The organism is Pyxidicoccus sp. M15 (genome assembly GCF_056858435.1).
In genome coordinates this window covers 8584691-8642361 of record NZ_CM166495.1, presented here as the reverse complement: position 1 = coordinate 8642361, position 57671 = coordinate 8584691, and the positions used below count along the sequence as shown (strand labels likewise).

21 protein-coding genes (2 of these 21 running past the window's edge) are annotated in these 57671 nt (G+C 72.1%); 10 read left to right on the top strand and 11 right to left on the bottom strand.

Annotated features, from left to right (window positions below; all coding sequences use genetic code 11):
• The 4 genes from ACX9TP_RS31980 to ACX9TP_RS31965 all read right to left on the bottom strand — a co-directional run.
• Positions 1-1834, bottom strand: partial view of a S8 family serine peptidase gene (locus ACX9TP_RS31980; protein WP_482974431.1) — the 5' portion only. The gene continues 164 nt to the left of window position 1, outside the view; the window shows 1834 of its 1998 coding nt (coding positions 1-1834); its start codon is at positions 1832-1834; its stop codon lies beyond the left edge, outside the window.
• Between the two features lie 63 nt (positions 1835-1897).
• Positions 1898-3016 carry an aldo/keto reductase gene (locus ACX9TP_RS31975; protein ID WP_482974430.1) on the bottom strand — a complete coding sequence of 373 codons (1119 nt, stop codon included), beginning with the start codon at positions 3014-3016 and terminating at the stop codon, positions 1898-1900.
• A gap of 121 nt (positions 3017-3137) precedes the next feature.
• A complete protein-coding gene (locus ACX9TP_RS31970) occupies positions 3138-3866 on the bottom strand; it encodes a laminin G domain-containing protein (RefSeq protein WP_482974429.1) in 729 nt (242 codons plus the stop codon).
• A gap of 81 nt (positions 3867-3947) precedes the next feature.
• A complete protein-coding gene (locus tag ACX9TP_RS31965) occupies positions 3948-5942 on the bottom strand; it encodes a RecQ family ATP-dependent DNA helicase (protein ID WP_482974428.1) in 1995 nt (664 codons plus the stop codon).
• Positions 5943-6184: 242 nt separating this feature from the next.
• On the opposite strand from ACX9TP_RS31965, the gene ACX9TP_RS31960 reads away from it, so the two are divergent.
• The 5 genes from ACX9TP_RS31960 to ACX9TP_RS31940 all read left to right on the top strand — a co-directional run bounded on the left by ACX9TP_RS31960 (position 6185) and on the right by ACX9TP_RS31940 (position 11065).
• Positions 6185-7261 (top strand): fatty acid desaturase, encoded by a 1077-nt coding sequence (locus ACX9TP_RS31960; RefSeq protein WP_482974427.1) that lies wholly within the window; start codon positions 6185-6187, stop codon positions 7259-7261.
• Between the two features lie 81 nt (positions 7262-7342).
• Positions 7343-9016, top strand: a complete 1674-nt coding sequence (locus tag ACX9TP_RS31955) for an amidase (protein WP_482974426.1) — start codon at positions 7343-7345, stop codon at positions 9014-9016.
• Between the two features lie 79 nt (positions 9017-9095).
• Complete coding sequence (locus tag ACX9TP_RS31950; RefSeq protein WP_482974425.1) at positions 9096-9461, top strand: ArsR/SmtB family transcription factor; 366 nt, start codon at positions 9096-9098, stop codon at positions 9459-9461.
• 15 nt (positions 9462-9476) lie between these two features.
• Entirely contained in the window at positions 9477-10610 is a 1134-nt protein-coding gene (arsB, locus tag ACX9TP_RS31945; protein ID WP_482974424.1) for an ACR3 family arsenite efflux transporter, read from the top strand.
• 35 nt (positions 10611-10645) lie between these two features.
• Positions 10646-11065, top strand: coding sequence for an arsenate reductase ArsC (locus tag ACX9TP_RS31940; protein WP_482974423.1), 420 nt, complete (start codon positions 10646-10648; stop codon positions 11063-11065).
• Positions 11066-11209: 144 nt separating this feature from the next.
• On the opposite strand, the gene ACX9TP_RS31935 is transcribed toward ACX9TP_RS31940, so the two are convergent.
• Together ACX9TP_RS31935 and ACX9TP_RS31930 are read right to left on the bottom strand one after the other, a co-directional pair.
• Complete coding sequence (locus ACX9TP_RS31935; RefSeq protein ID WP_482974422.1) at positions 11210-11869, bottom strand: SRPBCC family protein; 660 nt, start codon at positions 11867-11869, stop codon at positions 11210-11212.
• Positions 11866-12513 carry a 2OG-Fe(II) oxygenase gene (locus ACX9TP_RS31930; RefSeq protein WP_482974421.1) on the bottom strand — a complete coding sequence of 216 codons (648 nt, stop codon included), beginning with the start codon at positions 12511-12513 and terminating at the stop codon, positions 11866-11868. The genes ACX9TP_RS31935 and ACX9TP_RS31930 overlap by 4 nt, the downstream gene beginning before the upstream one ends.
• Positions 12514-12644: 131 nt before the next feature.
• Between ACX9TP_RS31930 and ACX9TP_RS31925 the strand changes: the two genes are divergently transcribed.
• A complete protein-coding gene (locus ACX9TP_RS31925; RefSeq protein WP_482974420.1) occupies positions 12645-14456 on the top strand; it encodes an ATP-binding protein in 1812 nt (603 codons plus the stop codon).
• 12 nt (positions 14457-14468) lie between these two features.
• Here ACX9TP_RS31925 and ACX9TP_RS31920 read toward each other — a convergent pair whose 3' ends face one another.
• Positions 14469-15119: a cobalamin B12-binding domain-containing protein gene (locus ACX9TP_RS31920; protein ID WP_482974419.1), complete on the bottom strand. Its 651-nt coding sequence runs from the start codon at positions 15117-15119 to the stop codon at positions 14469-14471.
• Between the two features lie 126 nt (positions 15120-15245).
• Between ACX9TP_RS31920 and ACX9TP_RS31915 the strand changes: the two genes are divergently transcribed.
• From ACX9TP_RS31915 to ACX9TP_RS31905, 3 genes are read left to right on the top strand one after another with little or no spacing between them, the layout of a single operon-like run.
• On the top strand, positions 15246-15899 hold the full coding sequence (locus ACX9TP_RS31915; protein ID WP_482974418.1) for an Isoquinoline 1-oxidoreductase subunit: 654 nt from the start codon (positions 15246-15248) through the stop codon (positions 15897-15899).
• Positions 15896-16363 carry a (2Fe-2S)-binding protein gene (locus ACX9TP_RS31910; RefSeq protein WP_482974417.1) on the top strand — a complete coding sequence of 156 codons (468 nt, stop codon included), beginning with the start codon at positions 15896-15898 and terminating at the stop codon, positions 16361-16363. The genes ACX9TP_RS31915 and ACX9TP_RS31910 overlap by 4 nt, the downstream gene beginning before the upstream one ends.
• Positions 16360-18654 carry a xanthine dehydrogenase family protein molybdopterin-binding subunit gene (locus ACX9TP_RS31905; protein ID WP_482974416.1) on the top strand — a complete coding sequence of 765 codons (2295 nt, stop codon included), beginning with the start codon at positions 16360-16362 and terminating at the stop codon, positions 18652-18654. Before ACX9TP_RS31910 ends, ACX9TP_RS31905 begins: the two co-directional genes overlap by 4 nt.
• 29 nt (positions 18655-18683) lie before the next feature.
• Here ACX9TP_RS31905 and ACX9TP_RS31900 read toward each other — a convergent pair whose 3' ends face one another.
• The 3 genes from ACX9TP_RS31900 to ACX9TP_RS31890 all read right to left on the bottom strand — a co-directional run bounded on the left by ACX9TP_RS31900 (position 18684) and on the right by ACX9TP_RS31890 (position 52994).
• A complete protein-coding gene (locus ACX9TP_RS31900; RefSeq protein WP_482974415.1) occupies positions 18684-21905 on the bottom strand; it encodes a PAS domain-containing sensor histidine kinase in 3222 nt (1073 codons plus the stop codon).
• A gap of 264 nt (positions 21906-22169) precedes the next feature.
• Positions 22170-52058 (bottom strand): non-ribosomal peptide synthase/polyketide synthase, encoded by a 29889-nt coding sequence (locus ACX9TP_RS31895; protein ID WP_482974414.1) that lies wholly within the window; start codon positions 52056-52058, stop codon positions 22170-22172.
• Between the two features lie 336 nt (positions 52059-52394).
• Positions 52395-52994 carry a hypothetical protein gene (locus ACX9TP_RS31890; protein ID WP_482974413.1) on the bottom strand — a complete coding sequence of 200 codons (600 nt, stop codon included), beginning with the start codon at positions 52992-52994 and terminating at the stop codon, positions 52395-52397.
• Positions 52995-53197: 203 nt separating this feature from the next.
• Between ACX9TP_RS31890 and ACX9TP_RS31885 the strand changes: the two genes are divergently transcribed.
• Positions 53198-54727: a M28 family metallopeptidase gene (locus ACX9TP_RS31885; protein WP_482974412.1), complete on the top strand. Its 1530-nt coding sequence runs from the start codon at positions 53198-53200 to the stop codon at positions 54725-54727.
• 4 nt (positions 54728-54731) lie between these two features.
• Here the strand turns inward: ACX9TP_RS31885 and ACX9TP_RS31880 are convergent, their stop codons facing one another.
• Positions 54732-57671, bottom strand: the 3' portion of a protein-coding gene (locus ACX9TP_RS31880; RefSeq protein WP_482974411.1) for a tetratricopeptide repeat protein. 60 nt of this gene lie beyond the right edge of the window; 2940 of the gene's 3000 nt are visible here — the last part of the coding sequence; its start codon lies off the right edge, out of view — the gene reads right to left on this strand; it ends in the stop codon at positions 54732-54734.

Here is a 57671-nt window from a genome sequence, read left to right as displayed (position 1 = left end):
CCTGCGCTCCAGGTGCTGTCGCCGCCAACCTTCCGAGGTGCGTCCAGGCGGGATGGTGCGCATCCGGCGCGTGGAAGAGGTCCAGCACATCCAGGTCGGGCATGAGGGCCCAGACGCTGGCGGTGACAGTCACCTGCCGTCCAGGCGCGAGCGGCCGGCCATCCGTGGTGGCGATGCGCAGCCCCTCCAGGGCCTCGGTCAGCAGATAGGAACCGAAGTCACCGTCCGGACAGCTCGAGGCCAGCGTGTTGGGTGCGTGGAGCTCGGGGCCCACGAGTCCGGAGCCCCGCACCAATACCCCGGTGTCGCAGGACGCGCCCACGGCGTCGCACCTCGGCGCCAGGAGCACCGGGTCCGGGTCGGCGATGCCGGGGTTGCTCACGACGACGGAGACAGCGGGACTCCGGCGGAGGTTGTACGCGGTGTCGTACGCGCGGGCCTCCAGCACCCCGGGGCCGTTCAGCTCCCGCCGGGTGTCCCAGGTGAAGGCGTAGGGCGCGGACGTGTCACTGCCGCGCAGCTCGCCGTTGACCCAGAAGTCCACGCGGTGGATGGCGACGTCGTCGAACGCGGCGGCAAACACGTGCACGGTGTCCTGTAGCCTCGCCGGCGCGCCCGCGACGACGAGCCACACCCGCGGAGGCCGTGCGTCACCGGAGGCCGGTGGCGTGCCCGTGTGCAGCAGCAGGTTGGGAGAGCCCCGTCCGGCGAGGGACAGGCGGCCCGGCATGGCCGAGCCGGTGAGCGCCGCGGCCACCTGCTCCGGCGTCGCGGAGGGGTGGGTCTCCAGGTAGAGCGCCGCCGCGCCGGCCACATGGGGAGCGGCCATGGACGTCCCTTCGAGCACCTCGGTGGCGGTGTCATCGGAGCTCCACGCCGAGGTGATGTCCTGCCCCGGCGCGAAGAGGTCCACGCAGCGCCCGTAGTTGGAGAAGGCCGCCCGCTCATCCGTGTCGTTGGTGGCGCCCACGGAGAGGGCCTCGGCGGTGCGGGCGGGGGACTCGTTGCACGCATCGACGTTGTCGTTGCCCGCGGCCACCACGGTGGTGACTCCCGAGGAGATGAGGTCGCGGACGGCCTGGTCCATCGCCTCCGAGGGCTCGAAGCCCATGCTCAGGTTGGCCACCGCGGGCGCGACATGGTGGGCCGCCACCCAGTCCAGACCCGCGATGACGCTGGACACGGTGCCCTCGCCCTCGCAGTCCAGGACGCGCACGGGGTGCAGCGTCACGCCCCGGGCCACGCCCCAGGTGCTGCCACCCAGCGTTCCCGCCACGTGGGTGCCGTGGCCGTCGCAGTCCTCCGCCGAGCCGCCCGGCTCCGCCGCGTCGTACCCGTCACCGAGCCGACCCTGGAACTCGGTGTGCGTCCGGCGGACGCCGGTGTCGATGACATAGGCATGGACTCCCGCCCCCGTCAGCGTGGAGCGGTGGACGCCATCCAGCGGCAGGTCCTCCTGGTCGATGCGGTCCAGTCCCCAGCTGGGGCCCCCCTGGACCGACGACAGGCGGACGTAGGCGTCCTGCTCGATGAGCGCCACGGCGGGGTCCGCGCGCAGGGCGGCCACGCGTTCCTCGGAGAGGTCCGCCACGAAGCCATGCAGCACGTGCTCGTAGGTGCGCGTCACCCGTGCTTCATGCTTGCGGGCGACGTCCAGCGCCTGCCGCCGCACGCTCGCCGCCTGGACGCGCGCGCCCGCCGGGCCCGGCTTCAACATGACGATGTATCGGCCGGGGACCCGGCGCGACCCGGAGGACTTCACGGGTTCGGCGCAGCCCACCAGCGCCAGTCCGGACAGCGTGGTCCACAGGAATGTCAGGAGATGTTTCTTCATGTCCCCATGACCCCCGAGGGGTTTCGGACGGTCGCGGAGACATGAAGAAAGTCCGCCTGACGCTCACGCCCCCTGCAGCGGGCCCCGGAAGCCGTCGGGCTCCGCGCGCACCGTGGTGTTGCCCGCGAGCATTCCCCGGGTGAAGAAGGGGTTCTCGAAGAACACGTACGGCGTGACGGGCTCGGGGCGGCTCGCGGCCTCCAGCCGGGCGGAGAGCGCGGGTGGCAGCGTGAAGTCGAGCGCGCGCAGGTTGTCCTCCAGTTGCTCCAGCCGGCTCGCGCCGATGAGGGTGGAGACCACGCCCGGGCGCGTCGCCACCCAGTTGAGCGCCACCTGGGCGGGCGTGCGCTCCACCTCCTTCGCCACGGCGACCAACTCCTGGACGATGCGCCACGGGCGCTCCTGGAGGAACTTGTCCGCCACGGGGTTGCCGCTGGCCAGCAGGGCATGGGCGCGCCCGTCTCCCTTCGGCTTCGTGCCCTCGCGCGTGTACTTGCCCGTCAGGAGCCCACCGGCCAGCGGGCTCCACGGGGTGATGGCGGCCCCCATCGCGAGCGCGGCGGGGAGGTGCTCGCGCTCGATGCTGCGCTCCGCGAGCGAGTACTCCAGTTGCAGCGCGGCCACCTTCTCCCAGCCATGGCGCTCCGCCAGTGTCTGCGCGCGGGCGAAGTACCACGCGGGCACGTCGGAGAAGCCGAGGTAGCGCACCTTGCCCTCGCGCACGAGGCCGGTGAGCGTCTGCATCACCTCCTCCACGGGCGTCAGGCCGTCCCAGACGTGCAGCCAGTACACGTCCACGTAGTCCGTCTTGAGGCGCCGCAGCGAGCCTTCGAGCGCACCCAGGATGTGCTTGCGGCTGTTGCCTCCGGCGTTCGGGTCGCCGGGGGAGAGATTCGCGGAGAACTTGGTGGTGAGCACGGCCCGCTGCCTGCCGCCCTGCTTCGCGAAGAAGTCGCCGATGATGCGCTCGCTGGAGCCGGAGGTGTACGCATCCGCCGTGTCGATGAAGTTGCCGCCCGCCTCCAGGTAGCGCGCCAGGAGGCGGTGCGAGTCCTCCTCGGTATTCCCCCAGCCCCAGTCGGTGCCGAAGGTCATCGTGCCCAGGGCCAGCGGGCTGACCCGCAGGCCCGTCTGGCCGAGCAGGTGGTACTTCGCCAGGGAATCAATCAGACGCGTCGTCATGTCGGCTCTCTCCATCCGGAGGCGATGGGCACCAGCGCCCATCGCCCTGCTACGGATAGGGGAGAGCCCGTTCCAGGGCAGCCCGCTTCTTGCGCCTGATTGAGGGAGCGGTGACGCCCGCTCAGTCGATGTTGAAGTACACGTCGTCGATGGCGCCGTGGAACTGGTCGTTGTTGCTGCCCGTGCTCTTGGCGCCGATGCCGACCGGCTGGCCCACCGGGCTGATGTCGTAGGTGGAGGAGATGAGCGCGCTGCCCCGGGCGACGTTGTCGACGAGGATGGTCAGCGTGGTGCTGGTGCGCTGGCAGGAGACCTTGTGCCAGGTGCCATCCGCCACGCCCACCGACGACTTGACGATGATGACCTGGGCGCCGCCCGTGGTGCGCACCACGCAGCTCGGCTTGCCGGTGACGGCGTCGTCGAGCTGCAGCTTCCACTGGGCCGTCGTGGACAGCCCCTTCTGCACCAGGTTGGAGCCGTGGTCCGCCGTCAGGTCCGCGAGCGTCAGGCGGACCCGCAGGCCGAAGGTGAACAGGGCCGTGCCGGGGTTCAGGTCCGCGGCGTCCGCCGCGCTGAGGTTGGCGTGCGGGCAGCTGGTGCCCGTGCACACCGCGGGAAACTGCACGCCCTGGCCCTCGTAGCCCGTCACCGGCACCACCGCGCCGCCATTGGCCGTCTGGACCGTGCCCGTGTGGCCCTTGCCGCTGTCGTCCACCACCGTCGTCACGGGGTTGGACACCGCCTCGAAGCGGTACCGCAGCTTCTGGCTCACCGCGCCCGCCGCCACCGGGCCCAGCACCAGCACCGCCAGCGCCGCACGCGTCATCACCTGTCCAGGATGTCTTTTCATGTCTTCCGGCTCCTTCAAGGACTTCGGGGAGACGTGAAGGTACCAGAAGGGGAGGGACACTCTCGACGCCGCCCTCTCGGCTCACACGGAGGGTGAAGGCAGCGCCTCACAGAAGCCGAGCACCTCGGCGAAGGGCCGGTCCTCCAGGGCGCCGAAGAGCTTGTGGTTGCCCAGCTTTGCGCGCGAGAGCGCGGGGCTGCTCAGCCCGCACAGGAAGCGCGCCGCCTGTCGTGGATGGCCGAGCGCCTCCGGGTGCTTCGAGGCCAGCGCGCGGAAGGCGGCCACGTCCAGGCCGGCGGGAAGGGGAGGCCGGGGACGCGGCGCGGGCAGCACCCGGGCCACGCCGGTGCGGCACCAGGTGCAGTGCCCGCAGGGGCGCTCGCGCCGCTGGCCGAAGTGGGCGACCAGGGCGTTGCTCTGGCAGCCGTCGTGCGTGACGAGCCGGAGCACCTCCTGCACGCGCGCCACCTCCTGGGCCTCGCGCTGCTGGAAGCGCTGGAGCAGCAGCGCCACCAGCGCCGGGCCGTCCTCGCGGGGGCGCAGCCGCGTGTAGCGCTGGCGGGGCTCGGAGACCTGCGTCTGCGCCAGGCCCTGCTCCTGAAGGTAGTCGAGCGCCTTCACCACCCGCTCCCGGGGCTGGCCGAGCGCCTCGGAGACCTCGGCCGGGTCCAGCGAGTACCAGGTGCGCCCCTTCTTCGCCTTGGCGAACACGTCCTGCACGAACTTCGCCCGCTCTCCCTGGAAGCGCCCCACCAACTCCTCCAGCGGCACGAGCGGCTGCACCTTGTAGCCCGCGTAGAAGGGCGTCCCCTGGCGCAGCACGCCCTCCAGCTCCAGGTACGTCAGCGCGGTGCGCAGCACGAGCGGCCGCAAGTCGTGCCGGTTGGACAGCGCGTACAGGTCGACGTGGAGCTCGGGGCCTCCCGCGAGCACCTCCGTCACCAGCCCCCGCAGCGCCTCCGGCGTGGGCATGTCCCCGTGGGAGAAGTTCTCCAGGGTGGGCACGTCCTCGGGGCAGGCGAACAGCTCCACCACGGACGGCGCGCCGTCGCGGCCCGCGCGGCCCACCTCCTGGCTGTAGCTCTCCAGGCCCTTGGGCAGGTTGTAGTGGTACACGGCGCGCACGTCCGCCTTGTCGATGCCCATGCCGAAGGCGATGGTGGCCACCACGATGCCGCGCCCCGAGGCCATCCACGCCTCCTGCACGCGCTCGCGGTCCCCGGACTCCAGGCCGGCGTGGTAGGCACTCGCGGGGAGCCCCTCCGCGGTGAGGGCTTCCGCCACGCGCTCCGCCGTCTTCTGCAGCGTGACGTAGACGATGGTGGGCCCGGGCGGACGCGACTTCAGCCGCTCGACGAGCAGCGCGTCCCGCGCGTCGGCGCGCACCGGCGTCGTCTCCAGCGTGAGGTTCTCCCGGTAGAAGCCGGTGACGACGGCATTCTCGTCGGGAATGGCGAAGCCCTGGCAGATGTCGCGCACCACCGCGGGCGTCGCCGTGGCGGTGAGCGCGAGGATGCGCTCGGCCCCGAGCTCCCGCGCCGCCTGCGCCAGCTTGAGGTAGTCCGGGCGGAAGTTGTGTCCCCACTCGGAGACGCAGTGCGCCTCATCCACCGCGAAGAGGGAGATGCGCAGCTCGCGCAGCAGCGCGGTGAAGCGCTCGTTGTTGAAGCGCTCGGGCGCCACGTAGAGCAGCTTCAGCGCCCCACCGCGCAGGGCCTCCGTCACCTCGCGCGACTCCTCCAGGGACAGGGACGAGTCCAGCCTCGCGGCGCGGATGCCCCTGCGTCCGAGTGCGTCAATCTGGTCCTTCATCAGCGCGATGAGCGGGGACACCACCACCGTGACGCCCTCCAGCAGCAGCGCCGGAAGCTGGTAGCAGAGCGACTTGCCGCCGCCCGTGGGGAAGACGGCGAGCGCCGCCGCCCCGGGCCCCAGCAGCGCCGTGAGCACCTCGCGCTGGCCGGGCCGGAAGTCCGTCAGCCCGAAGCGCTCGCGCAGGGTGCCCTCGAGCGTGGCTACGAGCGCTCCATCCACCTGCCCACCCCCAGCTCCCCGTCGCATCTGCTCTTCGTTCATTTCGCCCTCGTAACACCCTGCGTCGCTCGTCCGGGGTGACACATGGCACGGTTGCTGGTGTTTCGTGGCAGGACGCCCTGCTTGGGACGGGACAATCGTTCGGTCCAAGCGGTTTCGCCCGGAGTGTGAGAGAGTCCGGGCTCCCCAACGTGACGGACATCTGTCGGGTGTGGAGGCGATGCAGCCAGGCGCCCCGCCACCACACCCCTGTCGCGGGACTGGCCGCAAGCAGAAGGAGATGAATGGCTTTTCTGGATCGCATCCTCGACCCTCCCAGCTACGGCTATGAGCGTGACGGCAAGCTCTACGTGCCGACCCACCGGGAACTCACCACCGAGTTCTTCTCCCGGCTCAACGTCACCCGCTCCCGGAAGAACTGGTTGGGGCTCTTCGCCTGGGTGACGAGTCTCAGCTTCGGCATTCCGCTCGTCCTCTTCCTCACCCACCACTTCAGTTGGTGGCTGATGGCCGCGGGCTTCGTCTACAGCATGGTGGTCATCGGGACGCACGGAACCGTCTGGTTCCACCGCTACTCCACCCACGGCGCCTACCAGTTCAAGAACGCGTTCTTCCGCGAGCTGTGCCGCAACCTGGTCATCAAAATCGTGGTGGAGGAGGCGTACGTCGTCTCGCACCACGTCCACCACAGCTTCGCGGAGCAGCCTGGGGACCCGTACAACGCGCGCGCGGGCTGGCTCTACTGCTTCCTGGCGGATGTGAATCACCAGGCCATCAACAAGGACCTGGACCGCAAGGACTACGCCCAGCTCTGCAAGTTGATGAAGCACACGGGCGTGCGCCTCAACAGCTACGAGCAGTACCAGCGCTGGGGCTCGCTGTGCCATCCGGGGTATACGGTGCTGCACTTCGCCCTCAATTGGGCGTTCTGGTACGGCGCGTTCTTCCTCATCGGCGGGCACGCGCTGGCGCTGGCCCTCTTCGGCTGGGCCGGGGTGTGGGCCATCGGCGTGCGCACGTACAACTTCGACGGGCATGGCGGCGGCAAGGACCGCCGGCGCGAGGGGATCGACTTCAACACGCGCGACCGGTCCATCAACCAGTGCTGGCCGGGACTCATCACGGGTGAGTGGCACAACAACCACCACCTGTATCCCAGCGGCGCGCGCGCCGGCTTCCTGCCGTATCAGTTCGACCCGGCGTGGCTCTTCATCCGCTCCTGGGCGTGGATGGGCGCCATCACCTCGTACCGCGACTACAAGCAGGACTTCCTGGACCGCTACTACCTGCCGTCGCTGAAGGGTGCGAAGGTGCCCGACGGCCCGGCGCCCGAGCCAGTCCCCGACTCCAGCCCGTCCTGAAGCAGGCCCCCCGGCCCGCGCAGCTCCGGGCCGGGGCGCACCGCGCGCGGCGGAGCCCCGACAGCGGTAGTGTCTCGCCTCATGACCTACCAACGCAGCCCGGTGAAGGCGCCCCGTGTTTCCGGCATGGCGCTCAAGGCCTTCGTCAACACGCTGGAGAGCGGGGTTGGCTCCGTGGTGCTGGAGAAGCTGGTGCGCGACAGCGGCATCGAGCGCTGGCGCGAGCTGTCCGCGGGTGACGCGCCGCCCGTCCAGCTTCCGTTGCCGCACGGCGAGCCCGCGGCCCAGGTCCAGACGCCCCAGGAGCAGGCCTCGCGCGCCGTCGCCGCGTCCCTCGTGCCGAAGGAGCGCGAGACAGTCGCGGCCTACGCGCGTGCCTACCGCGAGGGCGGTGCGGACCCCGTGGCCGTGGTCCGGCGGATTCACGAGGCCATCCAGAAGCTGGATGACGGGAGGGAGCGCCTGGGCCTCTTCGTCGCGCGCAAGCCGGACGAGGTGCTGCGGGCCGCGGAGGCTTCGGCGGAGCGGCTGCGCGCGGGGCGCCCGTTGAGCGTGCTCGACGGCGTCCCCGTGGTGCTCAAGGACGAGGTGGACCTGGCCGGCTTTCCCACCACGCTGGGGACGAAGTTCCGCAACCAGATGGCCGCCGCGGACTCGACGGTGGCCGCGCGCCTCAAGGCCGCCGGGGCGCTCATCCTCGGCAAGGCCAACATGAACGAGATTGGCATCAACCCCATCGGGTTGAACCCGCACCACGGTGCCGCGCGCAACCCGTGGAACCGGGGCCACATCACCGGAGGCAGCTCCAGCGGCTCGGGCGCCGTCGTGGCCGCGGGCCTGTGCCCGCTGAGCATCGGCGCGGACGGCGGTGGCTCCGTGCGCATCCCCGCGGCCCTGTGCGGCATCGTCGGCCTCAAGGCGACGTGGGGCCGCATCCCCGAGACGGGGGTGCCGCCGCTGTGCTGGAACGTGGCCCACGTGGGGCCCATGGGGCTCACCGTGGATGACGTCGCCGCGATGTACGCGCTCATCGCCGGGCCGGACGGGCGTGACGTCGTCTCGCAGACGCAGCCGCCGCACCACCTGTCGGGCTATGAGAGCGCGGACCTGTCCGGCGTGCGGCTCGGCATCTGCTGGCCGTACTTCGAGGACGCGGACGCGGACGTGGTGGCGCGCTGCAAGGAGGCGGTGCGGGCGCTCACCGACGCGGGGGCCCGGGTGGTGGAGATTCCCGCCCCGGACCTGAACACGATTCTGTGGACGCACAGCTGCATCATCCTGAGCGAGATGGCGGAGGCGATGCTTCCTCACGTGAAGTCGCGCTCGGCGGACTTCGGCCTCGACTCGCGCACCAACCTCGCCATCGGCCGGCACTTCCGCGCCACCGACCTGATTCATGCGCTGCGGCACCGGCACAAGCTGACGCGCGAATTGCTGGCGCTCATGGCGGGCGTGGATGTGCTTGTCACGCCGACGACGGCGACGACGGCCCCGGTGATTCCCGAGGCGACGCTGCCGGACGGGGAGTCGAACCTGCCGGTGGTGGATGCGCTGATGCGCTTCGTGCGCCTGGCCAACCTGACGGGCTTCCCCGCGCTGTCCGTGCCGGCCGGCTTCGACGGCGCGGGCCTGCCGGTGGGCGTGCAGCTCACCGGGCGGCCGTACGAGGAGCACCTGCTGCTGCGGCTGGGGCGCGTGGTGGAGCGCGCCACGGAAGCTCGCACGCCCTCCCTCCACGTGACGGCCCTGCGCTGACCTGGCAACAGGTCCGTTGCGGGAATGTTGCAAACGACTCCAGGCCAGAATCAGGACATGCGCATATTGTGATGTCGTCATGTCCCTGCCCGCTGCTGCCCTGGATGTCCGCTCGGCCTCCCGTCTCTTCAAGGCGCTGGGGGACGAAACGCGCCTGCGCATCGTCGCGCTCCTCAGCCACGGGGAGCTGTGCGTCTGCCACTTCGAGTCCGCGCTCGGGCTGACGCAGTCGAATACCTCCCGCCAGCTCGCCGTGCTGAAGAACGCCGGAATCGTGGAGGCCCGCCGCGACGGGAGCTGGATCTACTACCGACTGGCCCCGCAGCTGGACGAGGTGTGCAAGGCGCAGCTCAAGGCGCTGGTCGCCGCCTTCTCCAAGCGCGATGTGCTCCGCGAGGACGTCGAGCGCCTGCTCGAGAGCCGCGGCCCCAATGCCTGCAAGTAACCCAGGAGCCTTTCCATGACCGCCGCCGCTCCTTCCGCCAGCATCGTCAAGAAGCTCTCCGTCATCGACCGGTTCCTGCCGGTGTGGATTTTCGCCGCCATGGGCCTGGGCATCGGGCTGGGCCGGGCCTTCCCGGACCTCGGGGCGCGGCTGGACACGGTGAAGCTGGACACCGTGTCGCTGCCCATCGCCATCGGCCTGTTGTGGATGATGTACCCGGTGCTGGCGAAGGTGCGCTACGGCGAGCTGGGTCGGCTGCACACGCGCGGCAAGCTCTTCACCACGTCCCTGGTGCTCAACTGGCTGGTGGGGCCGGTGCTGATGTTCGCGCTGGCGTGGCTCTTCCTGCCGGACCTGCCGCACTACCGCAACGGCCTGGTGCTCATCGGCCTGGCGCGCTGCATCGCCATGGTCCTCATCTGGAACATGCTCGCGTGCGGCAGCAATGAAGTGGCCGCCGTGCTGGTGGCCCTCAACTCCGTCTTCCAGATTCTCTTCTACTCGGTGCTGGGGTGGCTCTTCCTCACCGTCATCCCCGGCTGGCTGGGCGCGGATGTCACCGCGTTCGACGTGTCCATGTGGAGCATCGCCAGGAGCGTGCTCATCTTCCTGGGCGTGCCCCTGGTGGCTGGCGCGCTGACGCGCATCTGCCTCAGCCGGCTCAAGGGCGAGCAGTGGTACGAGCAGCGCTTCCTGCCACGGCTGGGGCCCACCGCGCTGCTCGGGCTGCTCTACACCATCGTCCTCATGTTCGCGATGCAGGGGGAGAAGATCACCCGCCTTCCGCTGGACGTGGTGCGCATCTCCCTCCCGCTGGTCGTCTACTTCATCATCATGTTCACCAGCGCCTTCTTCCTCTCCCGGAAGCTGGGCTTCAGCTACGAGGAGACGGCGTCGCTGTCCTTCACGGCGGCGGGCAACAACTTCGAGCTGGCCATCGCGGTGGCGGTGGGCGTCTTCGGCATGGCTTCCGGTGAGGCGCTGGCCGGCGTGGTGGGGCCGCTCATCGAGGTGCCCGCGCTCATCGCCCTCGTCTACCTTTCGCTCTGGCTCAAGCGCCGCCTCTTCCCTGAATCCCGTGACGCGCTGCTGCCCGGCCGCTTCGACGGCAAGGCGCCAGCGTCCCGTCCGGACGAGGCGGGCCTGTGAGCACGTCCCCCGATACGAGCTCCGGAGGCCTCACGATGAACACGGTCATCTTCGCCTGTGTGCACAACGCGGGCCGCTCGCAGATGGCGGCGGCCTTCTTCAACGCGCTGGCGGACCCGGACAGGGCGCGTGCCGTGTCCGCTGGTACTCAGCCAGGGGCGCGCGTCCACCCGGAGGTCCAGGCCGCCATGGCCGAGGTGGGCATCGACCTGTCGGGCGCCAGGCCCCAGCGCCTCACAGACGAGCTGGCCCAGGGCGCTCAGTGGCTCATCACCATGGGGTGCGGTGACGCATGCCCGTACGTGCCGGGGTTGAAGCGCGGCGACTGGCCGCTGGAGGACCCCAAGGGCAAGCCCGTGGAGCGTGTGCGCGAGATTCGCGATGACGTGCGCGCCCGCGTCGTGGAGCTTCTGAAGCACGAAGGCTGGGCGCGCCAGGCTGGCGGTGTCTCGTAGGAGGCCACCCGGTCCTCGATGCCCTGGTTGTAGACGCGGGTGATGCTCGCCATGTCTTGGTGCGGTTCATGGAGGCCGTGCGCCGCCTGGAGCTGGACGGCATCACCTTCCACGAACTGCAAGCGCGCTAGTGGCGCCGCGGGACTACGAGCCCGGTTCCGACACCCGCGAGCGCAGCACCGCGCCCAGCGCCTCGGCCGTGTCCGCTGGGAGCCGGGCGAGGTGCGCGTAGAGCACCTCCTCCACCTGCGCCACCGTCTCCGCCGGAGCGCCGGCCTCCCGCAGGCCGGCGAGCACCGTGTAGGCCGCCGCGCCGAGCGGCCCGACGAAGCCGCGCGACTCCTCCCAGAACTCCTCGAAGCAGGGCACGGCGTCCCCGGCGGCGACGCGGACCAGCCGCCCCAGGCACGCGCCCCACCAGGCGCGGTGGGCCTCCAGCGCCTCGGCGGTGGAGAAGGGCCCCTGGCGCACCTCCACGCGCGTGCCGCCATTCACGGGCCGCAGGGCGATGGCGGCGCGCGTCGCGTCCGCACCCAGCCCTCCGCCCTCCCACGCCATCTCCAGCTCCAACCCCTCGCCCGGCGTCACCGAGAGAATCTGCCCGCGCTGCATGAAGGGCGCACCGCTCGCGTCGATGAGGCTCACCTGGAACGGCTCACCGGACGCCACGTCGCCGGTGGCCCCGGTGCGGTGCCCTCCGGGCGGCGCGCCGTACCAGCGGCGCAGCCGGAAGGGGTCTCCGAAGGCCGCGAAGACGTCTTCCGGGCCCTGGGCCAGCCACACATCCATCGTCAGCTCTCTCATGCCATCCCCGCGCGGGTGCGAACCTCGAAGCGCGGGACGCCGGCCCGCAGGGACTTCGGGACGCGGTACTGCTCTACCACCAGGCTGATGCGCGCCCCCGACAGCGCCGGGGCGCCCGCGTCGATGGCGGCGACCTCGTGCGTGAGGTCCCCGCGGAACACCACCAGCGTGCGCGGCACGGGCTTGAGCGCCGCCACCCGGTTGCCCCGGTGGTACAGCCGCAGCTCTCCGCCCGAGAGCGTCTCCGGCACCTGGACATAGAGCACGCTCACCGCCACCGGACAGCCGATGCCGGCGCCGTAGAACTCCAGGCTCCGGTCGATGTGCGCGCCCACCCCGCGGCCCTCGCGCACCAGCAGCGGGTTGAGCAGGAAGGTGTCGCAGTCCGGCAGCAGCGCCGTGTCCAGGTAGGGCGCGAAGGCGGGGAACAGCGCCGTCACCTCCGACAGGGCCTCCCGCTGGAAGGTGATGGAGAAGCCATACGTCCCGGAGAACTGTCCCGACAGGTTGGAGTCGCCGAGCAGCGAGGAGCCGAGGATGGCCTCGCGGATGGACTCGACGGTGGCGGGCGGCAGGGCCTCGGGCGTGCGGTGGACGAAGCTCTGGAGGCGGAAGGCTCCGCCCCACGGTGGCTGGAAGCGCATGCACACACTCTAGCCCACCCTTGCGCCAGGCAGGCAGCGGCGCGGGTGGACCCAGCGAGCCGAAGGACCCCGAGTCTGCCTGCTTCTGTTCTGGGCACCGCGCCCTGCCCATCTCTACGGGAAGGGTGGCGATGACCATGGAGGGTAACGTCCAGAGCATCCTGCGCTCCCCCGAGCGTCTGGCCGCACTGCGCCGCACCGCCCTCATGGACACCCGGGCCGAGGAGGGCTTCGACCGCCTCACCCGCCTGGCCTGCCGCATCCTCCGCGCCCCCATCGGCCTGGTGAGCCTGCTCGATGACGCGCGGCACTTCTGCAAGAGCTGCATCGGCCTGCCGGAGCCCTGGCTGAGCCGGCGCGAGCTTCCGCTGTCACACTCGCTCTGCAAGTACACCCTGGCCGCCGGAGACACCCTCGTGGTGACGGACGCCCGCGAGGACCCCGTGCTCCGGGAGTGCCTGGGCGTGAAGGAGCTGGGCGCGGTGGCCTACGCGGGCGTGCCGCTCGTCAGCGCCGGGCAGACGCTGGGGACCTTCTGTGTCCTCGACACCGTCCCGCGGCACTGGACGGAGGACGACATCCACATCCTGAGGGACCTCGCGGCCGCGGTGATGACCGAGGTGGAGCTGCGGGCCACGCGCGAGCTGGAGATGGAGGCGAGGGCGGAGCACGCGCGCCGCGAGGAGGCGGAGGACGCGCGCCAGCGGATGGCGCTGCTGGCGGACGCGGGCGCGCTGCTGGCGGACGTCTCCCGGAGCGAGGCCGCGCTCGAGCGGCTGACCGAGCGAATCATCCCCGACCTGGGCGAGCTGTGCGTCGTGGAGCTGCTCGGCGACGACGTGCCCTTCTCCTCCGGCCCCTGGCTGGCCCACGTGGAGCCCGCGGGCCTGGAGCGGCTGCGCGCCACGCTGTCCTCGCCGGAGGCACAGGACGCGTGGCAGGCCGGCGAGGCGTCCGGGCCCCTCCGGCTCTGCCTGGACGCCTCGCCTTCCACCCGGCGGGGACTGGAGTCGCTCCTCCAGCGGCTGGACGTGCGGTGCCTGCTGCGCGTCCCGGTGCTCACGGCCGAGGGACTGGAGGGGCTGCTCTCGGTGGGGCGTGACTCGCGGCCCTACCAGGACGTGGAGGTGGAGGTGGCGCAGGCGCTCGCGGGGCGCATCGCCGTGGCGCTGGAGAACGCCCGGCTCCTCCAGAAGGTGCGGGAGGGCATCCGCTCCCGCGACGAGTTCCTCTCCATCGCCGCGCACGAGCTGCGCACGCCGCTGACGCCCCTGAAGCTGCAGCTGGAGACGCTCCGCCGCAGCGTGGCCGCCGCGGGCCTCGAGGACGCGCGGGTGATGCGTCATTTGGCGCGCTCGTCGGCCCAGGTGCAGCGCCTGGCGCAGCTGGTGGAGCGCCTGCTGGACGTGTCGCGCGTGGCCACCGGACGGCTGGGGCTGCTGCTCGAGGAGCTGGACCTTTCCTTCCTGGCCACCGAGGTGACGGACCGCTTCCGCGAGGAGGCGGAGGCCGCGGGCAGCCGGCTGGAGGTCCACACCCCCGGCCCGGTGCGCGGCGTGTGGGACCAGCTCCGGCTGGAGCAGGTGCTGTCCAGCCTCCTGTCCAACGCCATCAAGTACGGTGCCAGCCGACCCATCAGCGTGACGGTGGAGGGCCATGGCGCGCTGGCGCGCCTGTGCGTGCGGGACCAGGGCATCGGCCTCAAGCGCGAGGACACGGGCCGCATCTTCGAGCGCTTCGAGCGCGCGGTGTCCCCCCATCACTATGGCGGCATGGGGCTGGGGCTGTACGTGGCGAAGCAGATCATCGAGGCCCACGGCGGCACCATCGTGGTGCGCAGCCATCCGGGGCAGGGCTCGACCTTCACCGTGGTCCTCCCCACCCAGGTGCCGCCCCGGCAGGTCTCCTCGGAGCAGGGCGCCTCCGCCGCCTCGGGCGCGTGAGGCAGGTCGCGCTCAGGGGAAGAAGAGGTGTCCGCCCGTGCTGCCTCGCGTGAGGTCCAGCAGCTCCTCGGAGGTGTGGACCACGGACCAGGTGCCCTTCGTTTCAGGCACCAGGCTGCCGGCCATGCGCCCTCCGGCCACGAGCGGGATGTTCGGCGTCGTGCGGTGCAGCAGCTCCAGGGTGAGCCGCGCGTCCTCGAGGCGCTCCGGCATGGACACGGAGAGCCCGACGAAGGCGGGCTGCTCGCGCGCGACGAACAGCGCCAGGTCCCGGGCGGGCGTGTCCGCTCCCAGGAAGCGCACGTGCCAGCCGTCGAGCGCCAGCACCTGGGCGACGAGCCGCGCCCCGAGGACGTGCCGCTCGCCGGGCACGCAGGCGATGACGGCCCGGGGCCCGCCCTGGTGCCACCCCAGGCCGGGCAGCAGCTGGGTCAGCAGCTCACGCAGCAGCTCCGAGGCGGCGTGCTCCTCCGCCACCGTGATGATGCCGTCGCACCAGCGGTCTCCCACGGCCTGCATGACGGGCCGGGCCAGCGCGTCCACGAGGAACGCGGCGCCGCCTTCTTCCAGGTAGTGCTGCACCGCCTCGAGCACCGTCCCGCTATTGCCCACGAGGAGCGCGTCCGCGACGACATCGGGAGAAGGCAACCGTGTGGGGGGCAAGACACCCACCTCCTGAGACTCGGGTTCCACCTGGGAACGTGGGGGTTGCGCACCGTCGGTGCAAAGCCCCTGGGCCCGTAAACATTCGGCTTGTGGTGGCGCTGCACTTGCTGGAGCCTTGTCCCGATGCAGCCAACTCTCCAGGTCTTGGCTCCGCTGCTCGTCCTCCTGGCGGTAGGAGGATGCCGGCGTGAGCCCGAAGCGGGTACGGCGCAGAAGGTCGCGCTCCCCGAGGTCGCCGCCAACGCGCTCCGCGCTCCCCAGGACTTCGCGGTCATCGCCGCCCCGGCGGAGCGCTCGAAGGCGCTCTTCCTCGAGGCCAGCCGCGTGCTCCTCCACCCGCGCTGCGCCAACTGCCACCCCAGCGGCGACGTGCCCCTCCAGGGCATGGACGGACAGCCGCACGACCCGCCGGTGGTGCGCGGGCCGGAGGACAAGGGCGTCGCCGGCATGGAGTGCACCAGCTGCCACCAGGACCGGAACCTGGCGCACGCCCGCGTGCCCGGCGCGCCGAACTGGCACCTGGCGCCCCTGGAAATGGCGTGGGTGGGCAAGAGCCCGCGCCACATCTGCGAGCAGATGAAGGACCCGAAGCGCAACGGCGGCAAGACGCTGGCGCAGATTGTCGAGCACAACGCGCACGACGAACTGGTGGCCTGGGGCTGGAGGCCCGGGTGGGACCGCGAGCCCGCGCCCGGAACGCAGGAGCAGTTCGGCGCCATCATCGCCGCGTGGGTGGAGACGGGCGCGGAGTGCCCGAACGAGGAGGCACGGCCATGACGATTCACGTCCGCGTCAACGGTGTGGAGAAGGAGCTGGAGGTCGACCCGGAGATGCCGCTGCTCTGGGCGCTGCGCGACGTGCTCGGCCTCACGGGGACGAAGTACGGCTGCGGCCAGGCGCTGTGCGGCGCGTGCACCGTCCACCTGGACGGCCAGACGGTCCGCGCGTGCGTGACGCCGGTGCGCCGCGCGGAGGGCAGGTCGGTGACGACGATTGAGGGCCTGTCGCCGGACGGCAGCCACCCCCTGCAGAAGGCCTGGTGTGATTTGGGCGTCCCGCAGTGCGGCTTCTGTCAGGCGGGGCAGATCATGAGCGCGGCGGCGCTGCTGGCGAAGAAGCCGAAGCCGACGGACGCGGACATCGACCAGTCACTCGCCGGCAACCTGTGCCGGTGCGGCACGTACACGCGCATCCGCGCGGCCGTGAAGAAGGTCGCGGGCCTCTCCGAGGAGGAGCCATGAGCCGGCGCCTCCAGTTGATTTCGCGGCGCTCCTTCCTGGAGGGGCTCAACCTGGCGGTGGGCGGGCTCACCCTGGGCCTCTTCTCCGCCGAGGCGCTCGCGGCCGAGCCCACCGGACGCGCGAGGAAGAATCCGAAGTCGGCCTCCCCGGCGATTGAAGACGGCACCCCGGGGCTCAACCCGAATGCCTTCGTCCACGTGGCCCCGGACGGGCTCGTCACCATCGTCTGCCACCGCTCGGAGATGGGGCAGGGCATCCGCAGCTCGCTGCCGGTGCTCATCGCGGACGAGCTGGGCGCGGACATGGCCCGCGTGCGCATCCTCCAGGCGGACGGCAACAAGGTCTACGGCGACCAGAACACCGACGGCTCCAGCAGCGTGCGCGGCGTCTATGACGACCTGCGCCGCGCGGGCGCCACCGCGCGCACCATGCTGGTGGCGGCCGCCGCGAAGCGCTGGAAGGTGAAGCCGGAGGACTGCGAGGCGCGAAACCACGCCGTCTTCCACCGCGACGGGAAGCGGACGCTGGGCTTCGGCGAGCTGGCGGACGAGGCGGCGCGGCTGGCCGTCCCCGAGGCGAAGTCCGTCAAGCTGCGGCCGAAGGCCGAGCTGCGCAACGTGGGCCGGCCGCTGCCGCTGCTGGACGGGCCCGCCTACGTCAACGGCTCCGCCGTCTTCGGCGCGGACGTGACGCTGCCGGGCATGCTCGTCGCGGTGATTGCGCGGCCCACCGTCGTGGGAGGCAAGGTGGCGCGGTACGACGCGGCGAAGGCGCTCGCCGTCCCTGGCGTGAAGCGCGTGGTGGAGCTGCCCGCGCCCGAGAAGCCCTACGTCTACCAGCAGTGGGGTGGGGTGGCGGTGCTGGCGGAGAACACCTGGGCGGCGCTGAAGGGCCGCGCGGCGCTGGACATCACCTGGGAGGACGGGGCGAACGCGTCGTACGACTCGAAGCAGTACCGCGAGGCGCTGACGGCGTCGGTGCGCGCGCCGGGCGTGGCGGCCCGCAACGTGGGTGACGTGGACAAGGCGCTGGCCGGGGCGGCGCGCGTCGTCGAGGCCGAGTACTACACCCCCCACCTGCCGCACGTGCCCATGGAGCCGCTCGTCGCGCTGGCCCGTGTGGACGGCGGCTCCTGCGAGGTGTGGGCTCCCACGCAGAATCCCCAGGACGCGCAGGAGGTGGCCGGGAGCATCCTCAAGATTCCGCCCGAGCAGGTGAAGGTCCACGTCACCTTCCTCGGCGGCGGCTTCGGCCGCAAGTCGAAGGCGGACTTCATCGCCGAGGTGGTGTGGCTGGCCCGCGAGGTGGGCGCCCCGGTGCGCGTGCAGTGGACGCGCGAGGACGACGTGCGCCACGACTACTACCACTCGGTCAGCATGCAGCGGCTGAGCGCGGGCCTGGACGCGGACGGCAGGGTGGTGGCCTGGCTCCACCGCACGGCCTTCCCGCCCATCGCCTCCACCTTCTCACCGGCGAACCGGCCCAGCGCGCGGGACTTGAAGCAGGGCGTGACGGACCTGGCGCTCGCCGTGCCCAACGTCCGCGCGGAGACGTGCGAGGCCCCCGCCCACGTCCGCATCGGCTGGCTGCGCTCCGTCTACAACATCTTCCACTCCTTCTCGGTCAACTCGTTCGTGGACGAGCTGGCCCATGCGCGGGGCGTGGACTCGCGCGACATGCGCCTGGAGCTCCTGGGGCCGCCGCGCGTGGTGACGAAGGAGGAGCTGGGCGTCCGCGAGCTGGACAACTACGGCCAGTCCCTGGACGAGCACCCCATCGACACCGGGCGCATGCGGCGCGTCGTCGAGCGGGTGACGAAGCTTGCGCGCTGGGACGAGCGGAAGAAGGACGGCCGGGCGCTGGGGCTCGCCGCGCACCGCAGCTTCCTGTCCTACGTGGCCGTCGTCGCGTCGGTGGTGAAGGACGCGGCCGGCAGGCTCCGCGTCGACGAGGCGTGGGTGGTGGTGGACGCCGGGACGGTCATCAACCCGGACCGGGTGCGTGCGCAGATGGAGGGCTCGGTCATCTTCGGGATGAGCCTGGCGCTGCACGGAGAAATCAGCATGAAGGGCGGCGCGGTGGAGCAGTCCAACTTCCGCGACTTCAAGCTGGTGCGCATCCACGAGGCGCCCCGGAAGATTCACGTCGATATCGTGGAGAGCGACGGTGCGCCCGGAGGCATTGGCGAGCCGGGCGTGCCTCCCGTCGCGCCGGCCATCGCCAACGCCGTCTTCGCGCTCACCGGCACGCGCGTGCGGGAGCTTCCGCTGGCGCGCTCGCTCCAGGTCTGACGTCCCCCCAGCGGGCGGCGGTGCAGCGCTCAGTGCATCGTCGCGCCCGGGGGGCGCTCCACGGTGAGCGGCAGCTCCACGGTGAAGGTGGCGCCCTGGCCCTGCCGGCTCTCCGCCCGGATGGTGCCCTGGTGCGCCTCCACGATTCGCCGGCTGATGAAGAGGCCCAGGCCCAGGCCGCCATAGTTGCGGGTGGAGACGGCGCGCCCGAACTTCTCGAAGATGCGCGCCATGTTCTCCGGGGCGATGCCGATGCCCTCGTCCCGGACGCTGAAGCGGGCCCTGTCGCCCGCCTGCTCCGCCCGGAGCACCACGGGCCGGCCCGGCCCGTATTTGATGGCATTGGACAACAGGCCCCGCGCCACCTGCTCCAGCCGGTGGCGGTCCCACCAGCCCACGACGGGCCCGGAGGACTCGAGGACGAGCTCACACCCCGCATGGGCGGCCTGGGTCCGGAACTGCTCCGCCACCGCGCGCAGGACGGCCGCCAGGTCCGTCGCTTCCCGCTTCAGCGCCAGCGTCTCGCCGGTGAGCTGGGTCACGTCGAGCAGGTCATTGATGAGGGCAGTGAACTTGCGCAGCTGCAGGGAGGCCCCTTCCGCCGTGGCCAGCACGCGCTCCCGGAGCTTGTCTGCAGGGCCGCCCGCGCGGGCCTCGCGCGCGAGCCCCTGGAGCTTTATCTGCAGCGGCGTGAGCGGCGTCTTCAGCTCGTGGGAGGCGACGGTGAGGAACTCGTCGCGCAGCCGCACGGCTTCCTGGAGCCGGGCCTCGGTCTGCTTGAGCCGCGTCACGTCCTGGAGGGCGAGCACCGCGGTGGCCGGGTGGCCGTGCATCGCCGGGAGCAGCTCCGAGTCCGTGAGCAGTGAGTACGTCCCCGTCTCCGTGTGCCACACCGCGGGGACGTGCTGGAGCCGCTCGCCGCGCGCGGCCCGCGCCCCGGGAATCTGCTCCCCGGGAATGGGCCGCCCCGCGTCGTCGGTGATGCGGTACACGGCGTCGTAGCCCTCGGTGGGGATGCCCAGCGGGAAGGTGCCACCCGCCATCCGGTGGGCGGCCTGGTTCGCGAAGAGGGCCCGTCCGGTGCCGGGCTCCAGCAACATGAAGGGGGTGGGGAGGAGGTTGAGCACCGACTCCAGCCACTGCTGCTGGTTGGACAGGTGCGCCGCCAGCTCCTCCGCCTTCTTCCGGGACTGGACGTGCTCCGTCACGTCCATGGAGAAGGACATGACGGAGTCCACCTGCCCGTTGGCGTCGCGCAGCGGCACGTAGGCGATGTTGAAGTAGCGCTCCTCCCACACGCCGTCTCCCCGGGGGCTCAACCGGGCGGGGGCCTCCCGCTGTTCGAAAGGCTTGCCGGACTCGTAGACGCGCTGCAGCTGCCGGGAGTAGTCGTCGCCGTTGCGGGTGCGCTTGACGAGCTCCCGCAGCGACTGGCCGCTGAGGTCCAACCCGGACGCATAGCGCCGGTAGAGGGGGTTGACGAGCGTGAAGACCTGGTCGGGGCCGAGCAGGAGGGCCATGGCCGCCGGGACGTTCATGAGGACGTCGTAGAGGCGCGCCCGCTGCACCTCCACCTCGGCCTCCGTGCGCTTGCGGTCGGTGATGTCATGCACGAGGGCGACGAAGCCCTTCACCTGCCCCTGGGGCGTGCGCGTGGGGACATAGGTGGACTGGACGTGCAGCATCCGCCCGTCCCGGAGCGTCAGGGCGCTCTCGTAGCTGACGGTCTCCCCCGCCAGGGCCCTGCGCATCCAGTCCTTCAGGTGGGCATACCCCATCTCGCCGGACAGCCCGCGCACCGGCTGGCCCGTCAGCTCCTCGGGGTTGAGCCCGAACCACGTATCGAATGCCCGGTTGCAGAAGACATAGCGCTCGTCGCGGTCGACGTAGGCCACCAGGGCGGGGAGCGCGTCGGTGATGGCGCGCAGCTGGTGCTCACGCATGCGCACCACCTCGCGGCTCTCCTCCAGGGCCGCCTTCGCGAGCACCTGCTCCGTCACGTCGCGCTGGGTGCCCCACACGCGCACCAGCATGCCGCGCTCCACCACGCCGACGAGGTTCGCCATCCGCACGTGCTCCACGCCCGCCTCGTCCTCCTGGCGCGTCTCCACGTTCTCCATCCGGTAGCCCAGGCGGATGAAGGGAAGGATGGCCTGCTCGACCTGGGACGGGTGGTGGGTGAGCAGGGCAATCATCTGCTGCAGCGTGGTGCCCAGCATCTGCTGCGCCGATGCGAAGCCCGTCATGCGCGCCATCATCTCGTTCGTCTCGGCGACGGCACCTCGGGTCAGCAGCGCCTGGGCCTGCGCGTCCTCGGGCAGGCGCGTGTCGATGGGCGGCTCGATTTCCATCCGCCAGATGCCCTCGGTGCTCTGGGCGACGAAGGTGCGGTAGCGCTCGTCGCTCTCGCGGAGCGCCTGGGTGGTCCGCCGCAGTGCACGCTCGGCGCGCTTGTGCTCGGTGATGTCCTCGGCGGTGGAGATCCACTCGCGCACGAGGCCCCGGTCGTCGAGCACCGGGACGCTCCGGATGATGGTGTCGCGGTATGAGCCGTCGTGGTACCGCAGCCGCGCCTCGCCCCGGTAGGGGTCTCTCAGCTCGAGGGTCGCGGCCCACTCCGACACGAAGCGCGTGCGGTCACCCGGGTGGATGGCGTCGAGCCAGCCCAGCCCCAGGTGGGCGCCATGGCTCTGTCCCGTGAAGGCGAGCCAGTGGGGTGCCGGCTCCACCAGCTCTCCGCGGCCGTTGGTGGTCCACACCGTCTGCGACATGGACTCCACCAGGGAGCGGTAGCGCTGCTCGCTCATGCGGAGCGCCCGGTCCGCGTGCTTCGACTCCGTCGTCTCCACCACGGTGATGCCGATGCCATGCATGGCGCCGTTGGCGTCGCGCACGGGGTAGTAGTTCACCAGGAAGCAGCGCTCGGCTCCGCCGTCCTTGTGGGTGGAGCCGAAAATCTCCAGGTTCAGCGCCGGCTGTCCCGTCTCCAGGACCTGCCGGTAGTGCGGCTCGACGAAGGGCCACAGCTCGGGGATGACGTCGCGCACCTTGCGGCCCAGGTGGGCCTGGCGGGGCAGCCCGTTCATGTGGGCCAGGGCGTCGTTGATGTGGATGAAGCGCAGGTCCAGGTCCACGAAGGCCAGGCCCACCGGAGCGCTCGCGACCATCGTCTCGAGGAACAGCCGCGACTGTTCCGCGGAGATGCCCTCGATGGCTTCCCTGTCCGTCAAGCCCGCGCCATGACCCAACACGTGCGCTCCTCCAGAGGGCTCACCCTGGAGGAGCCCGCAGGGTGGTGGTGCCCGCTCGGCCCCTCCAGCCCGGGCACCCTTCCTGGAGTGTGCGCATCTCGGATGCCCGTCGGGAGAAGCGGGCCGGGAGGAGGCGCCTCGTGCCCACACCCGCCCGGTCCCGGCCTCGGCCCCACGGCGGAGCGGGCAGGGCGCTCGCACGGGCGCCGCCCGTTTGCGTCGTTCCAGGCGGCGGGCGCGTGGCCGGACGCCACGCACCCGTGCTCAGTCCTCCGGCGTCGCGGAGGGCCCGGGCTCCAGCGCGCGCAGGAGCGCGAGGAGCTCCGCCGCCACGACGGAGACGTTCGGTGGCTTCAGCAGGGAGTTGTGGTCACCCGGCACCTCGCGCACCGTCACGCCACCCCGGACCCAGGCGGACCAGCCAGCGTCCGCGCTGTCGGGCGTCACGGACGTGGCGGCCGCGAGCAGGAGGACCGCCGGGCCCGAGAGGGCGCCTGAGGGCACGTACGTCCGGTGGGCCTCGGTGAGCCGCTCGTAGACGCCGAAGAGGCGTCCGACGTGCTCCGGCTCCAGGGCCCCGGCGGCGGGCAGGCCGCGCACCAGCTCGGTGATGTTCTCCAGCAGCGCCTCTCCCCGGAGCTGGCCCAGCCGCTCGAGGGTGGGGGCCGGGACGTCCTCCAACGGCAGCCCGGCCATCTGCGCGAAGGCGGAGAGCCGCGACACGGCGGAGCGCTCCGGCAGGGGCTGGCCGGAGGGAGCGAGTGCATCCAGGAGGACGAGCAGCTCCACCCGCGCTCCCAGCGCTTCGAGCTGGCGCGCCATCTCATAGGCCACCATGCCGCCGAGGGACCAACCGGCCAGGAGGTAGGGGCCTTGGGGCTGCGCCTCGCGCACCTGCTCCACGTAGAGGCGGGCCAGGGCCTCCATGGAGGCGGGAGGCAGCTCGCCGCCCTCCAGGCCGGGGGCGAAGATGCCGTGGATGGGCCGCTCATCGCCGAGGTGGCGGACGAGCTCCGCGTAGCTGAGCAGCGCCCCGCCGCCGCCATGGACGAGGAACAAGGGCCGGCGCTGGGAGGAGCCCGAGTCGAGGCGCGCGAGGTTGGGCGTGCTCGGGCGTGCCTCCCCGGCCGTGGGAGCGAGGGCGGCGAGGCGCGCGACGGTGGAGCCCTGGAAGAGGGCCGCCACGGGCAGCGCCAGGCCGGTGCGCTCACGGATGCGCGCCATGAGGCGCACGGCCAGGAGCGAGTGGCCGCCGAGGGCGAAGAAGTCGTCCCCGGTGCCGACGCGCTCCACGCCGAGCACCTCGGCGAACACCTGGACGAGCTGCTCCTCCAGCGGCGTGCGCGGCGCGACGTACCCGCCGAGGGCGGAGGACGCATCCGGCGCGGGCAGGGCCTTGCGGTCCACCTTGCCGTGCATCGTCAGCGGGAAGGCGTCCAGTGGCACGAAGGCCGAGGGCACCATGAACCCGGGCAGCCGCGCCGCGAGCGACTCGCGGAGGTCCGCGACGGAGGGCGGCGCCCCCGGCACGGCGGGCGTCACGTAGGCCACCAGTCGCTTGTCGCCGGGCGCGTCCTCCCGGACGAGCACCAGCGCCTCGGCCACGCCCGGAGTGCGGAGCAGGGCGGCTTCGACCTCGGCCAGCTCGACGCGGTAGCCGCGCACCTTCACCTGCGCGTCGACACGGCCGGCGAACTCCAGGGCACCGTCGCCGCGCCAGCGGGCGAGGTCTCCGGTGCGGTAGAGGCGGGCGCCGGGGACGGAGGAGAAGGGGTGCGGGACGAAGCGCTCGGCGGTGAGGGCGGGCTGGCCCACGTAGCCACGGGCGAGGCCGTCGCCACCGGCGAACAGCTCGCCGATGACGCCGGGGGGCACGGGCTGGCCCGCGGTGTCGAGCACGTACACCTGGGTGTTGCCAATGGGCCGGCCGATGGGCACGGCGGCGCCCACGGCGGAGGTGTCCGTCACGAGGTGGAAGGACGTGACGAAGGTGACCTCGGTGGGGCCGTAGCAGTTGAGCACGGGGATGCGCAGCTCCTCCACGGCACGGCGCACGTGGGGCGCGCTCGCCACGTCACCGCCGCAGAGCACCTGCCGCAGCGGGCGCAGGCCGGCGAGGTTGTGCTCCACCATCTGCGTGAAGAGGCCCGCGGTGAGCAGCAGCGTGGTGACGCCATGGCGGGCAATCACCGCGCCCAGCTCCTCGACGTCGGAAGGAGGGTGCGGCGGGAAGACGGCGAGCTTCCCGCCATGCAGCAGCGGGCCCCAGACCTCCATGGTGGCGGGGTCGAAGGAGATGGGCGCCAGGTGGAGGAACGTCTCGTCCGGGCCCAGGTGCGGGAAGCCCGCGCCGAAGAGCGTGCGCAGCACGGCGGCGTGCGAGGTGCCCACGCCCTTGGGCCGGCCGGTGGAGCCGGAGGTGAAGTCGATGTACGCGAGGCTGTCGGGCAGGGCCGTGGACGGCGGCGCGTGCGCGGGCGGCGCCTCCACGGGCACGTCCTCCAGCAACAGCGTGACGAGCCCCCTCGTGGGGAGCTTCTCCAGCAGCGCGCGCGTGGTGACGAGCACGCTCGGGCCGGAGTCCTCCAGCATGGCCGCGAGGCGCTCGCGGGGATACGACGCGTCGAGCGGCACGTAGGCGCCGCCCGCCTTGAGGATGGCCACCAGGGAGACGATGAGCTCCAGCGAGCGGTCCACCCCCAGGGCCACGCGCGAGTCGGTGGACACGCCCAGGCCGCGCAGGTGCCAGGCGAGCTGGTTGGCGCGCGCGTCGAGCTGCCGGTAGGTGAGCTTCGAGTCGCCGAACTCGACGGCGACCTTGTCGGGGAAGCGGGCCACCACCTGCGTGAAGACCTGGGGCAGGGTGGCGCCGCGCGGGTACTCGGCGGAGGTGGCGTTCCAGTCCACCAGCACCCGCTGGCGCTCCTCGCCCGTCAGCAGGGCGGCGGAGGCCATGGGCGCATCGGGCCGGGCCACGAGCGCCTCCACCAGCCTGCGGAAGTGCTCCACCAGGCGCGTGGGCGTCCCGGGCTCGAAGAGGTCGAGGTTGTAGCCCAGGGTGCCGGTGATGCCCTGGGGCGTCTCCGTCAGGCCCAGCTCCAGGTCGAACTTGATGGCCCGCTGGTCCGCCTCCAGCGGATGCAGGCTGAGCTCGGAGGCGCCCGGCTGCGCGGTGCCGCTGGCCTGCGCGTTCTGCAGGGCGAAGAGGACCTGGAAGAGCGGGGCGCGGCTCCTGTCGCGCTCGGGGCGCAGCTCCTCCACCAGCCGCTCGAAGGGCACGTCCTGGTGGGCGTAGGCGCCCAGGGCCGTTTCCTTCACCTGCTGGAGCAGCTGGCGGAAGGACTCGCCGCCGCGCACCTGGGTGCGCAGCACCAGCGTGTTGACGAAGAAGCCGATGAGCCCCTCCGTCTCACCACGCTGGCGCCCGGCGATGGGCGAGCCGACGCTGATGTCCTCCTGCCCGGAGTAGCGCGCGAGCAGCGCCTGCCATGCGGCCAGCAGCAGCATGAACGGGGTGACGCCCTCCCGCTGGCAGAGCGCCCTGAGCCCCTGGGTGAGGGGCAGGTGCACGGGGAGGAGCGCGCCGCGGAGCGTCTGCACCGGCGGGCGAGGCTTGTCGGTGGGCAGCTGCAGCGTCGCTGCGCCCGCGAGGTGGCGACGCCAGTAGCCGAGCTGCGCTTCGAGCACCTCCGCCTGGAGCCACTGGCGCTGCCAGACGGCGTAGTCGGCGTACTGCACGGGCAGCTCGGGCAGTGGAGAGGGCCGGCCGTGGCGGAAGGCGCCGTAGAGGGCGGTCACCTCGCGCACCAGCACGGCCATGGACCAGCCGTCCGAGATGATGTGGTGCAGGTTGAGCACCAGGACATGCTCGGCTGGAGCCAGCCGCAGCAGCAGCGCGCGCAGCAGCGGGCCCGTGGCCAGGTCGAAGCGGTGGGCGCCTTCCAGGGCCAGCAGGCGCTTCGCCTCGTCGAGGGCGGCCGGGCCGTGGGGGCCCAGGTCCACCACGGGCAGCGGCAGCTCGAACGCAGGAGCGACGTGCTGGACGGGCTGGCCCTCGTGCTCGTGGAACGTGGTGCGCAGCGACTCGTGGCGTCGCACCAGCTCGGTGAGGGCGCGCTGGAGCGCGTCCACGTGGAGCACGCCTTCCAGGCGCACGCCGATGGGGATGTTGTACGCGGGCGTGCCGGGCTCGAGCTGGTCGATGAACCACAGCCGCTGCTGGGCGAAGGACAGTGGCAGTGCGTCCGCGCGTGGCGCGGGCACGAGCGGAGGCGGCTCGGGCAGCTCCGCGAGCCCTCGTGCGAGCAGGCCCCGGTGGACCTCGCGGGCACGGTGGTGCAGCTCACGCCAGGTGAGCGTCTGGCCGTCATGCTCCGCGGCCACCGCGTCGGGCGTGAGCCGGGCCTGCGCCTGGACGAGCCGGTGCAGGCTGACGTCCGCGGCCGTGGCGGCGTCGGGCTTCTTCCATGCGTGGAACAGCAGGTGCCGCTCCTCTTCGGTGAAGAAGGACACGCGGGAGAGCGGCTGGTCGGGGTTCGCCAGCGCGCCTTCCAGCAGCACGCGCAGGTGCCGCACCATCCGCGCTGCGGTGGCCGCGTCGAACAGGTCGGTGCTGTACTCGAGCTGCCCCTTGAGCCCGTCGCCCCGGTCGGCGATGGCCAGGGTGAGGTCGAACTTCGCGGTGCGGTGCTCGGCCTTGAGGGGGCTCAGGCGCAGCCCCGCGCCCATCACCGCGGGCAGGGGCGCATTCTGGTACGCGAGCATCACCTGGAAGAGCAGCGTGCGTCCGGCCTCGCGCTCGGGGCGCAGGGCTTCCACCAGCTTCTCGAAGGGGACGTCCTGGTGGGCATAGGCGCCGAGCGTCATGTCGCGCACGCGGCCCAGCAGCGCGCGGAAGCTGGGGTCTCCATCCAGCTTCGTGCGCAGCACCAGCGTGTTGACGAAGAAGCCGATGAGCCCTTCCAGTTCCGCGTGCGTGCGGCCGGCGATGGGGGCGCCGACGCTGACGTCATCCTGGCCGGAGTAGCGGGCCAGCAGCGCCTGGAAGGCGGCGAGCACCACCATGGAGGGCGTGGCCCCTTCCTGGCGGCAGAGTGCCTCGAGCGCGTCGGAGAGCTCGCGCGGGAAGTGGAACGGATGTCCTGCGCCACGAGTCGACTGCGTCGTGGGACGCGGCCTGTCGGTGGGCAGCGCCAGCGCCCGGGGCGCGCCTTGGAGTTGCTCACGCCACCAGCCAAGCTGGGCGTCCAGTGCCTCGTCGCGCAGCCAGTCTCGCTGCCAGAGCGCGAAGTCGGCGTACTGCACCGGCAGCGGCTCCAGTCGCGCGGTCCGGCCCTCGGCGTGGGCCGTGTAGAGCGTGGCCAGTTCCTGGACGAGCACGCCCATGGACCAGCCGTCCGCGATGACGTGGTGCAGGGTGAGCATCAGGACGTGCTGCTCCGCCGACAGACGCACCAGGAGCACGCGCCACAGCGGGCCTGTTTCCAGGTTGAAGGGCTGGCCGGCCTCGTATTCGAGGGCGCGCTGGAGCGAGTCCTCACGCTCCACCTCGGGCAGGGTCTCCAGGTCCACCCAGCCCGCGGGCAGGGAGGGGTTGTGGTGGATGACCTGCACGGGCTGGTGCTCGTGCTCATGGAAGGTGGTGCGCAGGGACTCGTGGCGCTGGAGCAGCTCACGCAGGCCGCTGGCGAGCGCGGGCACGTCGAGCACGCCCTCCAGGCGCACGGCGAAGGGGAGGTTGTAGGCGGCGCTCTCGGGGTCGAGCTTCGCGAAGAACCAGAGCCGCTGCTGTGCGAAGGAGAGCGGCAGGGGGCCGCTCTGCGTCCGGGGCCGGAGCAGCGGCTGCGACGATACGGGCCGCGAGACGGCCAGGGCCTCGATGCGGTCCGCCAGCGCCGCGATGGTGGGTGCGGCGAAGAAGTCGCGGAAGGACAGCTCCACGCCGAAGTGCTGGCGGATGCGCGAGAGCACCTGGGTGGCCGTCAGCGAGTGCCCACCCAATTCGAAGAAGTCATCCTCCGCGCCCACGGTGTCCAGGTGGAGGACGCGAGCCCAGAGCGCCGCCAGTTCGCGCTCGCAGTCGGTGCGGGGAGCGCGGGTGGGGATGCGGTCCTGCAAAGCCGAAGGGGCTGGCAGTGCCTTGCGGTCCACCTTGCCGTTGGCGGTGAGGGGCAGTGCCTCCAGCCGGGTGATGACGGAGGGCACCATGTACTCGGGGAGCCGCTCCTTGAGGGCCGCACGCAAGCCGCCCATGTCCAGGGACGCGGGCGCGACGACGTAGCCGACGAGGCGCTTGTCGCCGGGCGAGTCCTCGCGGGCCACGACGACGGCCTCACGCACCTCGGGGAAGGCGAGCAGGGCGGCTTCGACTTCGGCCAGCTCGATGCGGTAGCCGCGCACCTTCACCTGGGCGTCGGCGCGGCCGAGGAACTCCAGCACGCCGTCGTTGCGCCAGCGGGCCAGGTCTCCGGTGCGGTAGAGGCGGGAGCCAGGAGTAGAGGAGAAGGGGTTGGGGACGAAGCGCTCGGCGGTGAGCGCCGGTTGGCCCACGTAGCCACGGGCGAGGCCGTCGCCGCCGATGAGAAGCTCACCGATGACGCCCGGAGCCACGGGCTGGCCGGAGGCGTCGAGGACGTACACCTGGGTATTGCCAATGGGCCGGCCGATGGGGACGGAGGTGCCCACGTGGGCGACGTCCGTCATGCGGTGGCAGGAGGTGAAGAGGGTGCCCTCGGTGGGGCCGTAGCAGGCCGTCACCGGAATGGACATTCCTTCCAGCACCCGGCGCACGTGGGGCGCGCTCACCACGTCACCACCGGTGAGCAGCTGCTTCACCCCGCGCAGTGCGGAGAGGTTGCTGTCCACCACCTGGGTGAAGAGGCCGGCGGTGAGGTGCAGGGTGGTGACACCGTGCTTCTGTAGCACCTGCTCCAACTCGAAAACGTCCGAGGGAGAATGGGGCGGGAAGATGGCCAGCCGCGCGCCATGAAGCAGCGGGCCCCACAGCTCCAGGGTGGAGGCGTCGAAGGAGATGGGGGCGAGCAGGAGGAAGGTTTCGTCCGGGCCCAGGTGGGCGTAGTCGACGCCGAAGACGGTGCGCAGCACGGCGGACTGGAGGGTGCCCACTCCCTTGGGGCGGCCGGTGGAGCCGGAGGTGAAGTCGATGTACGCGAGGCTGTCGGGCAGGGCGGTGGAGGGCGGCGAGTGCGTGGGCAGGCCTGAGAGCGCCACGTCCTCCAGCACGACGGTGGCGAGCCCGTGGGACGGCAGCTTGGGCAGCAGCGCGCGCGTGGTGACGAGCACGCTGGGGGCCGAGTCCTCCAGCATGGCCGCGAGGCGCTCGCGCGGGTACGAGGAGTCCAGCGGCACGTAGGCGCCACCGGCCTTGAGGATGGCGACCAGGGCCACCACCAGCTCCAGCGAGCGGTCCACTGCGAGGGCCACGCGCGAATCTGTGGACACCCCCAACCCACGCAGGTGCCAGGCGAGGGAGTTGGCTCGCTCATCCAACTGCCGGTAGGTGAGCTTCGAATCCCCGAACTCGACGGCGACCTTGTCGGGGAAGCGGGCCACCACCTGCGAGAAGACCTCGGGCAGGGTGGAGCCGCGCGGGTACTCGGTGGAGGTCGCGTTCCACTCCACCAGCACCCGCTGGCGCTCTTCGGCGGAGAGTGGTGGCGCCTCTGAGTCGCCGTCTTGCGATTGCACGGAGTGAGGCTTCGCCTGCTCGAGCGCGGCGACCTCCTCCAGGGGGAGGACTGGCAATGACAGCGCGAGGGCCTCACGGTGCCTGGGGGCTGCGGGCGTGCCCCTGCCCGCGTGGGCGGCATCAATCAGGCGTGCCACGCCTTCGAGGGTGGGGGACACGAACAGTCCCCGCAGGGGCAGCTCCACGCCGAAGGCCGCACGGATGCGGCTGATGGCCTGGGTGGCCAGCAGGGAGTGGCCGCCCAGGTCGAAGAAGTTGTCGCTGGCGCCCACGCGCTCGACGCCGAGGAGCTGGCACCACTGCTCCGCCAATCGTTCCTCGGTGGGCGTGCGGGGCGCGACGTAGTCACCCGCGCCGCTCGCGAAGTCCGGGGCCGGCAGGGCCTTGCGGTCCACCTTGCCGTTGGACGTGAGCGGCAGCGCCGGCAGCACCACCACGGCCGAGGGCACCATGTACTCCGGCAGCGTTTCCTTCAGGGCGGCCCGGAGTGTGGCTCCGTCCAGCTCCGCGCCTTCGCGTGCCACCACGTAGCCCACCAGCCGCTTGCCACCGGGGCCGTCCTCGCGCGCCGCCACGACGGCCTCGCGCACCGCGGGCAGCTTCGCCAGCGCGGACTCCACCTCACCCAGCTCGATGCGGAAGCCGCGCACCTTGACCTGTGCGTCCGCGCGGCCAACGAAGTCCAGCATGCCGTCTTCACGCCAGCGCACCACGTCGCCGGTGCGGTAGAGGCGTGCGCCCGCCTCGCCCGAGAAGCGGTCCGGTACGAAACGCTCGGCCGTCAGCGCGGGGCGCCCGGGGTAGCCGCGCGCCACGCCCGCGCCGCCGATGAACAGCTCCCCCTTCACTCCCACCGGCACCGGCTCGCCGCGCACATCCAGGACGTAGGCGCGCACGTTGGCCAGCGGCCGGCCGATGGAGGGCATCCCACCGTCCGCGACACACTCGGTGAGCGTCGCGACGACGGTGGCTTCCGTCGGGCCGTAGCTGTTGATGAAGTGCCGGCCCGGGGCCACCCAGCGCGACACCACCTCCGCCGGCAGCGCTTCCCCGCCGGAGATGACGGTCCGCAGCTCCGGCAGTCCGTCCGCCGACGTGGCCGCGAGGGCCGCCGGGGTGAGGCTGATGACCGTGAGCGACTCCTCGCGCAGCAATTGCTGGAGCGGCGCCCCCGGCATGAGCTGCTCCAGTGGCGCCAGCACCAGCGTGGCCCCGGAGGTCAGCGTGGTGAAGATCTCCTCCACCGACAGGTCGAAGCTCAGGCTGGCGAACTGCAACACGCGGCTGCCGGGGCCGATGCCATAGGCCGCCGCCTCGTGGGTGACGAGGTTCGCGACGCTCCGGTGCTCCACGGCGGTGCCCTTGGGCTGGCCGGTACTGCCGGAGGTGTAGAGCAGGTAGGCCAGGTGGCAGGGGGCCACGCCCGTTTCGGGGGCCTCGGTGCTCTCGCGCGCGAGCGCGTCCCGCTCGGTGTCCAGGCAGAGTGCCCGGCCCTGGTGGTACTCGGGGAAGCGCTCCAGCAGCGCCGACTGTGTCACCAGCACCGAGGCGCCGCTGTCCTCCAGCATGAAGGCCAGTCGCTCGCGCGGCAGCAGCGGATCCAACGGCACCCAGGCGCCGCCTGCCTTGAGGATGCCCAGCAGACCGATGACGACCTCGAGCGAGCGCTCCACGCTCAACGCCACCCGCGACTCGGGCCGCACGCCGCGGCGGCGCAGCGCCTGGGCGAGCTGGTTGGCGCGCGCGTCCAGCTCCCCGTATGTCAGGCGCGCGGAACCCAGGGTGGCCGCCAGCGCCTCGGGAGCGCCGCGGGCCCGGGCCTCGAAGAGCGAGTGGATGCAGGCGTCGGGGAAGGGCGCCTGGGTGGCATTCCAGTCCACCAGCAGCCGGTGCCGCTCGTCGCCTTGCAGCAACGTGAGCTCGGACAGGTGGCGCTCGGGCGCGGCCACCAGCGCCTCCACCAGCACGCGCAGGTGCCGGACGAGGCGCTCGGCGGTGGACGCGTCGAACAGGTCCGCCCGGTACTCCAGTCCGCCCCGGAAGCCCTCCGGAGTCCGGGACATGACCAGCGACAGGTCGAACTTGGCGACGCGGCCGTGGGTGGGAATCTCCTGGAACGTCAGCCCCGTCACGGACAGCTTCGCCGACGGCATGTTCTGCAGATTGAACATCACCTGGAACAGCGGCGCCTGTCGCAAGTCCCGCATGGGCTGGAGCTGCTCGAAGGGGACGTGCTGGTGAGCGAAGGCGCCCAGCGCCGTCTCGCGCACGCGGCCCAGCAGCTCGCGCACCGTGGGGTCCCCGTCCAGGCGGGTGCGAAGGACCAGGGTGTTGAGGAAGAAGCCGACCAGCCCTTCGAGCTCGGCGCGGTTGCGCCCGGCGACGGGCGAGCCGACGCAGAGGTCGTCCTGTCCGGAGTAGCGCGACAGCAGGAGCTGGAAGGCGCCCAGCAGGAACATGAACGGCGTGACGCCCTCACGCAGACAGAGGGCCTCCACGGCCTCCGTCAGCTCACGCGGGAGCGCCACGGGGAGCCGGGCGGCCCGGGGGCTGTCGCGGTGTGCGCGTGGCCTGTCCGTCGGCAGCTCCAGCTCCTGCGGCGCCCCGTCGAGCTGCCGCCGCCACCACGCCAACTGCTCCTCCATCACCGCACCCTGCATCCACTGGCGCTGCCAGAAGGCGAAGTCGGCGTACTGGAGCGGCAGCGGAGGCAGGGAGGGCGGCTGACCGGAGGCGAAGGCCCCGTAGAGCTCCACCACCTCGCGCGCCATCACCCCGATGGACCAGCCGTCGGAGACGATGTGGTGGACGTTGAGCAGCAGCACGTGCTCGTGCGTGTCGAGCGCCAGCAGGGACGCGCGAAGCAGCGGGCCCGTAGCCAGGTCGAAGGGGCGCTGGGCGTCGGCCTCGGACAGCCGCTTCGCTTCGGCCTCTTTCAACGCGGAGGGAAGCGGGCGCAGGTCGGTGACCTCCAGCGGCAGGGCGGCCGTCGGTGAGATGACCTGGACGGGGCCGTCGGGCCCATCGCTGAAGGTGGTGCGCAGCGCTTCGTGGCGATGCACCAGTGCTTCGAGGCTCCGCCGGAGGGCCTCGAGGTCCAGCACCCCGTACAGCCGGAGGGCGTAGGGGATGTTGAACGCGGGGCTGCCGGGGGCGAGCCGGTCCAGGAACCACAGCCGCTGCTGGGAGAAGGAGAGTGGCAGCGCGGACGTGCGCGCCACCGGCACCAGCGGGGGCGCGGAGTCCGACACTCCCTGGGTGTCGATGTGGCGGGCGAGCGCCTCCAGGGTGGGGTGCTCGAAGACGGCGCGCAGGGGGAGCTCCACGCGGAAGGTGGCGCGGACCCGGGCCACCAGCCGGGTGGCCAGCAGGGAGTGGCCGCCCAGCGCGAAGAAGCTGTCGTCGAGTCCCACGCGTCCGGTGCCGAGGAGCTGGGCGAAGAGCTCCGCCAGGGTCTGCTCGGTGGGGGTGCGCGGCGCCACGTACCGGCCGCTCTGCGCCGCCGAGGCATCCGGCGCGGGCAGGGCCTTGCGGTCCAGCTTGCCGTGGGCCGTCAGGGGCAGCTCGCCCAGGTGCACGATGGCGGAGGGCACCATGTACTCGGGGAGCCGCTGCTGCACGTACTCGCGCAGCGCGGCGGCCTCCAATGGATCCGCGTCGCCAGTGACGTAGGCCACCAGGCGCTTGTCGCCGGGCGCGTCCTCGCGCACCACCGCCACCGCCTCGCGCACCCCGGCGTGTGTCAGCAGCGCGGCTTCCACTTCCGCCAGCTCAATCCGGTAGCCACGCACCTTCACCTGCGTGTCGATGCGACCCAGGAACTCCAGCACCCCGTCCGCCCGCCAGCGCGCCTTGTCGCCGGTGCGGTAGAGGCGCTCCCCGGCAGTCGTGCTGAAGGGGTGGGGGATGAAGCGCTCGGCGGTGAGGTCCGGGCGCGAGAGGTAGCCCCGCGCGAGGCCATCGCCGCCGATGAACAGCTCACCGGGAATACCCGCGGGCACGGGCTGGAGGTGCGCATCCAGCACGTACACCCGCGTGTTGGCGATGGGCCGGCCGATGGGAATGGAGTGGCCCACCTGGGCCGCGTCCGTCATCCGGTACGTGGAGGCGAAGAGGGTGGACTCGGTGGGGCCGTAGCAGGCCGTCACCGGAATGAGCATTCCTTCCACCACGCGGCGCACGTGGGGGGCGCTCACCACGTCACCTCCCGTGAGGAGCTGCCGCACGCCGCGCAGGCTCTCGGGCTTGAGGTCCACCACCTGGGAGAAGAGGCCCGCGGTGAGGTGGAGCGTGGTGACGCCGTGGCGCTGGAGCACGGTGCTCAGCAGGTCCAGGTCGCCAGGCGACTCGGGCGGGAAGACGACGAGGCGCCCGCCGAAGAGCAGCGGACCCCAGACCTCCAGCGTGGAGGCGTCGAAGGAGATGGGGGCGATGAGGAGGAAGGTCTCCTCCGGTCCCAGGTGCGCGTAGCGGGCGCCGTGCAGCAGGCGCAGCACCCCCCGGTGCTCGACGGCGACGCCCTTGGGCCGGCCCGTGCTGCCGGACGTGAAGTCCACGTAGGCGAGGTGACGCGCGCCGGCACCGGACACCGGCCGGGAGCTCGGCTGCGTGGCCAGGGGCCACTCCTCCGCCAACAGGCAGGGCACCGACTCCGCGATGGGCAGCCGGGCGCGGAGCGCTTGCGAGGTGATGAGCAGCCGGGGCGGTGCATCCTCCAGCATGAAGGCCAGCCGCTGGGCGGGGTAGCCGGCATCGAGCGGGAGGTAGGCTCCTCCGGCCTTGAGAATGGCCAGTAGCGAGACGATGAGCTCGACGGAGCGCTCCATGCACACGGCGACGAGGGCGTCGGGGCCCACGCCGTGCGAGCGCAGCAGATGTGCGAGCTGGTTGGCGCGCGTGTCGAGCTGCGCGTAGGTGAGGCGCTGCGCGCCGAACTCGAGGGCGATGGCTTCCGGGCGGAGGTCGGCCTGCTGCTCGAACAGGTGGTGGATGCAGGCTTCGCGCGGATAGTCCGACGCGGTGTCGTTCCACGCCTGGAGGAGCTGGTGTCGCTCGGCGTCTTCGATGAGCGGAAGCTCGCCCAGGCGGGAGTCGGGTGCGGCGAGCGCGGCGTCCAGCAGGGTGCGCAGGTGCCGCGCCATGCGCGTGACGGTGGACGCGTCGAAGAGGTCGGTGCGGTAGCCCAGGACGCCGGCCAGGCCCCGGGGCGTCTGGGCCAGGGAGAGCGACAGGTCGAACTTCGAGGCCTCGGCCTCGCGCTCCAGGGGGTGGAAGGACAGGCCCGGCAGCGACAGCGCGGCGACAGGCGTGTTCTGCAGCGCGAGGGTGACCTGGAAGAGCGGCGAGTGGCCGAGGTTGCGCTGGGGCTGCAGCTCCTCGACGAGCTTCTCGAAGGGGACGTGCTGGTGCTCGTACGCGGCCAGCGTGGTGGCGCGAACCTGCGCCAGCAGCTCCCGGAAGGTGGCGCGAGGGCCGAGCTGGGAGCGCAGGACGAGGGTGTTGACGAAGAAGCCGATGAGCCCTTCGGTCTCCGCGCGCGTGCGCCCCGCGATGGGCGTGCCCACGGAGATGTCGTCCTGGCCGGAGTAGCGGGACAGGAGCAACTGCCAGACGGCGAGCAGGGCCATGAAGGGCGTGACGCCCTCGCGCTGGCAGAACGCGGAGAGGGCTTCGGCCACGGGCGGGGGCAGGACGACGGGCAGCGCGGCGCCGCGCTGGGACTGGACGGTGGGGCGGGGCCTGTCGGTGGGCAGCTCCAGCAGGGTGGGCGTGCCGGAGAGCTGCTGCTTCCAGTAGTCGACCTGACGCTGGAGGACGTCACCCTGCAGCCATGCGCGCTGCCACGCGGCGAAGTCGGCGTACTGGATGGGCAGGGCCGCCAGCCGGGGAGGCTGGCCCGAGGTGAAGGCCTCGTAGAAGGAGACCAGCTCCCGCACCAGCACCCCGGTGGACCAGCCGTCCGACACGATGTGGTGCACCGTCAGCAGCAGCACGTGCTCATGGGCGCCGAGGCGCAACAGCGAGGCGCGCAGCAGCGGGCCGGTGGCGAGGTTGAAAGCCCGCGCGGCTTCGGCGGAGGCCAGCCGGCGCGCCTCGGCCTGGAGCGTGTCCTCGGACAGGGAGCCCAGGTCGATGATGTCCAACGGCAGGGCCGTGGGCTCGGAGATGACCTGGATGGGGCCACCGGCCTCGTCGCGGAAGGTGGTGCGCAGGGACTCGTGGCGGTGCACCAGCGCTTCGAGGCTCTGGCGCAGGGCTTCGGCGTCCAGTGCTCCCGAGACGCGCAGGGCGGCGGAGATGTTGTAGGCCGCGCTGCCGGGCTCCAGCTGGTCGATGAGCCACAGCCGCTGCTGGGCGAAGGACAGCGGCAGTGGGCCCGTGCGAGGCACCGGCACCAGGGGCGGAGCGGAAGCCTCGGGCGCCTGGGTGTCGATGCGATGCGCGAGGGCCTCCAGCGTGGGAGCCTCGAAGATGGTGCGCAGGGGCATTTCCACGCGGAAGGCGGCGCGGATGCGAGAGGCCAGCTGTGTGGCCAGCAGCGAGTGGCCGCCCAGCTCGAAGAAGTGGTCCTTCACGCTCACGCGGGGCAGGTGGAGGACTTCGGCCCAGAGCGCCGCGAGTGCCTGCTCCATCGGAGTGCGCGGGGCGATGTATTCGGCGGTGGAGGGGACCGCGTCCAGGGCGGGCAGGGCCTTGCGGTCGACCTTGCCGTGGGTGTTGAGGGGCAGGGCCGCCAGGAAGACGAAGGCGGAGGGCACCATGTACTCGGGCAGCGAGCGCAGCAGCGAGGAGCGCAGCGCGGCCGTGTCGAGGGGGTGGCCTTCAGGCGTGACGAGGTAGGCGACGAGGCGCGGGTTGCCGGGGACGTCTTCACGGGCGAGCACCACGGCGCGGCTGACGCTGGCCTCCTGCTCCAGGGCGGCTTCGATTTCGCCCAACTCAATCCGGAAGCCGCGCAGCTTCACCTGGAAGTCGATGCGGCCCAGGTAGTCCAGCTCTCCGGTGGCAAGCCAGCGCACCTTGTCGCCGGTGCGGTAGAGGCGGCCGCCGGCAGTGGTGCCGAACGGGTCCGGAACGAACTTCTCCGCGGAGAGCTCGGGGCGGCCGAGGTAGCCGCGAGCGACGCCGGCGCCGCCGATGAAGAGCTCACCGGGGACGCCGGTGGGCACGGGCTGCATGCGCTCGTCGAGGACGTAGACCTGCACGTTGGCGAGCGGCCCGCCCAGCGTGGGCCGTGAGGCGCCGCGAATGGAGCGGGCGGTGGTGTCGACGGTGCACTCGGTGGGGCCGTAGACGTTGAAGCAGTGGATGAAGGGGTGGGCCGCCAGCTTCGCCCAGAGGGTTTCGTCCACGGCCTCGCCGCCCACCAGCACGCGAAGCGGCCTGGAGGCAGCCAGTCCCTCTTCCAGCAGCAGGCGCAGGTGAGAAGGAGAGCAGTCGAGGACGTCGAGTTGGTGCTTCTCCACCCACGTCTTGAGCAGCGCCACGTCCTCGCGGGCCGCCTGGGGCACGACGCAGAGGGCATGGCCATCTGCCACCTGGATGAGCTGCTTCACCGAGGCGTCGAAGGCGAGAGGCGCGTTGAGGCTGACGCGCAGCGCGCCCTCGGCTCCCGCGTAGACGGCGGAAGCGAGCGCGGCGCGCAGGTTCATCACGGAGGCGTGCTGAACCATGACGCCCTTGGGGCGGCCGGTGGAGCCGGAGGTGTAGATGACGTAGGCGAGGTGCTCGGGTGAAGTGAGGCGAGGCGGGTTGGTCTCGGACTCGCAAGAGAGCGCCTGCGCAAAGGACGCGTCATCCAGATAGAGCGGCTCCACGCCAGAGCCGTCCATCCGCTCGGACAGGTGGCGCTGGGTGAGGGCGAGCCGAGCACCGCAGTCCTGGAGCATGAAGGCGAGGCGCTCACGCGGGTAGGCGGGGTCCATGGGGACGTAGGCCCCCCCGGCCTTGAGGATGGCGAGGACGGCGACCACCATGTCCACGCCGCGTTCCATGCAGAGGGCGACGCGCACTTCGGGCCCCACGCCACGCTGGTGCAGCGCATGCGCGAGCTGATTGGCGCGGCGGTTGAGCTGCGCGAAGGACAGCGAGCCGGAGTCATCGAGGACCGCGAGTGCGTCAGGCGTACGAGCCGCCTGCACCTCGAAGCGCTCGTGCACCGCCCCCTCCCAGGGCAGCTCCCGCTGGGTGCGGTTCCAATCGAGCAGCAGCAGGTCGCGCTCGGTCCGCGGGAGCAGGGGCAGGTCCCCCACGCGGGAGCCGGGCGAGGCGAAGGCGGCCTCCAGCAAGGTGCGCAGGTGCTCCACCATGCGAGCGGCGGTGGCGGCCTCGAACAGGTCGGTGCGGTAATTGAGGGTGCCGAGCAGCCCGCGCGGTGTCTGGGCCAGCGACAGGGTGAAGTCGAACTTCGTCGCCGTGGCCTCCGATTCCACCCGGACGAAGGTCAGGCCCGGCAGCGACAGCGCCGACATGGGGGCGTTGTTGACCACCAGCATGACCTGGAACAGGGGCGAGTGGCTGAGACTGCGCCGGGGCTGCAACTCCTCGACGAGCTTCTCGAAGGGGACGTGCTGGTGCTCGTACGCCGCGAGCGTGGTGGCGCGAACCTGCGCGAGCAGCTCGCGGAAGGTGGCCTGGGCGTCGACCCGCGAGCGCACCACGAGGGTGTTGACGAAGAAGCCGATGAGCCCTTCGGTCTCCGCACGGGTGCGGCCCGCGATGGGAGAACCGACGCTGATGTCGTCCTGGCCGGAGTAGCGCTTCAGCAGCACCTGCCATGCGGCAAGCAGGACCATGTAGGGCGTGACGCCCTCGCGCTGGCAGAAGGCGGAGAGCGCCTCGGATGAACCCGGAGGGAACTCGATGGGCAACAGGGCGCCACGCTGGGACTGGACGGCGGGACGGGGCCTGTCGGTGGGCAGCTCCAGCAGGGCCGGCGCGCCGGAGAGCTGCTGCTTCCAGTAGTCGACCTGACGCTGGAGGACCTCGCCTTGCAGCCAGGTGCGCTGCCATGCGGCGAAGTCGGCGTACTGGATGGGCAGGGCCGCCAGTCGGGGAGGCTGGCCCGAGGTGAAGGCCTCGTAGAAGGAGACCAGCTCCCCCACCAGCACGCCGATGGACCAACCGTCCGAGACGATGTGGTGCATCGTCACGAGCAGCAGGTGGTCCTGCTCGGCGAGGCGCAGCAGGGAGACGTGCAGCAACGGGCCGGTGGCGAGATTGAAGGGCCTGGCGGCCTCGGAGGCCGTGAGGCGGCGTGCTTCGGTCTGACGTTCGTCCTCGGAGAGGTGGCCGAGGTCGATGACGTTCAGGTGGAAGGCCGTGGGCTCGTGGAGCTGCTGGAGCGGGCCGTGGGGGCCTTCGACGAAGGTGGTGCGCAGGGACTCGTGGCGATGCACCAGGGCCTCGAGGCTCTGGCGCAGGGCCCCGGTGTCCAGTGCTCCCGAGACACGCAGGGCGGCGGGGATGTTGTAGGTGGCGCTGCCAGGGTCGAGCTGGTCGATGAGCCACATCCGCTGCTGGGCGAAGGAGGGCACCAGCGGTCCCGTGCGGGGCACCGGCACCAGCGGGGGCGCGGACGCCTCCGGTCCGTGAGTGCCGAGACGACGCGCGAGGGCCTCCAGGGTGGGGGCCTCGAAGATGGCGCGCAGCGGCAGCTCCACGCGGAAGGTGGCTCGCACGCGTGAGACGAGCTGCGTGGCCAGCAGGGAGTGGCCGCCCAGCTCGAAGAAGTTGTCGGTGACGCCCACGCGAGGCACGCGGAGGACTTCGGCCCACAGGGAGGCGAGCTGCTCCTCAGGGAGGTTGCGAGGGGCGATGTAGCCGTCACGAGGGGAGGCGGCGTCCGGAGCAGGGAGGGCCTTGCGGTCCACCTTGCCGTTGGGGGTGAGGGGCAGGGCCTCCAGGACGACGAAGGCGGAGGGCACCATGTACGCGGGCAGGCGCTGCTGGAGGAAGGCGCGCAGGGCGTCGGCTTCGGGGCGCGGGTCGGCCGCGGCGGTGACGTAGGCGACCAGTCGCTTGTCGCCGGGCGCGTCCTCGCGAGCGACGACGAGGGCTTCGTGCACGGAAGGGTGCTCGCGCAGGACGGAGGCGACTTCGGCGGGCTCGACGCGGAAGCCACGCACCTTCACCTGGAAGTCGGCGCGGCCGAGGAAGTCCACGCGGCCGTCGGTCAGCCAGCGCACGCGGTCTCCGGTGCGGTACATGCGCGCGCCGGGGAGGGGGGAGAAGGCGTCGGGGAGGTAGCGCTCCGCCGTCAGCTCGGGCCGGTGCAGGTAGCCGCGCGTCACCTGGGCGCCGCCGACGTAGAGCTCACCGGGCACGCCGAGGGGCACGGGCTGCAGGGCCTCGTCCAGGACGTACAGGCGCGTATGCGCCAGCGGCCGTCCCAGGGGTGCAGAGGCAGGGCCGGAGTCCGACGCGGCGCTGGAAGTGAGCGAGGTGCCGGACGCCTGGGCCGGGCCGGAGTCCGGCGCGGCGCGCGGGGTCTGCACCGGAGCCGGGGCGGCGCTGGAAGTGAGGGATGTGCCGGAAGCCAGCACCGTATGGGAGACGGGCCATTCCAGGCGTCCCGCCAGCACGCCCACCGTCGTCTCGGTGGGGCCGTAGTGGTTGTGGATTTCGCACGCGGGCGCCAGCGAGCGCACCGTGTCCAGCAGCGCGGGCGAGGAGGACTCGCCGCCGAGCACCAGCCGCTTGCGAGGCAGCACGAGGTGGGGCTCTTCCGCCGTCAGCAGCGCGGCCAGGTGGGAGGGGACGATCTTGACGCAGTCGACGGGGTGCTGCCCGAAGTACTCGGCAACGCCGGAGGGGCTGCCCGCCCGCTCCTGGGTGAGGACGTGGAGGAGGCCACCGGTGCACAGGGCGGGGAAGAGGACGGTGTTGCCCAGGTCCGCGGCGAAGGTGGAGACGAGGGCGAAGCTGGTGCACTCAGCGAGGCCGAGTCTCTCGGTGACGGAGTGGACGTAGGTGAGCAGGTGGCCATGGGCCACGGCGACACCCTTGGGCCTTCCGGTGCTGCCGGAGGTGAAGAGGACGTAGGCGAGGTGCTCCGGGTGCGGCGCGCACGAGGGCGCTTCGGTGCTCAGTCGCTCCAGCAGGGAGGCGTCCTCGTCCATGCGCACCACGGCGACAGGAGAGGCAGCGAAGGACGCGGCATGCCGCGCATGCGTCACCACCACGGAGGCGGCCACTTCCCCCACCAGCGACTGGAGGCGCAGCGCGGGCTGGGCCGAGTCCAGCGGGACGTAGGCGCCGCCGGCCTTCCAGACGGCGAGCAGCGCAACCACCATGTCCACGCCGCGCTCCAGGCAGAGGGCGACACAGGTGTCGGCGCCCACGCCGAGTGAGCGCAGGTGCCAGGCGAGTTGGTTGGCGCGGGCCTCCAGTTGCGCGTACGTGAGGACTTCACCCTCGCAAGCCACGGCGGGACGCGAAGGGTGAATCGCGGCCTGGGCCTCGAAGAGGGCGGGCACGGACACCTGGGGAGCGGGCCCCGTCGCCGTGGCGTTGAAGGACTCGAGGAGCAGCGTGCGCTCGGAGGCCGGCAGCAGCGGCAGCTCACCCACACGCGTCTGCGGCGCGGACAGCGCGGCCTCCAGCAACGTTCCCAGGTGCTCCACCATGCGAGAGAGGGTGGAGGCGTCGAACAGGTCGGTGCGGTACGTCACATTGCCGACGAGGCCGCGAGGCGTCTGCGCCAGGTTGAGCGTCAGGTCGAACTTCGTTGCTTCCGCCTCGAACTCGAGCGGCTGGAAGGACAGTCCTGGCAGGGCCAGCGCGGGGGTGGGCGCGTTCTGCAGGACGAGCATCACCTGGAAGAGAGGTGAATGGCTGAGGCTGCGCTGGGGTTGCAGCTCCTCCACCAGCTTCTCGAAGGGGACGTGCTGGTGCTCATACGCCGCCAGGGTGGTGGCGCGCACCTGTGCCAGCAGCTCACGGAAGGTGGCGCGCGGCTGCACCCGCGAGCGCAGCACCAGGGTGTTGATGAAGAGGCCGATGAGCCCTTCCGTCTCCGCGCGGGTACGCCCCGCGATGGGGGAGCCGACGGAGACGTCCTCCTGTCCGGAGTAGCGGAAGAGCAGCACCTGCCACGCGGCGAGCAGGGCCATGAAGGGCGTGACGCCCTCGCGGTGGCAGAAGGCGACCAGCTCGGACGACAGGTGGACGGGAAGCGAGGCACCCCGCTGGGACTGGACGGCGGGCCGCGGCCTGTCGGTGGGCAGCTCCAGCAGGGCCGGCGCACCCGAGAGCTGCTGCTTCCAGTAGTCGAGCTGACGCTGGAGGACCTCCCCTTGCAGCCACGTACGCTGCCACGCGGCGAAGTCCGCGTACTGGACGGGCAGGGCCGGAAGGCGGGGCGACTGTCCGGAGGCGAAGGACTCGTAGAAGGAGACCAGCTCGCGCACCAGCACGCCCGTGGACCAACCATCGGAGACGATGTGGTGCACCGTCAGCAGCAGCACGTGCTCCTGTGCCTCAATCACGAGCAGCGACGCGCGCAGCAGCGGACCTGAGGCGAGGTCGAACGGCTTCAGCGCCTCGGCGGACACGAGCCGGCGGGCCTCCGGCTCACGCTGCTCGGCGGCAAAGGCGCGCAGGTCGATGACTCGCAGCTCCAGGGCCGCAGGCGGAGCGATGACCTGGACGGCGCCGCCCGAGTCCTCCCGGAAGGTGGTGCGCAGGGCCTCATGACGGTGCACCAGGGCTTCGAGGCTTCGGCGCAGGGCCTCGGCATCCAGCGCTCCCAGGATGCGCAGCGCGGCCGGGATGTTGTAGGCGGGACTGCCGGGTTCGAGCTGGTCGATGAACCACAGCCGCTGCTGCGCGAAGGACAGGGGCAGTGCGCCCGTGCGGGGCACGGGGACGATGGCGGGCGCCAGATTTCCTGCGGCGGACTCCCGTGCGGAATCGACGCGCGCGGCGAGCGCTTCGAGCGTCGGAGCCTCGAAGAGCACGCGCAGGGGCAGCTCCACGCCGAAGGCAGCGCGCACCCGCGAGATGAGCTGCGTGGCGAGCAGCGAGTGCCCACCCAGCTCGAAGAAGTCATCATGCAGGCCCACGCGGGGCACGCGCAGCACCTGTGCGAAGAGTCCGGCCAGCAGCTCCTCGGTGGGCGTCCTCGGTGCGACGTGGGCCGCGTCGGGGGCGGACGACACCGCCTCCGGCGCGGGCAGGGCCTTGCGGTCCACCTTGGCGTTCGCCGTCAGGGGGAAGGCGTCCAGGCGCACCAGCGCGGAGGGCACCATGTACTCGGGCAGCCGCTGCTTCAGCCAGGTGCGCAGCGCGGCGAGGTCGAGTGACTCGGGTGCCACGACATAGCCGACGATGCGCTTGTCGCCGGGGACGTCCTCTCGCACCAGGGCCAGGGCCTCTCCCACGCCGGCAAAGGCGCGGAGGGCGGTCTCCACCTCGGCCAGCTCGACGCGGAACCCGCGCACCTTCACCTGTGTGTCGGCGCGCCCGACGAAGTCCAGCACCCCGTCCGCGAGCCAGCGGACCAGGTCCCCGGTGCGGTAGAGGCGCTCCCCCGGGAGGCCGCTGAGCGCGTCCGGAACGAAGCGCTCGGCGGTGAGGTGCGGCTGCCCGACGTAGCCCCGGGCCACGCCTTCGCCGCCGATGAACAGCTCCCCGGTGACGCCCACGGGCACGGGTTGGCCTTGCGCGTCCAGCACGTACACCCGGGTGCCACCAATCGGCGTGCCGATGGGCACGGTGGTGTCCAGCTGCTCCGCGCGAGTCACCGGGTACGAGGTGGCGAACACCGTCGTCTCGGTGGGGCCGTAGAAGGCGGTGACGGGAAGGTGCAGCTCCGCCACCGCGCGGCGCACGTGGGCCGGGGAGATGACATCGCCGCCCGTCATGACGTGCTTCACGGCGCCCAGCCCCGGCGGTGGAGTGTCCACGAGCTGGATGAACAGGCCGATGGTGGCCCAGAGCGTGGTGACGCCCGAGCTCTCGATGACGTGCCCCAGCTCCTCCAGCGAGGGCACGTGCGGTGGCATCACCACCAGCCGCGCGCCGTGCAGGAGCGCGCCCCAGATTTCGAATGTCGACGCGTCGAAGGAGATGGGGGCGAAGTGGAGCAGCGTCTCGTCGGGAGCGAACCGCGCGTAGTCCACGCAGAGCAGGGTGCGCAGCACGCCGCGGTGGGTGGTACCGACGCCCTTGGGCCTGCCGGTGGAGCCCGAGGTGAAGTCCACGTAGGCCAGCGTGTCGGGCAGGGCACGCGAGGGCGGCGCGGAGGCGGTCCCGGCGTCGAGCGGCGCCTCCTCCAGCACCACGGTGGCGAGCCCGTCGGTGGGCAGCCGGGAGAGGAAGGCGCGCGTGGTGACGAGGACGCGGGGGCGGGTGTCCTCCACCATCGCGGCGAGGCGCTCGCGCGGGTACGACGGGTCCAACGGCACGTAGGCGCCGCCGGCCTTGAGGATGGCCAGGAGGGAGACGATGAGCTCCAGCGAGCGCTCCACGGCCAGCGCGACGCAGGTGTCGGCGCCCACGCCCAGCCCGCACAGGTGCCAGGCCAGCCGGTTGGCGCGCACGTCGAGCTCGCGGTACGTGAGCCGCGAGTCACCGAACTCCACGGCGACCTTGTCCGGGAAGCGCGCGACGACGCGCGAGAAGACCTCGGGCAGGGTGGCGTCACGCGGGAAGCTGGACGCGGCGGCGCTCCACGCACCCAGCACCTGCTGGCGCTCCGCCTCCGTGAGCATGGACACGGACGCGAGGGGCGCCTCCACCGTGTCCACCACGCGCTCCAGCAGCGTGGTCAGGTGGCCCGCCAGCCGCGCGGCGGTGGCCTCCGCGAACAGGTCCGTGTTGTAGACGAGGGCGCCGGTGTAGCCGTCCGCCGAATCGAAGAGGTTCAGCTCCAGCTCGACCCGGCTGGTGTGGCCCTCCACCTCCACGGGCCGCACGTTCAACGGCGAAGGGGTGGGGGAGGAGGGTGTGAGCTCGTCGTTCAGGGCGAACATCGCCTGGAAGAGGGGCGCGCGGCTGAGGTCCCGCTCCGGGCGGAGCTCCTCCACCAGCTTCTCGAAGGGCAGGTCCTGATGGGCGTAGGCGCCGAGCGTGGTCTCTCGCACCTGCGCGAGCAGCGTCCGGAAGCTCGCGGACGGGTCCACTCGCGCACGCAGCACCAGCGTGTTGACGAAGAAGCCGATGAGCGGTTCCAGGGCCTCGTCGCGCCGCCCCGCGATGGGCGAGCCGACGCTGATGTCCGGCTGTCCCGAGTGGCGATGAAGCACCACCTGCCACGCGGCGAGCAGCAGCATGAAGGGAGTGACGCCCTCCCGCCGGCTCACGGAGCGCACACGCTCCGCGAGCGCTCGCGGCACCCGCACCCGCAGGCGCGCGCCGTTGAAGGTCTGCACGGGCGGGCGGGGCCTGTCCGTGGGCAACTCCAGCGGCGTCACCCCCTCCAGCTGGCGGCGCCACCAGTCGAGCTGCGCGTCCAGCGCCTCGCCTCGCAGCCACGTGCGCTGCCACACGGCATAGTCGGCGTATTGCAGGCGCGGCTCCGGCAGCGGCGAGGGCTGCCCTTGCGAGAAGGCCGCGTACAGCGTCGTCACTTCCCGGACGAGCACGCCCAGGGACCAGCCATCCGTGACGATGTGGTGCATGGTCAGCACCAGCAGGTGCTCGGAGCCGCTCAGCTTCAGGAGCAGCGCGCGGACGAGGGGACCTGTCGTCAGCACGAAGGGGCGCCGGGCCTCCTCCGCCGCGAGCCGCCGGGCCTCGGACTCCGCCGTGCTTGCTTCGAGCGCGCTCAGGTCCTCCATGCGCAGCGGCAGCTCCGCGGCCGGGGCGATGACCTGCACGGGGCCGCTCTCCTCCTGACGGAAGGTGGTGCGCAGGGCCTCGTGGCGTCGCACCACTTCCGACAGGGCCCGCTGGAGCGCCGTGACGTCCAGCGCCCCCTCCAACCGCACGGCCACGGGCAGGTTGTAGGTGGCGCTTCCGGGCTGGAGCTGGTCGACGAGCCACAGCCGCTGCTGGGCGAACGACAGCGGCATCGGCCCGGAGCGCGGCGCGGGCACGAGCGCGGGAGCCCGCGTGCGTCCGGTGGATGCGCTCGCCTGGATGCGCGTGGCGAGTCCCTCGACGGTGGGCGCCTCGAACAGCGCGCGCAGGGGGAGCTCCAGGCCCAGGGCGGAGCGCACGCGGGACACCAGCTGCGTCGCCATGAGCGAGTGTCCGCCCAGCGCGAAGAAGCTGTCGGTGACGCCCACGCGGGGAAGCCGCAGCACGGCGGCGAACAGCTCCGCCAGCTTCTCCTCCAGCGGCGTGCGCGGAGCGGTGAAGGGCGAGTCTCCGCGCAGGCTCTCCGCGTCGGGTGCCGGCAGCATCCGCCGCGCCAGCTTGCCGCTGGGGGTCAGCGGCAGGGCCTCCAGCGTGACGAACGCGGACGGCACCATGTACTCGGGCAGCTGCTGCTGGAGGAAGACGCGCAGCGCCTCCGTGTCGAGGGGCTCCGGCGAGGCCGGGACGAGGTAGCCCACCAGCCGCTTGTCACCGGGCACGTCCTCGCGCACCACGGCGGCCGCGTCGCGCACGTCGGGGAAGGCGCGCAGGGCGGCCTCCACCTCACCCGTCTCCACGCGGAAGCCGCGCAGCTTCACCTGTCCGTCCAGGCGGCCGAGGAACTCCACCGTGCCATCGGCCTTCCACCGCGCCGAGTCTCCCGTGCGGTACAGCCGCGCGCCCGGCGCGTCGCTGAACGGATGCGGGACGAACTTCTCCGCCGTCAGCTCCGGCCGCCCCGAGTAGCCATGGGCCAGATGCGCGCCGCCGAGGTACAGCTCCCCGGGCACGCCCACCGGGCAGGGCTGCCCGTGCACGTCCAGCACGTAGAGCTGCGAGTGCGGCAGCGGCGCGCCGATGGACGGCAACCGCGGCCACGTGGACGGAAGCCCCTGCAGCCGGTGCGCGGAGACGACGTGTGTCTCCGACGGGCCGTACTGGTTCTCCAGCACGCACCCTGGCAGGCGCTCGAAGAAGGCCACCAGCGCCGGAGTCACCTGGAGTTGCTCACCCGCCGTCACCACCTCGCGCAGCACGCGCGGCACCGTGGCGCCATGGGCCACCGCGTCCGCCAGCGCCTGGAGCGCGACGAACGGAAGGAACAGTCGTTCCACCGCGTGCCGGTCCATGAAGTCCAGCAGCGCGGGCATGTCCTGGCGCAGACCCCCCGTGGGCAGCACCAGCGTGCCTCCGGCCCACCACGTGGAGAACAGCTCCTGGAAGGACACGTCGAAGCTGAGCGCGGCGAACTGGAGCGTGGTGGCGTCCGGCTTGACGGCTTGGGCCAGCTGCCACGTCAGCATGTGGCTCAGCGCGCGGTGGGGCAGCGCCACGCCCTTCGGCTGGCCCGTGCTGCCGGACGTGTAGATGACGTAGCAGGTGGCCTCGGGCGACGGCTCACGCGCCGGTGCGTGCGCGGGCTGCCGGGCGATGGCCTCCGCGTCGGTGTCCACGAAGACGCGGCGGGCGCGCAGGTCCACGAGCAGCACGGACGAGAGGTGCGACTGCGTGAGGACCACGGGCGCGCCCGAGTCCTCCAGCATGAAGGCGAGCCGCTCGGCGGGGTAGCTCGGGTCCAGCGGCAGGTAGGCGGCGCCGGCCTTGAGCGTGGCCAGCACGGCGACGGCCATGTCCAGGCCCTTGTCCAGGCACAGGCCCACGGTGCCACCCGCGGGCACGCCCAGGTGCACCAGGTGGTTCGCGAGCTTGTTGGCGCGCGACTCCAGCTCCGCGTAGGTGAGCGAGCGCGTGCCATCCGTGACGGCCACCGCGTGCGGCGCCTGCGTGGCCATGGCCTCCACCGGCCAGTGGACCGGCAGCGGCGCGTGCGGCCCGCGCGCGGTGCTGTTCCATTCCACCAGCAGGCGGTGCCGCTCCTCCGCCCCCAGCAGCGGTAGGCGCCACACGGGCTGCTCCGCGTCCGCCACGGCCGACTCCACGAGCCGCACCAGGTGCCCGGCCATGCGCCGCGCCGTCGCGTCGTCGAAGAGGTCGGTGTTGAACTCGAACACGCCGGACAGCTCGCCGGCCGTGTCCGTCATCAGCAGCGACAGGTCGAACTTGGCGGTGCCGCTGCTCACGTCCAGCGGGCGCATCGTCACCGGCGAGGACTCCTCGCCGGACTGCCGCCGGGGCGCGTTGTGCAGCGTCAGCAGGACCTGGAACAGCGGAGAGCGGCTCAGGTCGCGCTCGGGCCGCAGCTCGTCGACCAGCTTCTCGAAGGGGACGTCCTGGTGCGCGGATGCGCCGAGCGTCGTCTCGCGTGCCTGCGCCAGCAGCTCGCGGAAGGTCATCCGCGGGCGGAGCTGCATGCGCAGGGCCAGGGTGTTGGAGAAGAAGCCGACGATGCTCTCCAGCTCTCCCTGTTGCCGGTTCGCGATGGGCGAGCCGATGACCACGTCGTCCTGACCCGAGTAGCGCGCCAGCAGCGCGCCGAAGGCGGACAGGAGGGCCATGAAGGGCGTGACGCCCTCGCGCCTGCACAAGGCATGGAAGGCGGCGGACAGGTCCGCGCCCAGGCGCACCGGCACCGTGGCGCCGCGGTCCGTCTGCACGGGCGGACGAGGCCGGTCCGTGGGCAGCTCCAGCGCGTGCGGCGCGCCGAGGAGCCGCTGCTTCCACCAGGACACCTGCCTGTCCAGCACCTCGTCCCGCAGCCACCCGCGCTGCCACACGGCGTAGTCCGCGTACTGGAGCGCCAGCGGCGCCAGCGGTGACGGCAGGCCCCGCGAGAACGCCGCGTACAGCGCGCCCACGTCGCGCACGAGGATGCCGTTGGACCAGCCGTCCGACACGATGTGGTGCACGGTGACGAGCAGCAGGTGGCGCCGCTCGGACAGCCGGACGAGGGTGCCGCGCAGCAGCGGAGCCCGGGTCAGGTCGAAGGGGGTCTGCGCCTCGGCGACCGCGTGCCTCCGGGCCTCGGGCTCCCGCTCGGCTTCGGGCAGTCCGCCCAGGTCCACCACCGTCAGCGTCAGCTGCGCCTCCGGGTGGATGCGCTGCACCGGCTCGCCATCCTCCCGCGTGTGGAAGGTGGTGCGCAGCGCCTCATGGCGCCGGACGAGCTCCTGGAGCGCACGCTCCAGCGCTCCGATGTCCACGGCCCCGTCGAGCTGGAGCGCGGCGGGGATGTTGTAGAAGGCGCTGCCGGGCTGGAGCCTGTCGAGGAACCACAGGCGCTGCTGCGCGAACGAGAGCGGCAGTGCCTCCGTGCGTGGCACCGGCACCAGCGGAGGAGCCGCGGCTTCTGGCGCATGGGCGTCGACGCGGCGGGCAAGGGCCTCCAGCGTGGGTGCCTCGAAGACGGCGCGCAGGGGAAGCTCCACGCCGAAGGCCCCCCGCATGCGCGAGACGAGCTGGGTCGCCAGCAGGGAGTGGCCGCCCAGCTCGAAGAAGTGGTCCTTCGCGCCCACGCGGGGCACGTGGAGCACCTCGGCCCAGAGGGGCGCGAGCCGCTCCTCGGTGGCCGTGCGTGGGGCGACGTACTCGGACGAGGGCGCGGCGTCCGGGACGGGCAGGGCCTTGCGGTCCACCTTGCCGCTGGGCGTCAGCGGGAAGGAGTCCAGGACGACGAAGGCCGACGGCACCATGTACTCGGGCAGGCGGGCCGCGAGGGCCTCGCGCAGCGCATCGGCCGAGAGGTCCGGCCCACCGACGACGTAGGCCACCAGGCGCTTGTCGCCAGTCCTGTCCTCGCGAGCCATCACCACCGCTTGCTGCACGGCGGACTGCTGCTCCAGCGCGGACTCGATTTCACCCAGCTCGATGCGCAGGCCGCGCACCTTCACCTGGAAGTCGGCCCGGCCCAGGTACTCGATTTCGCCGTCCGCCAGCCAGCGCGCCACGTCGCCGGTGCGGTACAGCCGCGCGCCCGGCGTGTCGCTGAAGGCGTCCGGGAGGAAGCGCTCCGCCGTCAGCTCGGGGCGGCCCAGGTAGCCGCGCCCCACCTGCACGCCGCCGATGAACAGCTCCCCCGGCACGCCGATGGGCACCGGCCGCAGGTGCGCGTCCAGCAGGCGAATCTGCGTGTTGGCGACGGGGCGGCCGATGGGCACCGAGCGGTGGGGCTCCTCGCGCACGCACGGGTAGTAAGTGACGTCGACGGCGGCCTCGGTGGGGCCGTAGAGGTTGTGCAGGCCGGCACCGGGCAGCCGTCGCAGGCAGCGCTGCGCCAGCTCCAGCGGCAGGGCCTCGCCGCTGCACACCACGCGCTTCAGGGCGGTGCACTGCTCCAGCCCCGGCTCCTCCAGGAACACCTGGAGCATGGACGGCACGAAGTGCAGGGTGGTGACGCGCTCGTCGGCGATGAGCCGCGCGAGGTACGCGGGCTCCTGGTGGCCGCCGGGCCGGGCCACCACCAGCCGCGCACCCGTCATGAGGGGCCAGAAGAACTCCCAGACGGACACGTCGAAGCTGAAGGGCGTCTTCTGCAGCACCGTGTCCGCGGACGTCAGCCCGTACTCCTGCTGCATCCACAGCAGGCGGTTGACGACGCCGCGGTGCGAGTTCATCGCGCCCTTGGGCCTGCCGGTGGAGCCGGAGGTGAAGATGACGTAGGCGAGGGCCTCCGGGCCGGCGAGCGGCTCGGGGCGGGACGCCGGCTGGCGGGCCACCTCCGGCCACTGCGAGTCCAGGCAAAGCACCCGCGCCTCATGCGCGGGAAGGCGCGACAACAGCCGCTCCTGCGCCAGCAGCACGGCGGGGCGCGCGTCCTCGAGCATCCACGCGAGACGCTGGGCGGGGTAGTCCGGGTCGAAGGGGACGTAGGCACCGCCGGCCTTCAGGGTGGCCAGCAGGGCCACCACCAGTTCCAGCGAGCGCTCCAGGAAGAGGCCGACGCGCACCTCGGGGCCCACGCCCAGCGAGCGCAGGTGGTGCGCGAGCTGGTTGGCGCGCGCGTCGAGCTGCCGGTAGGTGAGACTGTTGCCCTCGAAGCACAGCGCCACCGCGTCGGGCGTGCGCTCCACCTGGGCTTCGATGAGGGAGTGAAGGCACGCGTCCGCCGGGTAGTTGGCCCGCGCGCCGTTCCACTCGTGCAGCAGGCGGTGCTGCTCGGCGCCGTCCATCAGCGGCAATTCGGCCAGGCGCGCTTCGGGCCGCTCCACCACGCCTTGCAGCAGAGTATGGAAGTGCGCCAGCAGCCGCGCCACCGTGCCTTCGTCGAAGAGGTCCGTGCTGTATTCGGCGGTGAGGCGCAGGCCCCGCGGGTCCTCGGCGGCGATGAGCGTCAGGTCGAAGCGGGCCGCGCCCCCGTCCACCGGCTGCGCGTGCATCCGCAGGCCGGGCAGCTGCACGGGTGGCAGCGGGGCGTTCTGCAGGACGAACATCACCTGGAACAGCGGCGGGACGTCGAGGTGGCGCGAGGGCTGGAGGACTTCCACCAGCTTCTCGAAGGGCAGCTCCTGGTGGGCGAAGGCGCCCAGGGCCGACTCGTGGACGCGGCCCACCAGCTCGTGGAAGGTGGGGTCGCCGGACAAGTCGGTGCGCACCGCGAGGGTGTTGACGAACAGGCCGATGAGGCCCTCGAGGTCGGCGCGGGTGCGGCCAGCGATGGGGGTGCCGACAGTGACGTCGTCCTGGCCGCAGTAGCGGTGGAGCAGGACGTTGAAGGCGGCGAGCAGGACGGAGAAGAGGGTGCGGCCGTCGCGCGCACCCAGGGCCTTCAACGACTCGGCAAGCCGGGAGGGCAGGAAGACGGTGTGGCGCGCGCCACGGGCGGAGGAGGTGGCGGGGCGGGGCCTGTCGCCGGGCAGCTGGAGCACGGCGTTGGGATTCAACCGTTGGCGCCAGTAGGAGAGCTGGGTGTCCAGCGCCTCGCCCTGAAGCCACTGGCGCTGCCAGGAGGCGAAGCTGGCGTACTGGAGCGGCAGCTCGGGCAGGGACGAGGGGTGGCCCGAGGCGAAGGCGGCGTAGAGCTCCGTCACCTCGCGCACCAGCACGCCCATGGACCAGCCATCGGTGATGATGTGGTGCAGGGCGAGCAGCAGCACGTGCTCGCTGGCGGCGAGGCGGAAGAGCACCGCGTGCAGCAGCGGCCCCTTCTCCAAGTCGAAGGGCCGGCGGGCTTCTTCGCGCAGGCGCTCCTCGACCTGCTCCTCTCGGACGTCCAGGACTTCCAGGGGCAGCTCGAGCGTGGGCGCTACCTGCTGGAAGGGGCGGCCGTCCTGCTCGACGAAGGTGGTGCGCAGGGTTTCGTGGCGGCGCACCAGCTCGTTGAGGGCGCGGCGCAGGGCGGCGTCATCCAGCGCTCCGGAGAGGCGGACGGAGACGGGGACGTTGAGGGTGGCACTGCCCGGAGCCAGGCGCTCCTGGATCCACATCCGCTCCTGGGCGAAGGAAGCAGGGGCGCGCTGGAGTTGACGGTTCTTCTCGCGCAGCAGCTCGGCGAGCCGCGCGCGCTTCTGGTCGGGTGTACGTGCCATGGATGGGGTGTTTCCTCGCGCCACGCGGATCGACGCGCTCACCGCCGTGCCCACATGTCCCCTCAGGACGTGGTCGTCGGCGTGCGCTGACCCGGAGAATCGCGCAACGGCACGAGGTAAAGCCAGTCCATGGGGGCGTGTAACGCGGGTTCACCGGGGGCGTGGCGACGCTTGACTGGCGGTCGTGCGGCCTGACAGACCCCGAGAGCGCGGCAGCGGCCACGCGGCTCGGCTCGCGCGGGCCTCCTTCCCCTGTGCGGGACTGGAGCTCGCGGGTCCTGGCATGACGGGACGGGCCAGCTGGCGCCCGCCCCGCCCGGGCCCCGCGAGTCTCGCTCAGCAGCTCAGGATCATCTGGATGTAGTCGACGGAGGACGCGTCCTGCATCTGGAACTGGAGCATGTCACCCACGAGGTTCATGTTGAGCGGCATGCACATGGTGGCAACCTGGCCCGGGTTCCACGAGGGGTTGAGGTTGGGCACCACCGGCACGCTGGCGACCTGCGGGAAGTTATAGGTGCCGAAGTCGGTGTTGTAGATGGTGACGCGGTCGTTCTGCGGGACGCCCGCGAGCGCGCGGGCGCGGAAGCACAGCTGCAGCGTGCAGTTGGCCGCGAAGCAGCCGCGCAGGCCGTGGCGCAGCGTGGCCACCGTGTGCTTGCCGGACGTGCCGTCATCCAGCGTCTTGAGCCACGAGGTGGGGATGCCCTGCCCGTTGAGGTAGCTGACGAAGTCCGGCAGGGCCGTGGGCGCGTAGGGAAGCGGGTCCGGCCCGCCGGCGAAGTTGTCGATGGTGCCGAAGGTGACGGTGGTGACGCCGGGACACACGGCCTGTTCCTGCGTGCCGGTGGACTCGTCAGCGGTCTCCATCTCGTCCACGGGACCACAGGCGACAAGGGCGAAGGGCAGCACGGCGAACAGCGAGCGGCGGAACATGGGGGACCTCGGGTATGGCGGGTAGGGGGAGGAGCTCGATTGCTGCCTCCACCCCCGCACAACGAAAGCCCCGGTGAATCTTCCCTGGCCCATTTTCGCGTCCGGGCCATGGCGCGACGCGGCGGATGCTCGCGAGGCCTTGCTGACGGGGGGCCTCGGTGGGAATGCTAGCGGCCTCTTCCTTCCCCCGAGGTCTCCCCCGCATGTCCCGCTCCCGCCTGTCGCGCAGCCTCGCCGTGCTCTCCCTCGCATTGACTGCTCCGGCGCTCGCGGGGGCCGAGGAGGCCGCCCCTTCCGCGCGTGAGCGCGAGGCCGCGCTGCTCGTCGGCGCGGTGCTCGGTGGGACGCCGATGCTGGAGGACCTGCGCTCGCTGGTGGACGAGGTGGGTGGCCGTGCCACCGGCTCGGACGCCAACCGCCGCTCCGTGGAGTGGGCGCTGGAGCGCTTCAAGGCCGCGGGCGTGACGGCGCGCGCGGAGCCCTTCCGCATGCCGGCGCTGTGGCTGGAGCGCTCCGCCGCCGCCACCGTGCAGGGCCAGGGCGTGCGCTTCTCCCCGCGCGTGGCCGCGATGCCGTTCTCCGCCGCCACGACGAAGGGCGGCTTCAAGGCCCCGCTGCTGGACGTGGGGCGCGGCACCGAGGCGGACTTCAAGCGCACGGCCGAGAAGGTGCGCGGCGCGTTCCTCCTCGTCGAGACGGACGAGCTGCGCGACGTGGACGGCCTGTTCCGCGAGTACAACGAGGCGACGGACATCGAGTCCCGCGCCTTCGCCGCGGGCGCGGCCGGCGTCGTCTACATGGGCAGCCGGCCCGGCAACCAGCTCTACCGCCACAACGTCTCCGTGGGTCCGAAGAACACCCGGCCCATGATGGTGATGGAGCGCGACGGCGCGAAGCGCGCGCTGCGCCTGCTGCGCTCGGGCACGCCGCTCACGCTCACCGCCGCGCTGGACCTGCAGACGGGCGGCCCCTACGAGTCGCGCAACGTCATCGGCGAGATTCGCGGCACCACCCGGCCGGACGAGGTCGTCGTCATCGGCGCGCACCTGGACAGCTGGGACCTGGGCGGCGGCGCGCTGGACAATGGCGCCAACGTGTCGATGCTCATCGACCTCGCGCGGCAGATGCAGCGGCTGGGCCTGAAGCCCGAGCGCACCATCCGCTTCGCCCTGTGGAACGGCGAGGAGCAGGGCTTGCACGGCTCGGCGGGCTACGTGCGCACGCACGCCGCGGAGCTGGACGGGCACACGATGGCGCTGTCGGTGGACATCGGCTGCGGCCGCATCACCGGCTTCTTCACCAATGGCCGGCCGCCGCTGGTTCCGCTGGTGGACAAGGCGCTGAAGCCCGTGGAGGGGCTGGGGCCCTTCACGCAGGTGGACGTGCCGGTGGTGGGCACCGACAACTTCGACTTCATGCTGCACGGCGTGGCCAACCTCATCGCCAACCAGGAGGCGGCCACCTACGGGCCCAACTACCACGCGCGCTCGGACGAGTTCGAGCAGTGCGATGCCCGGACGCTGCGTACCAACGCGGCCGTGGTGGGCGCGCTCACCTGGGGCTTCGCCAACATGGGCGAGAAGTTGCCCCGCCAGAGCCGCGCCGAGGTGGAGGCGCTCATCAAGAGCACCGACCTGAGCCAGCAGATGAAGTCCTTCAACGTCTGGGACGAGTGGGCCGCCGGTACCCGCGGCCGCGCCCCCGAGCGCCCGGCGGCGCCCGCCACCCGCTGACGCCTCAGCGCACGCCCCGCTCGGCGAGCCACGGCTCCACCGCCGCCAGGACGTAGGCCGCCGAGGGGCCCAGCGCGATGGCCAGCCGCTGGGCCTCGGTGGCCAGCTTCAGGGCGCGCGGCCTGTCCCGGCCCGCGTCCCACAGTGCGCGGGCCAGCAGGAAGTGGGTGAGGGCGCGGTGGTCCGGGTGGATGATGGCGCCTTCCCTGCCGGCCAGCACCTGTTCCAGCGGAGGAATGGCATCGGCGATGCGGCCCGCCTTGTAGTAGCCGGCGCCCAGGTCGATGAGGGTGGTGGCCCACTCGCTGTTCGCGTCGTCCTTCTGCGCGAGCTGGATGCGCGCGGCGCGCTCCAGGTAGGGCAGGGCCTCCACCGGACGCTTCTGCCGGAGGTACGTGCCGCCGATGGCCCGGATGAGGGGCGCGAGCCCGGGGGTGTCGGGGCCCAGCTTCTGCTCCTTGATGGCAATGGCCTGCTGGAAGCGTGCGCGCGCTTCCTCGGAGCGCCCCAGGTTGTGCAGGGCCCAGCCCATGTTCCCCACGATGGCGGCCACGCCGATGCTGTCCGGCCCGTCCGTCTTCAGGGCGATGGCCAGGGCGCGCTCGTACAGCGGCAGCGCCTCGTCCAGCCGGCCCTGGACCTGGATGCTCGTGGCCAGGTCGTTGAGCGCGTCGTAGACGCGGGGGTGCTCGGGGCCCAGCGTGCGCTCCATCGACTCCAGCGCGCGGCGGGCGAGGCCCTCGGCCGCGACGAACTCCTGCTGCACGCGCAGGGTGGGCACCAGGGCGAGCTGCACCCGCGCCACCTCCGGGTGCTCCGGGCTCAGCGCCTGCTGTGTCAGCGCCACCGCGCGCTCCAGGTGGGTGCGGGCCTCCGCGGGGCGGCCCTGCTCCATCCGCGTGTAGCCCAGCTCCTGGTAGACGTCCGCGGCCTCCAGCCCGTCAGGCCCGAAGGCACGCTCCACCAGCGCCAGCGCCTCCTCCTGCTGCGCCACGGCCTCGTCATAGCGGGACTGCTCCCGCAGCAGCGTGCCCGCGTACGTCAGGAGATTCACCCGCAGCAACTCGTTGCCGCCACCGAGCCGGTCGATGGCCGCCGCGGCGCGGCTCCTCCAGCGTGAGGCCAGCTCGTACGCGTCCAGGCCGACGGTGGACACGCGCACCAGCAGCGTCCAGGCCCGCGCGGCCACCGCGTCCTGTCTCGTGGCCTCCGCCGCGTCCACGGCCTCGAAGAGCGCCGCCTCCGCGCCCTTCCAGTCCCCGGCGGCCTCGCGCAGCTCGCCGAGCAGCAGGAAGGCTTCCGCGCCCTCTCGCCGGTCCTTCGCCTCGCGCGCCGCCTTCACCCCCGGCTCCAGCAGCGCCACGCCTTCCTGGTAGCGCCCCGTGGTCTTCAGCGCACGGGCCTGCGCCAGCGTCTCGCGGAGCACGCTCCTCCGCTCGCGCGTGGCCGCGTCCTCGGGCCCGGCGTCGCCTCCGGGGGCCAGCGCCTCCGAGCAGCTCGACAGCGGGGGCAGCGACTTCACCGCGCGGTGGGCCTCGTCCACCATGCTCGCGTCCGCCCGGGTGAGGAGCCGCGAGAGCGCGGACACGTCCGCCAGCCGGCTGTCGAGGCACCGCATGCGCCACGCCAGCACCTCTTCGGACTGTCCGCCGCGCACGCGCGTGGCCTCGCAGGCGGCGGTGCGCGTCGTCGCCCAGGCGGCGGTGTACGCGTCCAGCTCGCGCCGCACGCGCTGCCAGGACCCTGCCGCGTAGGGGCGGCCGGTGGCGAGGAAGGCGGTCTCGATGTCGCCCTGCCGCTTCGTGCTCCAGAGGGAGGACAGCTCCGCCGTCCCGTCACAGGCCCGGGCCCGGCGCGTCGTCACCGCGTGCGTGAGGCCCACCGTGGCGGCGAGCAGCGCCACGCCGCCGGCCACCGACAGGCTCCGCCGCCAGCGCACGGCCGGGTCTCGCTGGAGCTCGGCCAGCAGGGCCTCCATCGACGGGAAGCGCTCCTCGGGCCGGACGGACAGGCCGCGCAGCAGCACGCGCCGCATCCAGGGCGGCACGTGCGTACCCGGCGGGGGAGGGCGCACGCGCCCCGCGCGCACCTCGGCGGTGAGGGCGGCCAGCGTGTTGCCCTCGAAGGGACGCACGCCGTAGAGCGCCTCGTGGAGCGTCACGCAGAAGGCGAACTGGTCTCCCCCCGCGCCCGCGCGGACGCCGTCACCGAGCTGCTCCGGCGGCATGTAGGCCGGCGTGCCGCCCCTGGCCGAGCGGGTCATCACGTCCGAGGGGAGTGCCGCCCGTGGCAGGGGACTGGCTCCGGACGGCGCGCCCAGGTGCGCGAGCCCGAAGTCGGTGACGTGCACGTGGCCGTCGCGGCCGACGAGGAGGTTCTCCGGCTTGAAGTCGCCGTGCACCACTCCCGCCGCATGCGCCGCGGCGAGGCCCCCTCCCGCGTCGAGGAACAGCGCCAGCACCTGACGCGGAGTGCGGGTGGCGGCCTTCAGCCACTCGCCCAGCGTCTGCGCCTCCACCAGCTTCATGGCCAGGAAGACGTGTGGGCCGAAGGTGCCCACGTCGTACACGGGCACCACGTGCGGATGCGAGACGCGGGCCATGGCCTGGGCCTCGTGCAACAGGTGCGCGCGGCCGCGCTCCGGCTCCAGGCCGAGCGTGCCGACACGCAGCAGCTTGAGGGCCACGCGGCGGTCCAGCTCCGGGTCATACGCGCTGTAGACGACGCCCATGCCGCCCTCGCCCAGCTGCTCCAGCACGAGGTAGCGCCCCACCGCGGTGCCCTTCTCCAGCTGCGCCTCCTCGACGCGGGCGCCACTTCCGGCGGGCTCCAGCGGCTCGAGGTCCGTGCCCGGCTCCTCCGGGTTCTGCGCGCGCAGGCCCTGGGCCACCAGCTGCCGGCACGCGGCGCACGTGTCGAGGTGGGCATCCACCTCTGTCGTCTG

What these genes read in the sequence shown, in the direction of transcription:
- ACX9TP_RS31975 (WP_482974430.1), bottom strand. Translation starts at nt 3,016, where the DNA reads ATGACGACGCGTCTGATTGATTCCCTGGCGAAGTACCACCTGCTCGGC.
- ACX9TP_RS31970 (WP_482974429.1), bottom strand. Translation starts at nt 3,866, where the DNA reads ATGAAAAGACATCCTGGACAGGTGATGACGCGTGCGGCGCTGGCGGTG.
- ACX9TP_RS31965 (WP_482974428.1), bottom strand. Translation starts at nt 5,942, where the DNA reads ATGAACGAAGAGCAGATGCGACGGGGAGCTGGGGGTGGGCAGGTGGAT.
- ACX9TP_RS31960 (WP_482974427.1), top strand. Translation starts at nt 6,185, where the DNA reads ATGGCTTTTCTGGATCGCATCCTCGACCCTCCCAGCTACGGCTATGAG.
- ACX9TP_RS31955 (WP_482974426.1), top strand. Translation starts at nt 7,343, where the DNA reads ATGACCTACCAACGCAGCCCGGTGAAGGCGCCCCGTGTTTCCGGCATG.
- ACX9TP_RS31950 (WP_482974425.1), top strand. Translation starts at nt 9,096, where the DNA reads ATGTCCCTGCCCGCTGCTGCCCTGGATGTCCGCTCGGCCTCCCGTCTC.
- arsB (WP_482974424.1), top strand. Translation starts at nt 9,477, where the DNA reads ATGACCGCCGCCGCTCCTTCCGCCAGCATCGTCAAGAAGCTCTCCGTC.
- ACX9TP_RS31940 (WP_482974423.1), top strand. Translation starts at nt 10,646, where the DNA reads ATGAACACGGTCATCTTCGCCTGTGTGCACAACGCGGGCCGCTCGCAG.
- ACX9TP_RS31935 (WP_482974422.1), bottom strand. Translation starts at nt 11,869, where the DNA reads ATGAGAGAGCTGACGATGGATGTGTGGCTGGCCCAGGGCCCGGAAGAC.
- ACX9TP_RS31930 (WP_482974421.1), bottom strand. Translation starts at nt 12,513, where the DNA reads ATGCGCTTCCAGCCACCGTGGGGCGGAGCCTTCCGCCTCCAGAGCTTC.
- ACX9TP_RS31925 (WP_482974420.1), top strand. Translation starts at nt 12,645, where the DNA reads ATGACCATGGAGGGTAACGTCCAGAGCATCCTGCGCTCCCCCGAGCGT.
- ACX9TP_RS31915 (WP_482974418.1), top strand. Translation starts at nt 15,246, where the DNA reads ATGCAGCCAACTCTCCAGGTCTTGGCTCCGCTGCTCGTCCTCCTGGCG.
- ACX9TP_RS31910 (WP_482974417.1), top strand. Translation starts at nt 15,896, where the DNA reads ATGACGATTCACGTCCGCGTCAACGGTGTGGAGAAGGAGCTGGAGGTC.
- ACX9TP_RS31905 (WP_482974416.1), top strand. Translation starts at nt 16,360, where the DNA reads ATGAGCCGGCGCCTCCAGTTGATTTCGCGGCGCTCCTTCCTGGAGGGG.
- ACX9TP_RS31895 (WP_482974414.1), bottom strand. Translation starts at nt 52,058, where the DNA reads ATGGCACGTACACCCGACCAGAAGCGCGCGCGGCTCGCCGAGCTGCTG.
- ACX9TP_RS31890 (WP_482974413.1), bottom strand. Translation starts at nt 52,994, where the DNA reads ATGTTCCGCCGCTCGCTGTTCGCCGTGCTGCCCTTCGCCCTTGTCGCC.
- ACX9TP_RS31885 (WP_482974412.1), top strand. Translation starts at nt 53,198, where the DNA reads ATGTCCCGCTCCCGCCTGTCGCGCAGCCTCGCCGTGCTCTCCCTCGCA.